The following is a 57,671-nucleotide window of genomic DNA, read 5'->3' as shown; positions in this document are numbered from 1 at the left end:
TTCATGCTAGACCAATATGGTGCAACTGTGACTGCTGTAGCCTCAGCCATTGAAGCTTTAACTGCACTGAGTCAATCCCAGCCAATATTTGCTCATTAGCGATATCGGGATGCCAGAAATAGATGATTACATGGTGATGCGACAGGTGAGGAGTTTGCAACCAGAGCAAGGCGGGACAATTACAGCGATCGCTTTAACTGCTTATGCTGGTGAGCGTTAGTCGCTATTAGACGGGGGAATTCATTCTGAGGCGGACTAGAAGAGAATGAAATAGCCCTGCTTGATTCTGACTTCTTCAATACAAAATTGACGATCCCCAGAAGACTTTGTAAACAGTAGCAAGGGTTCTGAGTATTACTGCATCTGTACTGTAGTCATAAGTAATTGACTTCCACCTTGCTTCTCAGGATGACGCTAGCCAAACAAGCGATTAAACTATGGATAACATTAAGCAATTGTTGCTTTTAGCACCACTTACATAAATTTAATTGCATTGTTACATCTAAAATCTCATCCTGTTATATAAAAAACCTATTATGTCAGTGTATCAAAATTGTGGGGAGACCACCGATTTGATTATTGGTGTTCATAACCAAGAAAACCTCGAATTACAAGCAAATTCTGCTCCTGTGGGTGCTCTTGCCACAAGACAAGGAAATTTTTCTACGTTTCTTGCTCCCCTAACTCAGGATACTTTTAAGCAAGTCGTTCAGGATGTCGAGCAAAAATTACAGATTGTTCATCAAACCCTGTCAATGCTGGATTCTCAGGGATTTGAAACTCTTCTGCAAGAAATGTTGCATTCGATTACCTTGAAAACCGGGGAATTACTGGGGGCAGACCGGACGACAATATTTTTATTGGATGAAGAAAAACAAGAACTCTGGTCAATTCTAGCTGAGGGGGAGGGCGATCGCTCTTTAGAAATTCGCATCCCCGCCGATAAAGGCATTGCTGGGGAAGTCGCCACTTTCAAGCGAGTTGTCAATATTCCCTTTGATTTTTATAACGATCCGCGATCGCATTTTGCCCAAGAACAAGAAAAAAGAACTGGCTACCGCACCTACACCATGCTGGCTTTGCCATTATTGAATGAACGTGGACATTTAGTTGCAGTAGCGCAATTATTAAATAAATTAAAATCTGGGAATAATCCCGATGCTCCACTAGCAGAGCGCATTGATACCAAAGGTTTTATCCGGGCTGACGAACAATTATTTCAAGAATTTGCCCCTTCGATTAGCCTGATTTTAGAATCTTCGCGCTCTTTTTATGTAGCCACTCAAAAACAAAGAGCATTGGCGGCGCTGATGAAGGCGATCAAGTCTCTATCTCAAAGCAGTCTCGACTTAGAAGATACCCTAAAGCGGGTAATGGATGAAGCCAAGGAACTGATGAATGCCGATCGCAGTACACTATGGTTAATAGACCGCGATCGCCATGAATTGTGGACGAAAATCACCCAGGATGATGGTTCAACTAAGGAGTTACGAGTCCCCGTAGGTAAAGGCTTCGCTGGTATAGTAGCAGTTTCTGGCAAGAAATTGAATATTGCCTTTGATTTGTATTACCATCCTGACTCTGATACTGCCAAAAAACTCGATCAGCAAAATGGCTATCGCACCTGTAGCTTGCTTTGTATGCCAGTATTTAACGCCGATCAACAACTGATTGGCGTTACCCAACTCGTAAATAAAAAGAAAAATGGTGATTTTCCACCTTATAATCCAGCTGATTGGCCCAAAGCTCCCGACTGCTTCCAAGCTAGCTTTGACCGCAACGATGAAGAGTTCATGGAAGCTTTTAATATTCAAGCGGGAGTAGCGCTGCAAAATGCTCAGTTGTTTGCCACAGTTAAACAACAAGAACAAATGCAACGCGATATTTTGCGTAGTCTTTCTAATGGAGTAGTTTCTACTGATAAAACTGGGTTAATTATCGCTGCCAATGAAAGTGCCAAACGTTTGCTAGGACTGGAGCCAGAAGACCGTTTAGAAGGTAAATTAGTGACTGATGCGATCGCCATCAAAGAAGGTGACTTTAGCAAGTGGTATCAGGATGCTTTACATGCAAAGGACTTAAAAGACCGCCAGCAATATTACCCCGATCGCACACTTGTAACTACTGGTATAGAAAAGCATAGTATCAATTTATCGATTAACACAATTGCTGATGCTAGCGACCAAGAGCTAGTCCGGGGGGCGCTGGTAGTCATGGAAGATATCAGTGATGAAAAGCGGCTCAAGAGTACGATGTACCGCTACATGACCCAGGAATTAGCCGAAGAATTGCTGAAATTAGATGATGCTAAACTAGGAGGCGATCGTAAAGAAGTTTCGATTTTATTTTCCGATATTCGCGGCTACACCACTTTAACAGAAAACTTACAAGCAGAAGAAGTGGTAAGTATGCTCAATGAATATTTTGAATCAATGGTGGAGGCAGTCTTCAAACATAAAGGCACTCTTGATAAATACATCGGCGATGCCATCATGGCTGTGTTTGGTTCTCCCCTACCATTGGAAGAACACGCTTGGATGGCAGTGCAAACATCCTTAGAAATGCGCCAACGTCTGCACGAATTTAATCAACGTCGTTATGCAGATGATAAGCCTAGAATCAAGATCGGTATTGGTATCAATTCTGATACCGTAATTAGTGGGAATATCGGCTCTAGTAAGCGGATGGAATTTACCGCCATTGGCGATGGCGTTAATCTTGGCTCTCGATTAGAAAGTGTCAGTAAGCAATATGGTTGCGACATTATTATTAGCCATAACACTTTTAAGCCATGCCAAGATCAGATTTGGGCTAGGGAACTAGATTACATTCGTGTCAAGGGCAGAAACGAACCAGTAGCCATATACGAATTGCTGGGTTTGCGTTCCAATCCCATTGAAAGCCAAAAATTGCAAGTGATTGAGCATTATCATAAAGGGCGCGAGTATTACCTCAAGCGCCAGTTTTCCCTTGCTAGAGCCGAGTTTGCCAAAGTTTTGGCAGCAGATAGCCATGATAAAGCTGCTATGTTGCATCTGTTGCGTTGTCAGCATTGGTTACAGTCACCCCCAACAGAATCAGATTGGGATGAAGGAGTCTGGACGTTTCAGGAAAAATAAGTGCGATTTCTGACGCTCCATTCTTGTGAAAGAATCGCACTCAACAACAGTGAGTGCTATTGCCAAAAATAACTTAAATGTAGCGGATGCACCAGAGGGCTTCAGCCCTCACCACAAACCTTTAATTATTATTTTTGAATTGAAGTATCTGTTTTAACATCCGATATTACTTGAGTAGCTACTTTCTATCTAAAAAAATTGAGTATTTCTAACAAACAAAATCTATGTAAATTAATTTTTAAATAATCTTAATATTTCTCAATTAAGTTTAAAAAATCTTGGGATTGGATTAAGAATGAATTAAGAGAAATGGCTTTGTAAAGCTTAGTTGATATCTCTTGTCAAACTGCCCGTAAAGTTACAAACTAAGAAATGCAACCCACGCAATTATTTTATGACTGCTATTTCTAACTTTGAATACAAGCGACCAATTTGGCAAACCGGCATCATCTTGACTTTGGGCTTTTGGCTCAGTGCTAGTCTAGTTTTAGACTGGGTAATTATGCCTAGCCTTTATCTTTCTGGCATGATGAGTCAAGCTGGTTTTACGACAGCAGGCTATACGATTTTTTGGAACTTCAATCGGATGGAATTATTATCTGCTGCTATAGTTCTGACTGGAGCGCTAGCTTTGAGCAAAACCCGATATCACTGGAGTATTGGCAGTATTGTTTTATCTGTGCTGCTGCTAACTATAGCCATGCTTGACACCTATTTCTTAACTCCGCAAATGTGCGCCATCGGAGTTCAACTCAACCTATTTGAAGCTGCGGCTGCTATTCCATCGACAATGAATATACTGCACGGCAGTTATTGGATATTAGAAATAGTTAAGCTGGTGGCTGGTGGCACACTTTTAAGCTGGTGCTGGCAGGAGCAATTTTAAGTAGATGGAGAACTATAACGGTGAGAATTTCCACTTCTAAATCTCACACCAAAGACGCAAAAAATATCTTTGCGTCTTTTTGCTAAATATACCTTATGCATGAATTGGTAAATTAACTGTAGACAGCGTTAGCGATCCTTTTAACTGGGTCAGAACCGGAAATAGGCGGCAGGAGACTAACAAGTTGTGTATAGTCTGATCGGTCAATCACATCCCACTCTTGCAGGCTTAATAAATAAGCGTCCCAAGTTATTAAGTAGTCCTCTGGCAAATCACCTTGAAAAGCATTAAGCTGTTGTTGAATGCGTGAGTGCAATTCGGCACTCACTTGGGTACTAGCCCCAAATCCCCCCGGACCTTTAGGTGTCTGTCCACGTTCGGAGAAAATATTTAATTTCTCTAAATCTATAGTTGTTGGCAGCAGTTCCAGAAGCTGCTGATAACCTTTGGTTGAAATGGCTCCATATTCCCAAAATCCCCTTAAATAAGCTTTCCAAGCAATTGCATTGCGTTCAGGTAAGTTTCCTTTGAAAGCCTCTATATCATCTTTTATATATTCTTGAAAACTATAAGTATCTTTTCGTCCGATGAAGATTAGCAGAACTGGATCGGGATTTGATAATTCTGGCAGAAGTGAAAGAAGCTGTCTGTACAAGCTAGATTTAATCACCCCCCACTCAAATAAACCCCCTAAATAACTATTCCATGCGATCGCGTAAGATTCAGGCATATTTCCACTAAAGGCATCTATATACTTCTCAAGACGAGCCTGTAGTTCCGCCTCCGGGGTGTCGAGGTGATCGGAACCAGCATTTAGACTTTCTTTTGACAACAAAATATCTGGAACTGGGTCGTTGGCAATCACAGGCAGTAAGGAAAGAAGCTTTTTGTAGTTTGTCAGATCAATCACTTGCCACTCCATCAGCCCAGTCACATATCCTTTCCACGCTAGACTAAAGCGCTCTGGCAAATGCCCCTCATAAACTTCAAGATCATCTTGAATGCGGCAGTCAAGATTTTCGGAAATGGAATAATCAAATTCAGCCTCATTTATAAACATATAAAATTATCTTTAACTGTACATTCTCAGCCTTCCCGGACATCCGCTCAAATAAATACTGAAAAATAATATTAATTAGTTTTCATGTTTCCTTTATAGCGGTTCCCATTCAGATGCGGTACAACATTATATCGCCAGGTGTAGGGGCATGACAGTGCCATGCCCCTACCGATCTACCTCACTGATTTATCATAAAGTTTATATATTTCTGATAACTTTTTTTGAAAATTATAGTAATCTGAATTTTAGTGGTTACTTACTTGTTATCTACCATGTAGCTAAAAAGAGCTATTTTACAGGTATGTACTACCAATCAAGAATTTCGCTGCACGATTTGAATTTGTCACTTCAAATCGTGCAGGGTGACTATTTAGCCCCACACAACATTAGAAACCGCTTCCAGTAATTATGAAGAAATTCCCTTCTGCTGATTTGGTTGCCTGTTGCATCTCACCACACACCATCATGGCGGCAATTACCAGCTAACTCATCCTTGGTCGGAGGTTTACCATTCTTGTTGTGCAAGTGATAATTTTGCCCAATCCCAACTTTAAGGGTTGCTCTACAATCACAAACCTAAGTAAGGCATCTAACTTTTTTAATGCTTAGTTTCTAATAATACGTTTTCTCTTGAATAAGTTATCCTCAAGAATAAACTTCTAGCAAAAGTATCCGACGACTTTCGTCACGACTACAAAAACATAGTTCATCAGCGCGGATTTAATGCTCAAAAGCCTTGACGGAGAGCTATTTTCATCTACATTACAGTAAGTTTTGGTCGCTTTCGACTTTAGCATCCGGGGCAAAAAAACTTTGGCACAAGAACTAAAGGATCGACAATTTTAGGCTGCTAAATACGGATAACAATGATGCTTTTGTGACTGATGGGCGAGAGCCAATGGTCTATGCGTTGAACTTGAGTTACTGTTAGATTGGCTAGATTAGCAAAAGATACAGAAAACCAATCTAATTTTTGAAATACTATATTCTGGCAACCAGTCAGGCCTTTTTGCTATTGGGCGATAACATAGATTGGTTTATTTGTAACTCGTGGTTTATAGCTTAACAGAGATTGGTGAATTAAGAGTTGGGGGGTGTGGAATCTCTGTACTAACTCAAATGTTACCGCTATATTTATCTCAACAGTGCTTCCAACAAAGTCGCGGTGAATTCTGAAAAGGTAATTCACTAATTTTACCTGCAAACAAATGTTAATTTTATTCCAGAGCCATCCCAATGAAGACACTTCCGATTAGTAGATACAGATTTTTCCAAAAGCTCCAGCCTTTATCTTTGTTGAAAAAAATCACTGGTAAGTCGGTTACTGGTTGTTTGCAGGTATTTAGCACATCAGGCTCTTGGTCAATATATGTAGACGAAGGTAAACTAATTTATGCCTGCTACTCAGAGAAAATGTTTGAGCCGCTTTACAGAAATTTGCAACGCTTGAGTCAGCAAATTTCTACTCTACCTCGTGAAATTCACGAACAGTTGCGGGCGATATTTGAAACTGGAATTGAAAATCAGGCAATACCAAACCCAGATTATTTGGCTATTTGCTGGTTAGTAAATCAGAAATATATCACTCCCTCTCAAGCGGCGATACTGATAGAGCAATTGGCGCTAGAAGTTCTGGAGTCATTTTTAAACTTAGACGAGGGGAGTTATGAATTTATTCCTGAAAGCTTTCTAGATGACATGCCAAAGTTTTGTCATCTGAATCTCCGCTTACTAGTTGAACGATGTCAAACACCGCGAAGGGAAGGGGCTTATCATCAGACATCGCCAACTTCTCAATCAAACCCTTCAGAATTGTTCAAAATAAATGAGCTAAAACCTAAAACCAAAAGTACACCAAACTCGTCTAGAACAAACAGCTATAAACCACCGACCTACTCTATTAATACTAATGAACATAGGAGTCACCGAATTACCCAACCGCCTGCTGAAAAAAAAATCTACACAATCCTGTGTATTGATGACAGTCCTACGGTATTGAATACTATTAAAAGTTATTTAGATGAGCAAATATTTTCTTTTGTGGGAGTCACTGATTCTTTAAAGGCTTTAATGGAGATTGTTCACACTAAACCTGATATCATTTTGTTGGATATTTCAATGCCTAATTTAGATGGATATGAACTCTGCTCTTTGCTGCGTAAACACTCAAATTTTAAAAACACACCTGTGATTATGGTGTCAGAAAAATTAGGCTTTCTAGATAGAGCTAAAGCTAAGATATTAAGAGCATCAGGTTATTTAACTAAGCCTTTTACACAAGGTGATTTATTAAAATTAATTTTTCAACATATTGTTTAATTTATTAAGCTAAAAATTAACTTTACAAAAACTAACATATTTTTGGCAAATTTAAGGTTGAGTATTACCTGAATTGCTACTATTTTAGTTATAGAAGATTGTCTGAGTCAATTTAAATTAGTTGGGAGCATCCCAATTTTGGCTTAAATCTTTTCCCTCACCCCCAGCCCCTCTCCCATTTTTGGGAGAGGGGAGACATAATTCTAGTTCCCCGAATCGCAAATGATGGGATTCGGGGTTAGGGGATGAGGGCTATCAAGGTTTTTGCACCTGACGGGATGCTCCCAATTAGTTGGTCGTTTTTTTACAGATAGGGGTTACAATCTGATGAAGACGACCAGTGCGAAAGAAGCTCTAGAAATAATCTTTGAAGAAAAGCTCAATGCGCTTACCCTGATGTAGTAATGCCGGGGATAAGTGGATTTGAATTGTGTCGCTTCATCAAAACAAATCCGCTTAACCGATTATGAGTAAAAAAGCAAGGTGCTGATGCCTATGGCTCTGTCCTTGAAATTGAGCGAGAAATGGCTCAGTACGAACCTTTTTTTGGATAGAATTGACGACTTTAGTAGCTTTGAGGAAGTGGTATCTCCCTTAGAATTTCTAAAAGCGATCGCAGGGTAATTTCACTGACAAATTTATTACCTTGTAAGTTAAGGTGAATGTGGTCGTGATACAAAGCTTGCGGGTTGGTAATTGAATTGAATATTGGTAAAAAGTCTATATAGTTAATTTGTTGGACTTTAGTATAATCGTTCAAGCGCTGGCGTGCAATAATTTCGTAATCGCGGGGCCCTGCACCAATTTCTCGTAGTAAGGGAGTCATGACTAGGAGAAATTGGCTGTTGGTTGGGCGAGTCAGGGCTTGAATTTTGCCGATCGCCTCCAAATTAATCCCCACGCGATCGCCTGGTTCATTTTGCACTGCTTCAATTTCGGGAATTGGCTGTTGCTTGACGATATAACGTTGCCACACTTCCACCAATGCTAAGGGAGGTTTACTATTAGGATAGTTGCGATCGCGTCCTACCGGTAAAGAAGTGGGAGCAGTAGCAAACAAATCATCGGTATTAATTAATAACACTACTGCTTGCGCGTTGAAAGTGCTAAACTTCTCTAAATAAGCTAACTCGTTCCTTGGCCCCCAAGAGTTAGCTGAAGCATTCAGCACTTCTACTTCCTGATAATTACTATTAGTGCATGATGCCAAAGAACGCATCATCATTGTGGATATTGTATTAGTTTGATCTGTCCACCAGCCACCATTAGCAATAGAATCCCCTAACAGTAAAATTCGCAGCCCAAAAGGTGCAGGTGTCTTCTTGAGTGGACTACCTCGCATAGAATACTCATTAATTTCAATGCGATTACCAAAACGACGGGTACGCTGGTTAGGAGCCAATAAATAACCAATCTGCTCATCGCTAATGTAAATCAGGGGATTACCAAAGCCAAAGAGCGATCGCAGTCCGATCTCGATTATCACAAACAATCCCACAACCACCACCAAAAGTACGATCAACGCCACTTTCACCTACCTACACCCTCTTATACTGAGTTGCTTTTCAACGATAGTAACCGACGCATTGGGCATTGGATAGAGGCTCTTGAGGAAAGAGGGTTATGAGCAATTGTTTTCTCAAGAACAGCTTCTATTCTCACCCTACCCCCTGCCTCATCCAAGAAATTGCTGAACCAAACGGTATTGGAATATACAAGATAAAACTTTTCTTCCCAGCTAAGATATCCCCTCTTCTTTAGGCATCTGAATAAGCGCATTAATATGTATTGGAACGGTTTAATAAGTTTTAAAACAGCTATTGTATAGCTGTTAACTGTCTATCTAATGCTTTACCAAAAGTTTGATATATTTAGGGTATTTTTATGTAAGAGTATAGCAGTGTTTTATGGTGATATAATTTTTGGTTATGGTATTACAATAATTACAATTGTCATCATTTTATCAATTTGGCAAAAACTTTTTCCGGGGTAGGGTAGGATGATTAAAATAGTCACACGCAAATATTTAGGCACACAAAATGTCTATGATATTGGGGTTGAGCATGACCATAATTTTGCGATAAAAAATGGGTTAGTAGCTTCGAATTGTTTCAATAAATCCCATTCGACTGCCTATGGTTACGTAACTTATCAAACAGCATATTTAAAAGCTAATTACCCATTAGAATATATGGCGGCGCTGTTAACGGCTAACAGTGGCGATACCGATAAGGTACAGAGATATATTACTAACTGTACAAATATGGGTATTTCCATAGATCCACCAGATATTAATCGTTCTGGTGTTGATTTTACGCCAACGGCAGGAAAGATTCTGTTTGGATTTTCGGCTGTGCGGAACGTGGGGCAGAGTGCGATCGCTTGTATTTTGGAGGCGAGAAATGAAACAGGATTTAAATCGCTCGCTGATTTTTGCGATCGCGTGGATTTACGTGCTGTTAACCGCCGGACTATGGAACCGCTGATTTACTGTGGAGCCTTTGACAAAATTGAACCCAACCGTCAACAGTTAATTAACGACCTAGAATTAGTGTATGATTGGGCGCAATCTCGCGCTAAAGATAGAGCTAGTGGTCAAGGAAATCTCTTAGATTTATTAGGCGACGGATTTTCTTCTACTCCGAATAAAAGAGCAAATAATGCCTTTGAAACTGCTCCTAAATCTAAACCTGTGATCGATTTACCCCCGCAGAAAAAATTACAGATGGAGAAAGAATTATTAGGATTTTATGTATCAGATCATCCACTTAAATCCTTACGGCAAATAGCACCACTTTTGACTCCGATTAACCTTTCGCAACTGGGAGAGCAAAGGGAAGAAACAAGAATTTGTGCAGTTGTCATGTTGAATAACGTCAAAAAAGTCGTTACTAAAAAAGGCGAACAAATGGCAATTTTGCAAATAGAAGACCTCACTACACAATCAGAAGCTGTAGTCTTTCCCAAAACCTATGAACGCATTAGTACCCTACTCCAAGTTGACACTAGATTGATTATTTGGGGAAAAGTAGATCGGCGCGACGAGCAAACTCAATTTATTCTTGAAGATGTAGAACCAGTGGAGACAGTACAAATGGTAATGGTGGAGTTAAATCCCCAGCAAGCAGGTAATATGGATTACCTACATCGCTTGAAAACAATTTTGCAAGACCACTCAGTAGACAAAGAAAAAGCAAAAATGCCAGTGATCGGAATTATACAAACTGAAAATTCTCGGAAACTTGTTCGCTTGGGTTGGCAATATTGCGTACAAGATTCTAGAATAACCGTTCAAGCTTTGCAAAATGCCAGTTTTCCTGCTCATATCAAATCGCTAACTGGTATCTGAAGCCAGAAGTGAAAAGTCCACCAATACTGAAAAGCAGCTTAATAATGATTTTTGCTGAACTGTCAACAGTAAATTGCCTTAAGTATTGAGTGTTTCAATCGTTTTTTTAGTTACTTATGCGGATGATGATTTCCTAAGAGCGATGGTATATTTTTATGCTAAGACCTTAAGGCTGCGACCGGGGGAAGGAGTTAGAACTTGATGATCGTAAACGAGCTACATAAATTTGTTTCATACTGTAAAATCATTCAACCGCAAACTCAGGAGGACATTAAAAAGTTTTTTGAAGGAGTTATCTTGTTTCCTTATGATAAGGAACTTTTATTGCAAGCTTATTTATTTCTGAATATTAAAGACTTGTTTCCCTCGTGCGCTGAATTACTGTTATTTGAAAAATCTCCAATTTCAGATTATACAGATTTAGGAAAGTGTGATTTTGTCTACCAGACTTTTAAAGGGAGCCTGTTTTTAATAGAAACTAAGTTTATTGATACAGAAGCAACAGGAGCTACTGAAAGAAAAAGAAGAAATAAACACAGAAACAAGGTATTTGAGCAAGTTATCACTTTGAAAGGCCGATTTAGTGAATATTGGAATATAAGGCTAGATCAATTAGAATGCGGGGTTTTCACAACAGATGCAGAAGTTGCTTGGCGAGGAAATGGCGTGAACGTCATATCTAAATCAATATCTATAGAGCATCTGGAAAAATGGCGAAGAAGCTATCACACTAGTGAAAAATTTTTATCTCGTCAAGATGGGTCAAAGCTTGAGGGGAAGGTTAATTTGAAAGGTTGAGCCAAAACCCAAGTATACTTTTTACGGTGATTTGCCCCCCGTAACCTTGTACAATTTGGGGAGCGATACCCGCGGTTTTTGCTAAACTGTTGCAAGTCAGAGTCTAAAGCCGCCCCTTCAGGCGAGATCGAATAGTATCTACACGCCCATCCCCGATGGAGGAACGGTTAAATAAGGTGGGCTATGGATTAAATCCGCTAGTATTTTCGTCGGGTGCTTCAAACTTATAGCCATAGCCCCGCACAGTTTTAATAAACTCCGGTATGCTAGCATCGACTTCCATCTTCTTGCGAAGCTGACCAATATGCACATCAACCACTCGGCCATCTCCCACGTAGTCGCAACCCCAGATTTTTTGGATTAGCTGTGGGCGACTCCAAGCCTGATTAGGATGACTTGCCAAAAAATGTAAGATATTAAATTCCAGCGCTGTTAAAGCAAGAGGTCTATCGTTGAGTGTTACCTCCCGACCCTCTGGGTTAATTGCTAACTGCTTAAAAATGACCCGTTGTGTTGGGGAGGGGTTGATGTAGCGTATCCGTCTCAAAAGAGCTTCTACTCTAACTTCAACTTCTGCAAGACTAAACGGTTTAGTCATGAAATCATCAGCACCTGCGCTTAAAATTTTAATTTTATCAGCCTCGTCAGTCCTACTAGTCAGTATCAGCACTAAAACATTAGTACGGCCCTGCATTTCTTGGCAGAGGCTATAACCATTAAGATCCGGCAGATTCCAATCCAGAATCACTAAAGCTGGGTTGAATTGCTCAAACAACGATAAGGCAGTCTTACCATCTGCTGCGGATTCTATTTGATATTTCCGGCTTAAAAAACGATAGATGAGATTTCTAACACCGAAGTCGTCATCGACGATCAGAATTTTGGGAGTAGTAGCGGGAACCATAACCATAATGCTGCCTATTGTAGATTGGGCGATTAGCTCTTGCGCCAGTTTTGCAATACGTGTTTCTGTTGATAGTGTATTTACGTGCGTCTCTACTGAGTACGATCGCTACTGTAGTACTTGTTTACAATTAATCTTCAATGAATATCAAAACTTTAGCCATTGTAATGCTAATAAATTGTATAAATATTGTATAAAGTTTCTATAATTTTGGATTTTTATTGTATAATCATATAAATCTATACTTAGAATCAGTATAATTTAAGACCATTTCTATAACCACAAATATTTTAGAGAGACATAAGAGGCCACGGCAGTAGTTTATTTAACCGCAGAGGCACAGAGAAAAGAGAAAGAAGAGGTTACTGTCTGAGCCTCTTATAGCGGTTCCCATTCAGATGCGGTACAACATTATATCGCCAGGTGTAGGGGCAAGTCTAAGACTTGCCCCTACCGATGTACCTCACATAAACGAGAACCGCTATATTCTTAGCGATCGCAGATATTGAAAATGTACGTAATTCCTGTACTAATAGCTAAATATTTGAAATTATTCCCAATCTGTTTTAATAATTAAATTTAACAAAGATAAACTTAAAATATATTTAATAAAATTAATAAAACATCTTTTTTAATAGTCTAATCTGGCTATATTTGCAATGGATTAAATGGTAGAAAATATTTCAATTAGGTACTCTATCTCAGGAGAGATTTTAAGTAAATTCAGCCCATAGAAAGAGTAATTCAATATATTTAGTCCGTTAAATTGCTATTACTATCGTCAACTCAAGGATATTTATGGTTAACAATTTAGTCGGCGGCATCATTCCCCCACAACCACCAATAGAAGCACAATCTGATGTTCATACATTGAAGTCTCGTCTAGAATGGGGCGAACCAGCTTTTACAATACTGGATGTGCGCGATCGCAACACCTACAACGAAGGTCACATTATGGGAGCTATGCCAATGCCAATAGATGAATTGGTACAGCGTGCAGTAGCTTCTTTAGATAAAAGCCGTGATATTTACATTTACGGTGCTAACGAAGAAGAAGCTGCCCAAGCCTCACAACAGCTACGTTCTAATGGATTTGAGCATGTCTCGCAACTCAAAGGTGGTCTTGGTGCATGGAAGGCTATCGGTGGACCAACAGAAGGCATTATTGAATCAACAACTCCCCCAGGTGCAGATGAGTACAATGTTGTAGATCGGCTAAAAACTCACCAAGAAAATCTGCCAAAGGGAGGCCCTAGCGCGACGGAAGCCATTAAACAAGGAGCTAGTAACCTCAAGGAAAATATTCAAGAGGGAGCCAGTAATCTCAAACAAGGCATTCAAGAGGGAGCCAGCAATCTCAAAGAAGGTATTCAAGAGGGAGCCAGCAATGTCAAAGAAGGTATTCAAGAGGGAGCCAGCAATGTCAAGGAAGGCATTAGTGAATCTAATACTCCTAAAGGGGAATGATGATTCCAATGTTGGCTCTTAGGTGAAAAATAACTTAGAAAATTAGCAATAGACCTCTTGGATAAATTAATCATAAGACCCACACTCTAACTTTGGCTTAGATTAAAGTCTGTTCTCTTTGCTTGCGAGGATAGGTTAGGGATGTTAGGGAATTTTTCAAGAGGTCTAATTTTAATTTATCATGCCAGAGAAGTCAGCCACAACTCTTGGAGACTGGAGACGCACTCGCGTTCGGCGAAGTCACGCATTCAAAAATTTATTAAGCTCATACTTCGACTACGCTCAGTAAGCATAAGTAGTCGGCGACAAAAAACCAAACTATGTAACGAAAAGTAAAATCTCTGTATTTGGATCGTAGTTGCGCTTTAGCGCTAAAGCGTAACTACAAACCAGTGATGATTATTTGCGCCGATTTAGTTAAATAAATTTAGTTGCTGTGTACCTTTTTAATTCTGGTGACAATTGAGAAATCAAAAGATAGAATATTTCCTCTTGTAATGCTTGTACTCCAGAGCAAAAACTTTTGCAAGAGGTTTATTCTTGGATCAATGTTCAAACAAATCTTTAAACTGCAATAAATCCAAGGAAACTATTGTTGGCAGAAATTCAAAACATTCTTGAGCAATTTCCCAACGTTCTTCTCGTTTGAGCATTTCTGTTAGCTTGTGCTGCACACTAAGTAAGTAGCGCACATCATTGGCAGCATAACTCAGTTGAGCTTCAGATAAACTAGCGGCGTTACCCCAATCAGAACTTTGAGAGCTTTTATCAAGTTCTACTTTTTCTAACTCTTGCACCACATCTTTAAGTCCGTGGCGATTTGTGTAAGTACGGGCTAATTTACTAGCAATTTTGGTGCAAAATACTGGTCTAACCTGAATCCCTAGATTAGCCCGCAAAGTGGCAAGGTCAAAGCGAGCAAAGTGAAACACTTTTACGACATTCGCCGCTTCCAAGAGTTTTTTTAAGTTTGGCGCATCAGCTTGTCCTTTGGCTATGCGGATTGCAGTCACTTTACCGAGTTGGTTGCACAATTGGACAAGACACAACCTATCGCGCTGTGGCAATAATCCCATCGTTTCTGTATCAACTGCGATCGCTGTAGATTCTAAATACTGTACTAGGGCTGCGTCGCCCAGATCGCGATCGCTCACCTGAAAATCTTCTAATATCATGAATTGTTCAAAAATAATATGAGTGTCCAGCAGATAAAAGTCTTGTCAGACACTACATTATTATTGTGCAAAACAATCAAAAATCATATCTACCTAGTGCGAACTAGTGCGAAAGAAAAGCTGTGTCAGGTAGACTTCGCCTTGATTATTAGTAGCAACGCCAATTCCAGTCAGGTTATAATTTCCTTTAAGGTTCTTTAGATGTCCGGGACTGTTGAGCCAACCAGTAACAGCTTCATCCACAGGGTTACTATATCCCCGATTGAAAGCAACATTTTCCGCCGCACTGCTGTAGCGAATAGGGATAGCATTGACTCGCCGTTCAAATCCCTGATGGCTAAATGGTATTTTACCTTTAGCCATATTCTGACTATGAATTCTAGCCTGTCGAGTGATACTTGCATTTAGGGTCAACTTTGGCAGTCCTTTAGAAGCCCTATATCGATTAATTTTGTCAAAAACGGATTTTTCTAGCTCCGTAGTCTTAAAAGTAGGAGTCGATATTGCAACCTGACTGGAAAAAAGCGACAACAGCTTATTACGGGTGGATGTATTCGTAGAAGGATTATTTGGTATCGGAACAGTCGTTAACCCACTAGCAAGGACAAGCGCACTTAAAGCGATGCCAAAAGCAGTTTGTCGGAACATGGAGAATTACGTAATTATGTAGAGATATAAGACTTATACTCTACCCTATTGTTCCAACGATATATACCACGATACTATTAAGGATTGATGAATTTTGGCAATCTGGCTACATCCTTGTATAGGAAGTACAAAAAATCATTTCTAATTGTCAATACTTCAATGGGTCAGCATCATAAAATCAGGGTTATTTTTGCTGAAAATTTAGGATTTTGATGAATTAAACCTTATCTAAGTTGAGAACCGTAGTTTTCGCCCTCTCCCTAAATCCCTCTCCCAAATGCTTGAGAGGGAGTTTGAAATTCTGGCTCTCCGAATCCCAGATTTGTAATTCGGGGTTGGGGGATGAGGGCAAATCCTTTTCATCATGGGTAATAACTATAGGTTTCAAGATAGACGTGGTTTAGTAAAAAATAATGTAGTATTCAGCAGATAAATGTCATTGAAACTACATTATTTAGCTTGGTAGCAGGCTCAACTCTGGGGAATTTGAGAAAAAACCTAAATTTCACCACATCTATCAGCGAAGGAAAATTTGTGTGAAGTAGATTTCGCCTTTACTGTTGCTAACGACACCAATCCCCGTTTTATTAAAATTACCTTTGATATTGGCTAGATGCCCTGGACTTTTGAGCCAGCCTTGAACAGCTATCGTCGCAGGATCGCTATATCCCTGGTTGTAAGCGACATTTTCACCAGCTGATCTGTAAGGAATACCGATTGCTTTAACACGTTCTGGAAATCCTGTATGTCCAAAGGGAACTTTACCATTAGCCATATCCTGACTGTGAATCCTGGCTTGATTATCCATCGCAGAATTACTAGTCAGCTTTGGTAGCCCTTGGGAAGCTCTGTAATCATTAATTTTGTTAAAAATCGACTGTTCTAGAGCAGCAGTATTGATGCTAGCTGCAATATAGCCAGTATTACTTAATACATGTAAAGAATCTGGCATAGAAGTTGGATTTGTTACAGGAGTAGCGATCGCTCCACTACTGATAACTAGAGTGCCTAAAGCAACGCTGTAAAATATTGATTTAATCATTTGCCTAAAGTAAACTTTTAGACAATCTAACTAACTAATATCAATGTGACAAATTGCTTATAGGTCTATATAGCTCTATTTATACGCTTATATGTTCAAAAACTACCAGTAAACGTTTAAATTCACAATCTTACAAAGAAATAGTCCTGTTTAATGACTAATTGTCTTCTACCATTAGCATGATTATTTTTAGATAACTACGTACCACACTTACACCTTTTTTCAGTGTAATTACTACTATAATTAGTTTTTTTAGTTCTAAATTATGCTTATTTGTCTTCAAAGTACAGCTATTGTACTGTTTTTAGGTATATTCAATAGCTTTTTTTCTGTTTAAAAAGCAGTAAAAACCGCTTATGACAGTTGAGGGTGTAGAATGTCAGATAAAAATTGCACGGATTTATTCAGTAAAATCTCTGCGTGATTTCAACTAGCCTTGGTTAAGGGTTTCTAACTTTTGCTGCACCAGGCGCAACACCCGTGCATATCAATTCTCCCAAAATAAGACTACACACAAAAAAAAGGAAACCCAGATATAGCGGTTATCAGTTGAGTAGGTACTGAACCCCATCCCCAACTCCCTCCTCGCTTGCGAAGAGGGAGATATGATCTACTCATTTGATTAGGAAAAGCTATAAAGTCTGACTTTCTCAATTACAAATTATGAATTACGTTAGCGAATATGTTTACGCATCATTTAATAACTTGGCTACTGTTTGTACATCCTTATCGCCACGTCCAGAGCAGTTAATTACAATCCGGGGACTGTCGGTTAGTTGGGGACATAGGGTTTCGAGGTAGGCGATCGCATGGGCTGTTTCTAATGCTGGGATAATCCCTTCCAATTTTGACAATCGCTGAAATGCCGCTAAAGCTTCTGCATCCGTCACACTATAGTATTCAGCGCGACCAATATCTTTCAAATAACTGTGTTCTGGCCCCACACCGGGATAATCTAAACCTGCACTAATTGAGTGTGCCTCAATGATTTGCCCATCCTCATCTTGCAGAAGATAGCTCATTGCTCCGTGGAGTACACCAACTCGTCCTTTTGTCAAGGTTGCCGCGTGTTTTTCGGTATTGACACCTTCTCCTGCTGCCTCAATCCCAATGAACCGTATAGAAGGCTCATTCATAAACTCATAGAATAGTCCCATAGCATTGGAACCACCACCTACGCAAGCCAAGAGAATATCAGGTAATACACCCCACTTTTCGATTGCTTGGGCGCGAGTTTCTTGACCAATTACTGCATGAAAATCACGTACCATCATCGGGTAAGGATGGGGACCTGCTACCGAACCGAGAATGTAGTGAGTTGTTTCTACATTTGTCACCCAATCGCGGATTGCTTCAGAAGTGGCATCCTTGAGGGTTCCAGTTCCCGCTTCCACCGGACGCACTTCTGCCCCCATCAACCGCATTCTGAACACATTTAAAGATTGGCGTTCCATGTCATGAACGCCCATGTAAATTATGCATTCCAGCCCAAAACGAGCGCAAACTGTAGCTGTAGCAACTCCGTGTTGTCCAGCGCCCGTTTCGGCAATAATCCGTTGTTTACCCATGCGTTTTGCCAATAATACCTGACCAAGGGCATTATTAATTTTATGAGCGCCAGTATGATTTAAATCCTCGCGTTTTAAGTAAATTTGCGGCCCGGTGCGATCGGGTCGGGCATAATGAGCAGTCAGGCGTTCAGCGAAATATAATGGTGTGGCACGTCCTACATAGTCCCGTAACAATTGCTGTAGTTCTGCTTGAAAACCAGGGTCATTGCGGTATTGCTGATAAGCTGTTTCTAATTCAGTAAGAGCAGGCATCAGCGTTTCAGGTACATACTTACCGCCGAAGCGTCCAAAGCGACCTAGCGTATCGGGAACCTGAGCAGTTAAATTTGGAGATAGGGGAGTGATAGTCACGGGTTATTTTCAATGAAGGGAATGACTTAATTATTATAGAAAGTCTGAGGCATATCTAGCTTATACCTGGGGACTAGAAACTAAATTTTTCATTCATACTCAATGCCCCATGCCCAATTAGTTTGAATCCGTCGCAATGGATTTGTGATGTTAGCCTAGAAATTGATATCCCAGCAGAATGGTTGCGTAGAGGTTTCCACTGCCTTTGAAATTTTCTTAAATATTGATTTTATGTCTTCTTCAAATCCCAAATCTTCCGATAAAGGCTTTGTCTACCGCGAATTTGGCAACGACAACTCCGCCGCCATAGAAAGACCAATTCCAGAACTCCCTGCACAACAACAAAATCTCAAAGTACAAGCTTCCCGCAAAGGACGCAAAGGCAAAACTGTTACAGTGATTAGCGGTTTTCAAGCCAAACCAGAAACTTTGGCTGATTTAGTGAAGCAGTTGAAAACCCAGTGCGGCACAGGTGGGACACTTAAAGATAACGAAATTGAAATTCAAGGCGAACACAAGCAGAAAATTGTCGAGATTTTGACCAAACTAGGTTACAAAGCTAAAGTTAGCGGTGGCTAATCTTGAGTGCGGTTTACCGCATCTTAACCGTGACCTAGATTGAGACAGGGAATGTTATCTTTGAAAGGTACAAATATGCTTGAACAGTGGTAAATTAGTTTGCCAACAAGCTGTTTTTTGTGAGATGAATAGGAGGTTTAAATGGATTTAGTTCGGATTTTGTGTGCCATTTTCGTGCCGCCTTTGGGAGTTTTTTTGCAAGTAGGTTTTGGTATAGATTTTTGGATTAATATAGTTTTGACACTTTTTGGTTACATTCCTGGGATTATTCACGCAGTATGGATAATTGCTAAGAAATAATTCTTTGTAGGGGTAGGTTTGAGGCTCTGCATAAGTAAAACGGCGTAAATAATTAAAGGTTTGTAGTAAGTTAGTCGCTCAGGGGGTTTATCCCATGAGCGACTAACAAACCCGTTGGGTAAGAACTTTAGTCCGAAAAGAAGGACTGAAGTCCTGACTACGAACTCAATTACAATAATTTTACATTACAAAACACATAGTTCGATTTATTCGCACCGACTTACTTATAGTGATAAATTGAGTCAGAGCCTCAATGAATACATTTCTATGCAGAGGGTGAAAACAAGGAAAATAAATTACCTGCAAGGTGACTACCTGGGGTAAAAGTTTGGAATCTAAAGATGTTGGCTTTTGTCTGTCGATAATACCAAATTAAGTCTCATTTTTTAACATAGCATAGAGTCTAAACTCTAGAAGCAAGGGGCAAATGTGCAATTGCCATTGCACAGTTGAGACGTTCAAATCTTTGATTAACCCAGTGCTGATATCTAATACCCAGCCATGAACCATAGGCGCTTTTCGCTCATAGAGTACCTGACGCATGATGGAAGTTTGGTAAAGATTTTTTACTTGCGCTACAACGTTCATTTCTGCCAAACGATTCAAACGTTCTTCTCTTGTTGGCAAGGCATCAATTTCTTCTTGTTTCTGTAAATACAGTTCCCGAATCGGATTTACCCAGTTATCAAGAATTCCGATGGTTCTCCCCTCTAAAGCCGCTTTAATTCCTCCGCAATCGTAGTGACCACAAATGATAATGTGTTCCACTTGAAGATGTAAAATTGCGTATTCTAAAACCGCTAAAAAGTTGATATCTGTTAGAGAAATCTGATTGGCAATATTACGGTGTACAAATAACTCTCCGGGTTCTGTACGAGTAAAGCTTGTTAATGCCAGACGACTATCAGAACACCCAATGTATAGAAAAGGTGGTGTTTGTCCGCCTGATAAGTCTTGAAAGTAAGTTGGGTCTATAGCTAGTTTTTCGGCAACCCAAGCCTGATTATTTCTGAATAGTTCATCAATGCTGTTATATTTCATCTTTCGTCAAATTCGAGAGAGAATCTCATAAATATTTTAGCTTATCTACAGTTTTCTATAAATCAATATGAACTTTTTCCGATCTAAAATTTTTATAAAGCTGACATTTTTTATCCGGTATTAATAAAATTATTGTATAAATTATAAGCAATTGAGTGAAATGTTATACCAATTCTGTATGAAGATGCGCTAAACCATATTTAAGTACAAGAAAGAAAAACGAACCGCAAAGTCCGCAAAGAACACAAAGAAAGAAAGAAAGAAAGAAAGAAAGAAAGAAAGAAAGAAAGAAAGAAAGAAAGAAAGAAAGAAAGAAAAAGTTAAGAGGGTTTGGCGCAGCCTCACAAAGAAATGGTATTAGAGGCAAAATAACTATAGCAGTTCTTATTTACATGAAGTACATTTTTAAAGCTCACCCCCAACCCCTCTCCGATGCTTTGGAGAGGAGAGTATTTGCGTAAGCGGATATCGGTTGAGGTTCAGACTGTATTACACCTAAGTTAAAACTGCTATAGCAATCCTGAATGATTCGTGAGAAAATACTTAAGAAGAATATAAGTAATATTTGCGACTATAAAGGGATTGTGGCAATGTGGATGCGTTAGCGAAGCTCACCGAAGGTATCGCTAACAGAGTTTATCGAAAATAGCCTAAAATGAAGATTTACCCTGAAAATCTTGCCTCTCGTCTCGAAGACTTGTTTCGTCATGAAGCCCCTGTAGCTGTCAATGAACTTGAAGCATTGGTTCGAGAAACCGTAGAGCTTGTGGAGGTTAATATGCAAAGAGTGGATACTGAAGAAGCAAGACGGAGATTAGGGTGGAGACAGCAGCCGTGGAAACTGCGCGAATCAGATCGGTGAAAATTTCAGCTAACAACCGTGTTGCAGCCCTTTCTCGTTGCGTAAGCGTAGCCCGTTTTAAACATTGCTTTCATTGCATTAAATCATCTGTTGCAGGCTCACCCGGATAAAAGCGATCGCTCAGAATTTTCTCAAAAGTATACAAACGTTGATGGGGAAAAGTTGAGAGTGGCAGATTTGTTTCTCCTGATGCTAAATCCCTACCGTTGTCATAACATTCCTGAAGTGCTTCTTCAAGGTAAGGTTTCAGGCTAGGATTTTCACTTAACAACTTCAGAATTTCCCGTCGTTGTACTCTAATTGTCGCTAACCAACTACGACTTCGTTGCTTAGGTTGATATTCCCATTTGAGCAAATGTTCAATTAATATATTAAGGCGATTTCTCAATTCTTGGCGTTCCTTTCTTCCCAAAGATTCAATTTCCTCAATTAAATTTGGCAAGTCAAGCTGGTTCCATTGGTGATGACGCAGAAAGTTAGCTTGTTCTTGAGTCCAAATGTAGAAGTCTGTTTCATAGAAGTTTAGCATCAGGTTTCCATCAGTTTGTCTGGTTTGTGGTGTTTGTATAGTGGGTTCAAAACCTGGTGAACCTTCCTTAATTCTAGGGCGCTTTAGCCTAGACCAAAGTCTTTTAACAAGTTCCGAGCTATTACGCCGTAAGCCTCTAGACTGGGAACGAAACGACACAAAACTTTAGGCTTTTATTAGTGGCATTCCATCAGCTAAGTAGGTCGGCGAGAAAAAACCAAACTATGTAACGAAAAGTAAAATCTCTGTATTTGGCTCGTAGTTGCGCTTTAGCGCTAAAGCGCAACTACAAACCAGTAGATAATTATTTGCGCCGACTTACTTCCAAAGACTTTTTAATTACGAATTACGAATTACGAATTACGAATTAAAAAGTCATCACACTCCGAATTGATTCACCTTTGTGCATCAATTCAAAAGCATGATTAATTTGTTCAATAGGCATTACATGGGTAATTAAATCATCAATATTTATCTTACCTTCCATATACCAATCAACAATTTTTGGCACATCTGTACGTCCTCTAGCACCACCGAATGCTGAACCTTTCCAAACACGCCCAGTTACTAATTGAAAAGGACGAGTACTGATTTCTTGTCCAGCCCCAGCAACCCCAATAATCACGCTGACACCCCAACCTTTATGGCAGCATTCTAATGCTTGACGCATAATTTTGACATTACCGATACATTCAAAACTGTAATCAGCACCGCCTTTTGTTAAATCAACCAGATAGGGAACTAAATCACCCTCTACTTCCTGGGGATTGACAAAGTGCGTCATGCCAAACTTTTCGGCTATTGCGCGTTTGTTGGGATTAATATCCACCCCGACAATCATATTTGCCCCTACCATTCGCGCCGCTTGGATGACATTTAAACCAATACCACCCAAGCCGAAAACCACGACATTTGCTCCCGGTTCCACCTTGGCAGTATTGATGACTGCACCAATACCAGTAGTTGCACCACAGCCAATGTAACAAACCTTATCAAATGGCGCGTCTTCCCGAATTTTTGCTAAGGCGATTTCTGGTAGCACCGTATAATTGGCAAAAGTGGATGTACCCATATAATGATGAATCATTTGCCCATCAATGCTAAAGCGACTAGTGCCATCGGGCATGACACCGCGTCCTTGAGTTAAGCGAATCGCTTGACAAAGATTAGTTTTTAAGCTTAAACAATATTCGCACTGGCGGCATTCGGGAGTGTATAGGGGAATTACATGATCCCCTGGTTTGAGACTGGTGACACCAGCGCCTACTTCCACTACCACACCAGCACCTTCATGTCCCAAAATTGCCGGAAACAAACCTTCGGGATCGTCACCAGATAGGGTAAATGCGTCGGTATGACAAACTCCGGTGGCTTTCACCTCAACTAAGACTTCCCCAGCTTGTGGGCCTGATAGTTGAACGGTTTCAATTGTCAACGGCTTACCTGCGCTGTAAGCTACTGCTGCTTTAACTTCCAACGTCAGCACTCCTAATATAGTTATTTAAAGTTATCCCCACTGCTGAAGCATGGGGATTCTTTCACTTAAACATATTGAAGGCATGATACACTTTTGTATCACTTAATTGTATTTACTAAGCGCGATCGCCCCTATAAAGAGAAATATTACTTTGTTAAGATATCATTCTCTAGCTAGATTGGTTAAAGGCGGCAACAGCTGTTTTGACAACGATGTAAACTGGATGTCAGCAGCAATCCCCAAATAATTTGTCCACCCCTTGATTAATACATTTTGTCACAGCTTATGAACCCTGCCCTAACTCAAATTGGCGCTCAAATGTCCAACCTGACTGGCGTCAGAGCAATCATGAAGGATATTATCGAAACATTACGAGCGGGTGCAGGGCAGCAGTTTATTAATTTGAGTGCTGGTAATCCGTTGATTTTGCCAGAAGTAGAGCAATTATGGCGGGATTGTACTGCACAGCTTCTTGCAAGTCCAGAATATGGTGAGGTAGTTTGTCGCTACGGCTCAAGTCAGGGCTATGCACCGTTAGTTGAAGCGATCGCTAATGATTTTAACAAACGCTACGGGTTAAACTTAAGCGATCGCAATATCCTCATCACCCCCGGTAGTCAAAGCCTTTACTTCTACGCTGTCAATAGCTTCGGTGGCTACACCCCTAGTGGCGAGTTAAAACAAATCGTTTTGCCCCTCAGCCCTGACTACACAGGTTATGGCGGTATTTGCTTAGTTCCAAAAGCCTTAATCGCCTACAAACCGACTCTCGATATTGATGAAGCCGCCCACCGATTTAAATATCGCCCCGACTTCAGCCAACTCTCGATTACAGAAAATACGGGTTGTGTCCTGTTCTCTCGCCCTTGTAATCCCACTGGTAACGTCCTGACTGAGGATGAGGTAAAAAAAATTACTGCCCTAGCTGCGCCTTACAATCTGCCAGTGTTAATTGACTCAGCTTATGCGCCTCCCTTCCCAGCATTGAACTTTACCGAAATGACACCAGTGTTTGGTGATAATATTCTCCACTGCATGAGTTTATCGAAAGCGGGATTACCAGGAGAAAGAGTTGGTATTGCGATTGGGGATGAAAAGTGGATTGAAGTGCTGGAGTGTTTTCAGGCAAATATGAGTCTCCATTCTTCACGTTACGGCCAAGCGATCGCAGCTTATGCAATCAATTCTGGTGCTTTAGTGGAAATTTCTCACACTGTCATCCGTCCCTTTTACCAAAATAAGTTTACCGTTTTAGAAGCCAGCTTAGAACAAGCGATGCCCAAGGATTTACCTTGGTTCCTCCATCGCGGTGAAGGAGCAATTTTTGCTTGGTTGTGGTTACAAGATTTACCCATCAGTGATTGGGAATTTTATCAGCTAGTTAAGCAAGTAGGTGTGATTATTGTCCCAGGAAGTAGCTTCTTCCCCGGTTTAGAGGAAGAATGGGCGCACAAACACCAATGTTTCCGCATCAGCCTCACCGGTAGCGATGAAGAGATAACTACTGCTATGCAACGTTTAGCAAAAGTGGCTGAAGAAGCTTATAAAGGTGCGGCGGTGAGTGCTTAGTAGGGGGAGTTAGGAGTTAGGAGTTAGGAGTTTGGAGTTAGGAGTTTGGAGTTAGGAGTTTGGAGTTAGGAGTTTGGAGTTAGGAGTTTGGAGTTAGGAGTTAGGAGTTAGGAGTTAGGAGTTTGGAGTTAGGAGTTTGGAGTTAGGAGTTTGGAGTTAGGAGTTTGGAGTTAGGAGTTTGGAGTTTGGAGTTAGGAGTTAGGAGTTTGGAGTTAGGAGTTTGGAGTTAGGAGTTTGGAGTTAGGAGTTTGGAGTTATAAGAATTTTTTCCCCAATGACAAATGACAAATGAAAAATGACAAATGACAAATCAGATAATTGGCTAGAAATTGGTAAGATTGTTTCCCCTCAAGGATTGTCTGGAGAATTACGGGTTTATCCTGTATCTGATTTTCCCGAAAGATTTGAGGTGGCGGGAAAACGTTGGTTGTTGCGTTCAGGTGATACAGAACCGCAACCAATCGAATTATTGACGGGACGTTATATCAGTAACAAAAACTTGTATGTAATCAAATTAGCTGGTGTGGAAAATTGCGATCAGGCGGAGGCGTTGCGCGGTTGTAAGTTAATGGTGCCAGCAAGCGATCGCCCCCAATTAGGCGAAGATGAATATCATGTCCTCGATTTGATTGGCTTGGAAGTCTTCATGCAAGCATCTGGCGAACTCGTTGGTACGGTGGTAGACATCATCCCGGCTGGCAATGATTTATTAGAAGTCAAGTTGCACCCATCTTTTGCTAGTGACAAACAACAAATGACAAATGACAAAAAACAAAAGACTGTTTTGATTCCATTTGTAGAAGCGATCGCACCAGTAGTCGACTTGAAATCTAATCGCATTGAAATTACCCCACCACCTGGATTATTGGAAATTAATAACTAGGTCATTCTTTGATCTACCTCTAGCTAGTTTCGCTCCACTTCATACTCCAAGGGTAAATTATTATGTCTCCCCTCTCCCATATTTGGGAGAGGGGCTGGGGGTGAGGGAAAAGATTTAAGCACTCATTGAAAGTCCCTAAAAGTAGCATTAAAGTACACTTTAGAACTAGATAATTATAATGAATAAAATGCCGATTGATAGTATCAATTAGTAACGTAAGCGTAGCCAGTTGTAAAGATTGCTCTCCATCCTGTGCCTAAAAGCAAGGAATTTAATCACAAAGGCTAGAAAAATTCATCATGAGTTAGATGGCCAAAATCTTGAAAATAAGTAAAATTAAATACTGGTGAATCCGTCAAAATCTTTTTGTAATGGAGTGTCGAAATGACATTAGCCAGTCCTCCCCAAACAAAGCCTTTAACAGATGAAGAATTACGTAAGATAAACGCCTACTGGCGTGCAGCTAACTATCTTTCGGTTGGGCAGATATATCTACTCGACAATCCGCTACTGAGAGAACCGCTAAAGCTAGAACACGTCAAACCCAGGCTTTTGGGTCACTGGGGAACAACACCAGGGCTGAACTTGATTTATGCTCACCTAAATCGGGTCATCAAAAAATATGATCTAAACACGATCTATATTGCTGGCCCTGGTCATGGAGGCCCTGGACTGGTAGCCAACACCTACCTAGAAGGCACTTACACCGAGTATTATCACAACATCTCCCAGGATGCTGAAGGAATCCAGAAACTCTTCAAACAATTTTCTTTCCCTGGTGGGATTCCCAGCCACGTTGCACCAGAAACCCCCGGTTCCATCCACGAAGGCGGGGAATTAGGTTATGCCCTCGTCCATGCTTACGGTGCTGCCTTTGATAACCCTGACTTGATCGTTGCTGCTGTTGTGGGAGACGGCGAAGCTGAAACAGGTGCTTTAGCAACTAGCTGGCATTCCAATAAGTTTCTTAACCCCGTGCATGATGGGGCTGTACTTCCGATCCTCCACTTGAATGGGTATAAAATTGCTAACCCAACAGTACTCGCACGCATCAGCCATGAGGAATTAGAAAGCTTATTTGTAGGCTACGGCTACAAGCCCTACTTTGTCGAAGGTGACGATCCCGCAGATGTCCATCAGCAGATGGCGGCGACTCTAGATATAGCGATCGCTGAAATTCAAAGTATCCAAAGAGAAGCCCGCGTACACGGTTTCACTAAACGTCCCCAGTGGCCGATGATTGTCTTGAGAACGCCCAAAGGTTGGACAGGGCCAAAAGAAGTCGATGGCAAAAAAACCGAAGGTTCTTGGCGATCGCATCAAGTTCCTTTTGGCAATATAGCCAAACAGCCAGAACATCTAAAACTCCTAGAAGATTGGATGAAGAGTTACAACCCAGAAGAACTCTTCGACGCTAACGGTAAGTTGATTCCCGAACTAGCAGAACTGGCTCCCAAAGGTCATCGACGCATGGGTGACAATCCCCACGCTAACGGCGGTATTTTGCTTTGCGACCTGAAGATGCCGGACTTTCAAGACTATGCTGTAGATGTTCTCAAACCAGGGCAAGCGATCGCAGAAGCTACTCAAGTTACCGGAAGATTCCTGCGGGATATCATGCAACTTAACCAAGAAAGCCGCAATTTCCGCATCCTCGGCCCCGATGAAACGGTATCAAATCGCTTAGGCGCTGTGCTAGAAGTTACAGACCGAGATTGGGCAGCCGAGATCCTCCCAGAAGATGACCACCTTTCCCCCGACGGTCGGGTGATGGAAGTTCTCAGCGAAACTAATTGTCAAGGATGGTTAGAAGGCTACCTTCTCACCGGCCGCCACGGGTTTTTCTCTTGCTATGAGGCATTTATCCACATCATTGATTCGATGTTCAATCAGCACGCCAAATGGCTGAAAACGACCAGACATATTCCCTGGCGTAAACCAATTGCTTCCCTCAATTATCTCCTCACCTCCCACGTTTGGCGGCAAGACCACAACGGTTTCTCGCACCAAGACCCCGGTTTTATTGACCATGTAATCAACAAAAAAGCCGAAATCGTTCGCGTGTATTTGCCCCCCGATGCCAACACTCTGCTATCGGTAACTGACCATTGTTTAAGAAGCCGCAACTATGTTAACGTCATCGTTGCCGGAAAGCAACCAGCATTGCAATACCTAAATATGGATGCTGCTATCAAGCACTGCACCAAAGGCATCGGTATTTGGGAATGGGCAAGCAACGACCAAGACGGCGAACCAGATGTAGTCATGGCTTGCGCTGGGGATATTCCCACCTTAGAAACTTTAGCGGCTGTGGACATTCTGCGTCAGCACTTCCCTGAGTTAAAGGTGCGGGTAGTAAACGTAGTCGATTTGATGACATTACAGCCAAAAAGCGAACATCCGCATGGTTTGAGCGAAAAAGACTTTGAAACGATTTTTACCACAAACAAACCAATTATCTTTGCATTTCATGGCTATCCTTGGCTGATTCATCGCCTAACCTATCGCCAAGCCAACCATGATAACTTGCATGTGCGTGGCTATAAAGAAGAAGGAACTACCACCACTCCCTTTGATATGGTTGTGCTTAACGATCTAGATCGCTTTCATCTCGTGATGGACGTAATCGATCGCGTACCAAAACTAGGATATAGGGCAGCTTATGTCAAACAGGAGTTGGAAGATAAGCTAATCGAACACAAACATTACATTGAGAGGTACGGCGACGATATGCCAGAAATTCGTGATTGGAAGTGGCCCTATTAACTAATTACTAATTCGTAATTCGTAATTCGTAATTGAATTCTTTACTACGAATTACGAATTATTTTAACCTCTTATCTCTGTGTTCTCTGTGCCTCTGCGGTTAAGAGTAATTATTTTAACCGCACAGGCACAGAGAACGCTGAGAAAAACAATCTTATTTTACGAGTCACCCTCAAAGGGCTAATTCTGATTACGCTTCTGTCGCAGTGAGGAGTACTTTAAGTTACTTAATGCATCAAACGCTACCCACTTTGATGGTTAGCGCTAGGATAGCTATGTATTTTATTAAAGTATAAATATGGCTCAAACTTTTTATGTAAATTCCGTATCAGGCAAAGATACCAACCCAGGTAGCCAACAAGCCCCCTTCAAAACTATTACGCAAGCCCTTAAGGTATCTACAGATAACACCAAGATTCAACTAGCAGAAGGTAATTACAATGCAGCTAGCGGTGAAGTCTTTCCGCTAACGGTTCCATCTGGGGTGAGTGTGGTGGGTAATGAAACCAATAAAGGCAATGGTATTTTGATTGAAGGGAGTGGTAGCTATTTGAGCCGTACTTTTGCTGCTCAGAATGTCACATTTGTACTGCTGGATAAAGCCGAAGTGCGGGGAGTGACTGTAACAAATTTAGCTAGCCGTGGTAGTGGTATCTGGATTGAATCAACTGCCCCTACTGTTGCTAATAGCACCTTCAGCAACTGTAAGCGGGAGGGAATATTTACTACAGGCGAGGCTAATCCAGTTATTCTAGGTAATGTGTTCAGTCAGAATGCAGCCAATGGAATTGCGATCGCTAAAAATTCTAAAGGTCAAATTATAGATAATACCTGCTTAAAAACAGGTTTTGGCATTGCCATTAGTGATACTGCATCACCCACCCTTCGAGATAACAGAATTTCCGAAAACCGTTCTGGAATTGTCATCTCTGGCAGCGCTCATCCTGTATTGCGTAACAATGTCTGCGAAAATAACACTGACGATGGGATCACAGTAATCGGAACTGCCCTACCGGATATCGGCAGTACCAATAACTTAGGAGGCAATACTCTACGCAATAACGGTAAATTTAATTTGCAAAATGCCAGTTCTAACAAGCTGGTTTCTGTGGGAAATAAAATAGATACGTCTAAAGTCACAGGAAATGTAGAGTTTGCAGATAGTTCGGTTCCAACACCTACACCCACACCCACGCCAACACCTACACCCACACCCACGCCAACACCTACTCCAACACCTACACCCACTCCCATCCCAATACCTACTCCCATCCCAACACCTACTCCCACTCCCACTCCCACTCCCACTATAGAATTAACCGATATTACGAATCATTGGGCAGGTGGCTTTATTCGGGAATTAGTCAAATTGGGGATAGTTAATGGTTTTCCCGATCGCACATTTAAACCGGATGCTACGATGACACGGGCGCAATACGCTGCATTACTGGTAAAAGCTTTCAACCCATCGTCAAACCGCCCCGCGATCAAATTTAAAGATGTATCAGCAGACTTCTGGGCATCTAAGGTAATTCAGCAGGCATATCAAGGTTCATTTCTCTCTGGTTTTCCTGACAATACCTTTGTCCCTAACAAAAATATCCAGCGCGTGCAAGTGATTGTCTCCCTAGTGAATGGGTTAGGGTTATCTGCTGATGGTACAGCATCTACCAAAACTTTTGATGACCAAGCAAAGATTCCTGAATATGCTAAGGATGAGGTAGTAAAAGCTATAGATAAGGGGATTATCGTCAATCACCCGAACCTCAAACAACTTAATCCTACCCGCGATGCTACACGCGCTGAGGTAGCGGTAATGGTCTATCAAGCCTTGGTAGACGCTGGTCGTGTAGCGGCGATTGACTCGCCTTATATTGTTGCTTAATTGGAAAAATAATTTGTTTTGCAAAATTGCATAATTTTTGTAAGGGCAATTCATGAATTGCCCTTACAAAAAGGGTTCTAAATTAGGGAGCATCCCGTCAGGTGCAAAAACCTTGATAGCCCTCATCCCCTAACCCCAAATCCCATATTTGGGATTCGGGGAACTAGAATTATGTCTCCCCTCTCCCATATTACGGGATTCGGGGAACTAGAATTATGTCTCCCCTCTCCCATATTTGGGAGAGGGGCTGGGGGTGAGGGAAAAGATTTAGCCAAAATTGGGATGCTCCCCTAAATTAAGCAAAGTAAATTCATACTTAATTTGAAAAACGCAGTTTTTAATTACTACTCGAACGGAGGCAAATTATTTGGGTCAATACCCTGAGATTGCAAATAAGCAATCAGTCGTTCTTTTTGCTGGCGTTCTTGTTCAGCGCGTTGGCGTTCCTGTTCAGTACGTTCGCGTTCTTGCTCAATCTGTTCGACAGCCCACGGTAACAAATTACCAGCTTGATCCCACCAGCGTAACCAATAGCCAGTGCGAGCTTCTTTTGTTCCTTGCCAAGTTCCCAAAAATAAGCCCATTACATCAATCCAATGACGACCATTTTCGTTAGGTTGCTTTAACTCATAACGTTTATTTTCCAGTTGATAATATTCTAATAAACCGCCATCGGGTTCAAAAATTATGTAGATGGGAATCTGCAAAATATGCTCGTAGAAATACCATTTTCCTGGTGGATAAGCTCGCTTTACCGAATATTCTCCACCCTCAGTATCAGATAGAAATTCGATAGCGATCGCTGGAATATCCCCTTCTAAATTGGGTGTATAACTTTTACGATTACCCACAACTTGATTCACTGATGGCACATAAACCCAGTCTGGTGCTTTGGCAATAAATTGGCCGTTCACTGTCGCACAAAGACCAAAGTTGGAAGCTATCAACATTTGGGGTTGGATGAATCCACTGATTTCTAAGCTTTCCCGCAAAGCACCAGCCAAAAGTGGCTGAACTGTATTCTCTACTGGTTCATCCTCTAGTTTAAAATCCTTGGGTAAGGCTTCCCAAGATATTACCACTTCAGTTTGGGATTTGGCTTCACTGAGTTGGGTTGCCATAAACACAGTATTAATTTATTTTTTATCTTATCGCTTCTAGGACGGCTATAGAGGCGATGACAAGATCAAAAAAAAGGGACTGGGCGCGATCGCAATTCCTCGGAGGTTGGCTTGATATAAAAAAACCCAACATCCATTGGTTTCTACTCAATGATTGCGCCCTAACTCAAGTCGCCTGTGATTTGATTGTCGATCCCCTCAAGCAGCAACTCCCCATTCCTACTCCTTGGTAGCAAACCATTGTAGTAACAAAATTTTCATAATATTTGTTACAGTTTTTAAAGTTTTTAATTCGGGTATATCTGGTTTTAATTGTTCTGCGATCGCTAATTTTTGTTCAGCTTGTGCAGGTTGAAAATTATATAAATAAACAAAAGCTAAATAAACCCATGTGTAAGCATTTTGAGCATCATATTTAGTTAATTCTTTTAAATTTTGGATTAATTCTGGGACTTGGCGCTGTAAAAGTTGTGATAAGACTAAAGTGTAACGCCAATTTAAGTTATTTGGCTCTGTTTGCAGATAATAATTAGCCGCAAAATCAATTTGTTTTAAATAATCTTGAGTAGGATCGTATTGATTGAAATGAGCTATCTGCACAAATATATTATTTATTTTACCCTGTTGTAACTCTTCGGCTAACTGTGAAGTGCGGGTAACTAAATCTAAAGCTGGCGATTTTTCTACTGTTCCTACATCTGTCACATTTACAGTAATATCTGGAATATTTAAAGATGTGATTTGCTTGTTTCTTCTATCTAAATATAGTGCTGATAGATGATATTTTCCTAGTGGTAGTGTTTTAGGAATAAATGTAGCTAAGGCTTCTTTCACCCGGAAAGTTCCTTCAGGATGACATTTGATGCCACAGTATAAATTACCCAAGCCAATGCCATGATCGTGATACCAAGATGATTGGCTATTTTGCCATCTTAACAGTAATATACCATTTTGCAAATCATCCCATGAGCCTGTTATTTCATAATTTACAGGGTTATTTTTACCTAAAATTAATTGCTGAGAAATCGCCACTTTTTCTAGCCTAATTGCAGAATCACTATTACTTATTTTTTCAACAGCTACAGGAGGATTTTTACAGTTATATAATCGCATTTTATCTCCATGAGGTAATATCCAATCGCCCTGTAATTTCAAATCAGTAGAAGATTCGACTAAAGATTTTAATTTCCGTTTAGTCTCTCCACTTTCTCCAGGTTTATATGGTTCATTATCTCTAGTAATATACCAACAAAAATATTGTAAATCTTGCTCTATCTGAGATAATTTTGTTGTTAATTTTCTGCCGGATACGCGAAAATCTGCTAATGCGCCAAAATAATTTAAAGTAAACTCATTTATCTGAGGTGTAGAAACAGGAATTCCCCCTAAATTCGACCTTAAATATAAATTTGTTTCGTTGATTCTCTCTATTAGTTTCTCCAGAGGATATTTTTTAGCATCATTATTAGGTAAATGTCTACCACCCCATGCTTGAATTAGGGGTAATGGAAACAAATTATTGAGTAAAACTATGAAACTTAATACCAGAGTGGCTAATCTCAGTCTCTCAAAATATATATTTTCAATTAAGTTGAATAAATCCGCCAATATTAAACTAATTACAGGGAAACATGGCAGAATAAATCTAATGTCTTTATTTGTAGCCAAAGAACAAATTATATAGCTACTTACTAACGTAACTAATAACCAAATTCGAGCCGATTTATAAAGATTTACTGAAATTAAATTAGTAGTAAATTTATATTTAATCAGATAAACCAATAAAATGCCAATACTCACGCATAATATTGGCAACCCAACGGTTTCTGGGATTAGTTGTGGATAGTATAACCATCCAGCAATAGTTGCAGCAGAAGGATCGCCCTCGCTTTTTCCGACTTGATTAGCGTTTAATGCCGATGTAATAATTGTTAACCAATTTAAGCCATACCAAAAACTACAAATTAACCAAGCTATTATCAAAGATAAGCAAGCTTGAATTAACTTGATAAATTTGCGTTTTCTAATAAAACTAATTAATGCCCAAATGCTAGGAACTAAAATAAAAATAAAACCTGTAGGTTTAGCCAACAATATTAAACCTATTCCAATGCCCAATAAAATAGTTAACCCCCATGACAAAAACCCAATATAACTATCTTTCCAAATAGTCAAAACTGTAAAAGTTACTGTAACAATTGCTGTCAAACCATAATCTAATAAATAATCTGTCCGAATAACTCCCAAAATAGGAAATAACAGACAAAATATGCTGGCAGTTATGCTAGTTTTTCGGTTTTTAAATAAAAAATTACCTAAATGATATACTGAAACTAGAATCATTGCAGTATACAATAAATTGACTAAACTTGCTTGGTCATATCCCCGTCCAAACAGCATCAAAAATGGAACAGTGCAAATATATACAAAAGGAGCGCGATAACTTGGAGTTAATTCCCACAGAGATAACCACCAATTTGCTGAGAAAATATTGAAGTTTTGAAAAACTATATAATGATGTAATGCTGTCGTTAAATGTGCGCTTTGATCGTAGGCTGGAATCGATTCATCTAATAAAAACCAAACTCTATCTATAGCTAATGCTATCAGCCAAATTACGAAGAGAATCATGTAATCTTTTCGATGCTGAGAATGGTCAAAATCACTCATATTTATTTGCTCAAAAACAAAGTTTAACCAATTATATATCTGTCATGTATCGCCGTTTCATTAACTATCGCCCAATACACTTGGCTTTCTAAAACAATTGTAGGTTGGGTTAAGCAAAGCACAACCCAACAAAGCCCCGTAAATATTGAGTTTTACTGCCGTACCCTTACGGGAATCTTGCTAAAACCAAGCTACATTGATAGATTTTATTAAAAGCGATCGCTCGAATTTGATATTACATTATTTGTGTTAGACTTTTACACCAGCGTATTTCTCGTAGTCTTGTTCAAAAATCAAAATAGAAACGTGGGGTTTAAATAGATGAAAACAGCTGTAATTAATAAAGCGATACCTACGGTAAGCTACGCTAACGCATGATGGCGAATATGATCTTCAATAAAACTAGAGATAAAATAATAACTGTGATCGTAGCCTTCTTGGTAACGCAAGTTTAGCGGCTGGTTAACATCTGCACAAGCTTGCTCAAACACCTCTGGTAGTAATTGTTCAGCTAAAAATTTATCAGCAGTCCCTTGATCAATCAGAATCGAACTGTGATATCCTACTTTTTTAACTAGTTCACTAGCATCATAATCACGCCAACTTTCTTGATTATTGCCGAGATAACCACTAAAAGCCTTTTGACCCCAAGGAGAACGCATAGATGCAGTAATAGGTGCAAAAGCCGATACTGATTTGTAAAGTTCTGGGTTTCTCATTGCACAGACAAGCGCCCCATGTCCCCCCATCGAATGACCGAAAATACCTTGTTTATCTGGTTGCGTGGGGAAGTTTGCAGTAATTAAAGCAGGTAATTCCTGGACGACATAACTATACATTTGGTAGTTTTTACGCCACGGTTCCTCTGTAGCATCAACATAAAAGCCCGCACCTGTGCCAAAATCCCAGTTATCATCCTCACCTGCAATGCCAGTATTACGCGGACTCGTATCTGGTGCAACCAATATCAAACCGTACTCAGATGCAAAGCGCTGCACTCCCGCCTTTACCATAAAATTCTCTTCTGTGCAACTTAACCCAGAGAGGAAATAGAGAATCGGTACAGGTTTTTGAGTTGCTTGTGGTGGTTGATAGACAGCAAAGCGCATTTCACCGTTACAGGTTGAGGAGGGATGACTGTAAAAGCCGAGTTTGCCACCAAAGCTTTTATATTCGGAAATGAGGTTGAGGTTAGACATTGGTTGTATTTTCAATCCTGAGCGATCGCCAGAGAAAGATTATTTTACCGTGAACTACCTGGTAATTAACACGCTATGCGCTTTGTGCTGACTACAAACTTTTCATTACTAGCTTGACAGAGTACTACGACTAGGTAACTTAGTCCCACACCTTTTACAAAACCCAGCATCTACATCATGAAAAGCCAAACCACAACCTGAACAAACTGTTTCTACCTGATTAGCAGTTTTCACAACTCGCTTAATTAAATCTCCCACTTGCCAAGGAATCAGCGCAATTCCTGTAAAAATCATCAGTACTGTTAGCAAGCGCCCTAATTCCGAAATTGGAATAACATCGCCAAATCCTACAGTTGTCATTGTGACAACAGAGAAATAAAAGGCATCTAAAAACGTACCATAATTTTGAGGATTAACCGGATGCTCGACTTGATAAATTAAGCCAGAATAAATAAAAACAATTGCAAATAATGTAAATAATATTCGCGTAAAAATCATTCCATCTTCCGTACTGATAGTGGCGAATAGAAATTTCTTATCGATAAATCTGATTAATCGTAAAATCCGAAACCATCGCAGTAGGCGGATAAAGCTAATATCCACCATTCCGAGAAAGAATGGTAAAATCGCCATTAAGTCAATAATCGAATAAAAGCTAAAAATATACTTAATTTTGTTTTCCGCACTCCACAGACGGAGTGAATATTCCACCGCGAAGATGATAACGATCGCACTATCAACTAAATGCAATTGAAACCGCACAGAATCAGGAATATTATAAGTTTCTGCCACAAAAATTCCTGATGATACTAGCACCATAGCGGCAAGTGTTAAATTAATCGCTTTACCTAATGGTGTTTCTAAGTCTTTTAAGTAGAATTCTGTTTCTTGTCTGCTCAGTAACATATTCGACCATTAACTCATCTTAATTCCCACTTATAGCATTATAAATAGGGCTATTTCATTCTAAAATGTGACGTTTTCAAAGTCCCTCTCCCAGACTTGGGAGAGGGATTTAGGGTGAGGGCAAAAACTACGGTTCTCAACTTAAATCGCGTTTAAATTCTTATTTTTCTGAAAAAGATTTCTAAAAACTGCCGTAAAAATAGAATGAAATAGCCCTGGCATTAGAAATAGGATATTATTAATCATTATCCTTATGTTAACCTCAGCTTATATGAACCCAGAATATTTTATGCGTTTAGCTTTGGCAGAAGCAAAAGAAGGAGATGCGCCTTATGGTGCTGTGATTGTTAAAGATAACGAAGTCGTTGCCGTAGCTCATAATACTGTTAACAGAGACAAAGATCCATCAGCCCATGCGGAAATCAACGTTATTCGTAGTTTAACAGCTAAACTTAAAAATCCTTCTTTAGAAGGTTATAGCATATATACGACTGGCGAACCTTGTCCGATGTGTGCAACTGCTTGTGTTTGGAGTGGTGTAGCAGAAATTGTATATGGTGCTTCAATTCAAGATTTAATTTCGATCAATCAATCACAAATTAATATATCTTGCGAAGAAGTCATTGCTAAATCATTTAGAAATATCAAAGTAACAAAGGATGTTTTAAAAGATGAATGTTTGGAGTTATTTAAATTATCTTAAATATATTAATTTACCAGACATCTACCGAAATGAAATATGGGTTATTAGAACCATTGTATAAACGTATAGACGTAGTACTGCTACGTCTATACATTCTTTTTCAGTTTTATGCCTGAATGCGTGAATGCGTGACTTCTGCCTTGCGGTACTAGCTTTTACCTCGCAGAAAACCTACTAAATTTTTGAGAAAAGATTGACTAACAATTGGCTTTTGGGGAAGCTCCTGTACTGTTTCTACTGAAGCAATTGGGTGAGTGTACTCTTCCAAGGTACACGCCGGGGGAGCAGCAACCATAAAATGTTCTTCTGCCAAACCGACCACTATTAATCGGAAGGCAATTTGCTGCACAGTTTCTGTGGATATTCTCAGCTGATTGGCAATGTTCTCTAGAGAAACCTGACCGTTAACAAATTCCCACACTTGCCATTCCTGAGCATTAAGCGGTATCTGCGGCTGTTTCTTCGCCAAACTTGATAAACCTGAAGTGGAGTCTGGTAGCTTATCTGCTAAAGCTGTCCAGTCTCGTAAGGCTCGCAATCCCAGGAGTATAACCTCAGTCGCTGACATACTTAAACCTGTCATTTCTGCTAAGGGCAAACTTGTTGTCGAATCAAATGTAAACAGAGCATCCTTGAGTTGAAATAAAGCACATACTTGGCGTAATACCTGGGTGTTAAATAGTATTTTCAGTTGTTCCGGTTCTAGCAGTCCTTGGGACTTTAAACATAGCCCCATCGGTGTGTTAACAGAGCAGGCATCAACTTTAATTACTCTAGAGACAACGCGCTCGCTTATCCACCCACGTTGAGCAATCATTGACATCAAACCTTTTTGGTCTAAGCGTTCAGCTGCGGCAATGACGCGACCTTGTTGCAGCCAAATGTAGTAGGCTTTCGTTGTAATATTCTTAGTGTCTCCAATTACAAACCCAATATAAAGTAGTCCTGTCTTTTGTCCTTGCTCTAAAAATTGAAGTAATTCTGGCAAAGAAAAATCGGCAAAATTACCAGTAATAGCCATAATATTCCTTCTTTAATTCGTTGAGTTACGAAAATATACACTAAATTGTTAGCTAACTCTATTTAAATATTTTTGCCAGTATATTTAAATCCGTGTCATTACTATTTGTTTTTATTCTATTTTTGAAAAATTGGTAAATTACTGAATTAAACAAGTTCACAATTGATTTTCAAGATTATTAATTCAAAATATAACTTGATTTATAGCAGTTAAAAACTGAGTAAAAAAATTTTTATGAAATACATAATTTTAAAAACATATTAGGCTGCATAACTTTGCATTAAGTGCTGTACTAGAACAATTACTGCTTCAGCTACAGAGTCTCTTTGGGTTGCGTTTACCTTGACAATGGGGGGTCGGTTACCCTCAGGCGTGAAACCAAGGGCGAGTAATACATCTTCCTCAGACCAAGCTCCAGCGCAATCGGTATGGGTTACACCAATAATCATCGGAATCTGTACCCGTTGGTTCATAAAGGCGAGAATTTGACGTGCTTGGCGGAATTCTCCAGGGCGATGTGCCGCTACTAGCAAGATATAAGCGTGAGCCTTGCGAATCAAAATATCCCACATAAAATCGAAGCGAGATTGGCCAGGTGTTCCATATAGCTGCACCGCCATGCCGGCGCTAAATTGCAGCCGACCAAAGTCAAGGGCGACAGTAGTTCTTGCTTTAAGCAATGCTGTTTCGTCTGTTGCACGGGTATCTGTGTCTACGACATCAATTTCACTTACAGAACGAATAAAGGTGGACTTGCCAGCGCCTACAGTTCCTGTGACAATCAAGCACATATTTTCCATGTTTTATTTAGCCCGTAAATAATTATTAATGACTAGCAAGCTCAAAATTCCAAATTACTTTGATGGCTTTTAAGGGTTAATTTAAAAGCTCCCTGGAAGACTAAGTATTTGTCTACAAGGGAACTTTTGATGTTGAATTTAACCCAACCATTAATTACATCACAATCAGCTTTAGTTCTGCAAGAAGACGCTTGATTTCTAGCATCAGTAATCCTTGTTTAGCAGTCTCACTAGCTAACACGAGTAACACTGCATCTTGGCCGCAGCTAGTCAAAATACCAAAGCCTTTGTTACCTTCAACATAAATCCGGTCAACACTACCTCTAGATAGCTCAATCCCAATACGTTCGCCTAAAGAAAGCATGGAAGCCGACATTGCTGATACCCGTTCGTCGTCCATTCCACCAGGTAAGCTAGCCGCTAAAGGTAGACCGTCGGGAGTAACAAGTGCTGCTCCCTGAACACCAAGCGTACCAGTAACAAAGTTTTGTAAGATATTGCCAAGTTTATCTGTATTAATTGCCATTGAAGTATTTTGTGTTGTTTTAATTTAGCTAAATTTGAGTTTGGGATTGTCTCAAACCCAAATCAAAAATTCATGTTTGATTGACTTATATATCTGTTATTACAAAGGAGTAAACTCAAATACGTCGTGAGTGCCACCCCGAAGCACTGATTCGGTATGTACCCCTCTCAAGCGCTTGTGGGTTACTTGCTCCAAAGCTCCCCAAACCGCACCCATTGTAAATGTACACTTACGCTCTGAATTTGGCGCTTCACCCGCAGAACATACGGTTTCAGTTGTGTAAACTTTAATTACATCGTCTTGAGCAACAATTTTGTCAATTATGCACAACCGCGTGCCTTCTTTACCCAAAGCTTGCCCCAATTTCTGTGCTGCATCCTCTAAAGGAATTGACGCTCCTGACAAACCCAATTCTTCGGCTAGTTTTTTACCCCGTGCGCGACCCGCAGAGGTTAGGGCAATGGCTGTAGCTTTTTCTCCTAATGCTTCTTCCAGCCCTACAATCGCTGCTTTAAAACACTTAACACTATTAAAATCACCTAGTTCTTTTCGGAATTCTGGCATATCTTTTTGTTAGGTAGAGTATCGTAAACAAGCCTTAAATCTTAGTAGCATATCCAACTAACGAAAACCTGTTGCCTAGTCAGCACAAAGAGTCATTAACACAAGGACTAAAGTCCTTACTACAAACTTATTTAGTTTGCATAGTTAACTTAACAGACTACTAGTGCAACTGGTTAGATAGGTTGTTCATCAATCAGTTTCTTTATTACTTTGATTATGCTTAGAGAAATATTGATCCTAAACCGCATGATTACGGATATTTTTACTTTTTACAAATATTGACTCAGTATATTTCGGGAGTTATATTATTGCAATCTCAATATTTGGGAGGAAAATAGTAAAGTTATGATTTAGGGCAAACAAAATAGCTGACTTCATGATAATTACTTCTAGCGGTTCTCGCTTGAGTAGGTACTGAACCACTCCCCCAACACCCTGCAAGCGAGAAGGGAGCTATGATTTACCTCACTCCGATAAAGATTATTTAATTAGGCTCATTTAAATAGGATAAATAGGTATTTGCCCAAATCGCAGCTTGAGTGCGATCGCGCAAGTCTAATCTGTTTAAAATATTTGTAACATGATTTTTTACAGTCCCCTCAGAAATGTAGAGTTGTTGAGCAATTTCTCGGTTACTAGCGCCTGTAGCTATTAACCGCAAAACCTCTTTTTCTCTAGGAGTGAGTTCAGCTAAACTAGACGGTACAGGCGGTGGCTGGGTTGGTGTACCATTAGAAAACTGAGTTAATAGCTTTTTAACTATACCTGGGCCTAATTGAGTATATCCTTTATAAACGGCACGAATAGCAACAGCTAATTCTTCTGAGGGTGTATCTTTCAATAAATAACCCATTGCCCCATTTTGCAAGGCTGCTGATACATATTCATCATCATCAAAAGTCGTCAGTACTAAAATTTTAGTTTTGCCAAAACGTTTTTGAATTTCTCGCGTGGCTGCAACTCCATCCATAATGGGCATTCTGATATCTAGCAATACTACGTCTGGCTGAAATTCAGCAACTAAATTAATTGCCTGTTCACCGTTTTCTGCTTCTCCTACTATCTCTAAATCTGGTTCTAATTCTAATAACGCTCTTAATCCTTGACGAATTAAACCTTGGTCATCTACCAGCAGTACTTTAATCATTATCTCAACCTCGTTAAGGGAATATTAACTGTAATTTTGCAACCAGAACCAGGAGCGCTATTAATATTAAACTCACCTCCAAGTGCTAAAGTGCGATCGCGCATACTATGAAGCCCAAAACCAGTGGTATTTTGCCCTAAATCAAAACCTCTACCATTATCTTGAATTATCAATCGCAAATTGCCTCTAGTGGTAGCGAGTTCTAATTTAACCTCTGTGGCAAGCGCATATTTAGATATATTTGTCAATGATTCTTGAGTAATTCGGTAAATAGCAGTGTTTATTTCAGGTGGTAGAGGATATTGCAGGTTGATTTGATAAATTGGTAAAATGCCATTGGAGCGATGAAAGTTTTCTGAAAGACTTGCGATCGCCCGTTCTAAAGATTGTTCTTGTAAGGGATTTAAACGCATAGTAGAAACAGATTGGCGGACATCTTTTAGGGCTTTAGAACCTAATTCTTTTGCTGTTGCTAAAAACGTTTCAGCCTTACCTGGGTTAGATTGCCATAGTTTTAAAGCGGTTTCTAATTGTAGATTTAAAGCAGTTAGAGAATGTCCTAATGAATCATGAATTTCTCGAGCAATGCGGTTGCGTTCTTCTAAGGTAGCTTGATTTTCAATTTGCATGGCATATTGGCGCAATTTTTCATTAGCGATCGCTAGCTTTTCTCGACTTTGCCGTTCAGACAATACTGCATTCATCATCAACAACACAAAAACCAAACTTAAGCCAAATACCAGCGACGAATTCAAAATCAAAAATCGATATCGCTCTTGTGCCTGTGGCGATGCTTGAAAATTGAATAACTGATATTTTAGTTGTGTAGTAACTAAAAATAACGAAAATGACAAACTTGTAACGAACAAACGCCCATTTAAATTAAAAACCAGACAACTACGAGTCACTAAAATTATGTAGAGAAAGGGGAACAGCCGAGAAAATCTCTCTCCAAAAAGCCCAATTATTAAAATCAATAAAATTTCAATGCCTGTATAGATTACCTTAGTTGTCGGATTATTCCTGGGTAATCTTAAGCCCATTACCGCAAAAATAATTAGACTATAAATTGATAGTTCTGGCAATATGCTACAAACTGACAAGTCTGGAAATGCACCACAAATTGATAGTTCTGGAGGTTTAGGGTGAAAATGCCCTAACGGAGGTGGTATAACGGCTGTCAATGCGGTGATCGCCAGTAATGTCCACTCCAGATAAAGTAGAGACGGAAAAGGATGTTTCTTAATTTCAATTGGACGACTCATTAGCAGCTTTGCTCTAGTTTTGAATGAGTAAGGAGTTAGGAGTTTGGAGTTAGGAGTTTGGAGTTATGAGTTTGGAGTTTCGGATATTTTAGCGATAGTTTCCGCAATTTAAAATTTTCGCTAAGTGAAGATTTAAGAGTAAAATTATGGTGCAAAAACGTTATGTAATAAGCTAAACAAACATTTAAAAATTAATCAAAATAAAAAATTTCATTATTCCTAACTCCTAACTCCTAACTCCTAACTCCTAACTTATAACTCCTAACTCCTAACTCCTAACTCCTAACCTCTAACTATTTATTGTCAATCATATTTGTCAAAATTCAATCATGACTAAAGTCATGGGTAAAACCATGACTTTCTCCTCATGTGATTATTAAAGAGAAATTCTTATGATAGTGGCATCCAACCAGGAAAAACCCACCAGATAAGTAATGAAACTCAAAGCATTATCATTAGTCGCTGGAGCGTTCGCTCTAACTTTAAGTGCAACTTCCTTTGCTGTTAATGCCCAAACAGCCTCTCCTTCACCCGTGTTACTTGCACAAACTCCACAGAAAGAAAGAGGCCCTTGGAAAGAATTGGGTCTAACAGATGCCCAACAAACCCAAATTCAGGCAATTCACCGCGATAGCCGCACCAAAATGGAGGCTGTTTTGACCCCAGAACAAAAGACCAAGTTAGAGGCGGCGAAACAAGCACATCGGGCTGAGTGGCAAGCGCGTAAGGCTCAAGGGCAAACAGGTCAAAATCAACGACAACCAGGACAGCATCATGGTCGCCCGAAAGGTGATTTTGCTGACTTAAATCTGAGTGAGATACAGAAAAACGAAATAAAACAAATTCGGGAGTCTGAAAAACAACAGATTCAAGCAGTCTTGACCCCTGAACAGCGCCAAAAATTAGAGCAATTCCGTCAAAATGCTCCTTCGCGGCCTCAATAAGGTAATAATTTTTCAAAAAATAGCTAACTTGACTAATGTCTAAACATTGTTTTCCATAGTCAAAAATTAATAGACTTCTTGCAGAAGATGCGGAAAGGGGATGAAATTTTTCCCCTTTCCCTTTCCCTATTTATCCCCATGCCCCATTTATATCGTGTTCGGTTAAAGACTTATCATTAAAGACTGCAAGGGGGCAGTTCTTGCTGTTCTTGATGGGGGAAAGAGGGTTTTGCAATTTTTGCACAGATGTGGTAACTGTAACTAATTAGCCGGACATGATATTAGTAGACTTTCAAGCTAGTTATGAGTTATGAGTTAATTCAAAACTGTTAGCTTGATTAAGATGTCTAAAGAATTTGCAATTGGTAGTAAAGTCCGGGTTGTGGCACTACCGCCCTACGTCAAAACTGCTGAACCCATGCCCATGCTGCGCCCGCCCGATGTAATTCACATTGGCGAAGAGGGTATAGTCATTGACCGCAGACCTGGTGGATATTGGGGTATTCGCTTTACTAGGGGAGCCTTTCTCTTAGATAGCCAATACATCGAAAGCACAGATACCCCACCCGAATCTCATTTATAGTGAGATTTGCAGCAACCAAGAATTGTAAACTTGTGTAAAGTTGTAATTCTGGTTTTCACCATGATTTCCCGCCGCACTTTTTTAAGCATATTATTTGCCAGCTGTATTTCTCTCATCAGCTGGCTGAATTTTACCCCTGCTGCTGATGCTCTTGGTGGTAAACTTCCTGCAATTAATCAACCCGCACCAGAGTTTAGTTTGCCAACCAATACAGGTAATGGCAAGATTTCCCTCTCTGACTTGCGCGGTAAGTGGCTAGTCCTCTACTTTTATCCCAAAGACTTTACCTCTGGTTGTACTATAGAAGCTCGCCGTTTTCAGCAAGATTTACCCCAATACCTCGAAAAAAATGCCCAGATTATTGGCGTAAGTGCTGATGATATTGATTCTCACGCGGAATTTTGTGATTCAGAGGGACTAAAATTTCCTCTGTTGGCGGATACTGATGGTTCAGTGAGTAAAGCTTACGGTTCGTGGCTTGGCTTCTTATCGATGCGTCACAGTTTTATCATCGATCCTCAGGGCGTTTTGCGCGAGACTTTTGTTAAAGTCAATCCAAACATTCATAGTTCAGAAGTGCTGGCACAATTAAAAAGGTTACAGTCTACAGCTTCTTAAACCTCAGTCAAGAGGCAGGGGGCAGGGGGCAGGGGGAAAGACTTGTTGCAAGTTCTCACCTCTTGTTACCTTGTCACCTTGTCTTTGCTGCCCCCTTGCCTACAAGTTGCTCAAGCCCTTGTTATTTGCATTCATCTTTATGGAACAATAAAGCCATATTTTCTGAGTACAGTCTTAGCTTGACTGCCAGATAAAAACTGAACAAATTGTTTGGCAGCAGAAATATTTTTACTGCCTTTAATTACTGCCACTGGATAGACAATTGGTGAGTGAAGCTTTTCGTTAGCAGTGACTACGACTTTTACCTTGTTGGAAGTTTTGGCATCAGTGGCATAAACTATTCCCGCTTGGGCATTACCACTTTCTACTGCTGCCAAAACTTGACGCACATTGTTACCAAAGACAAATTTTGATTTAAGCTGATCGTAAAGTTTCAAATTCTTTAAAACTTCCTCTCCATATTGCCCTGCGGGTACACTCCTGGGTTCACCGATCGCAATTTTCTTAATCTTGCTATCTGTTAAATTGGCGAAACTTGTGATACCTACAACATCCTGGGCTACAATCAAGACTAGACTGTTATTTGCTAGATTAGTACGGCTACCTGATAGCAACAGTCCTTTTTGTTCTAAGGCATCGACTTGCTTTTTGCCAGCAGATATAAAGATATCCGCAGGCGCACCTTGCTCAATTTGTTGCTGCAAGGCACCAGAAGCGCCAAAGTTATAATTAATGTTTATATTTGATTTACTTTGTTGGTACAAAGGTTTAATTTCTTCTAAGGCATCCTTTAAGCTGGAAGCTGCGGACACGGTTATGTTGGTGCTTGATTGTGCTATTACAGGAGAAGGAGTAACCAATGGTAAACCAATTGCCAGGAGCAAGCCTGCAACTGCTATACCCAGAAAGCCAAAAATTTGTCTTCTTTTCATAGAAAGGGTGCAATATAGGTTTTTTGCGAAAATTGATGCTAGGTAAAATCGTACCAGCAATACCAATATTTAACCAACTTTATGGGTAAACCTAAAAAAGAATAAGGGTTATTCCATCAGTTTTTTGGAAGTCCCTTAATTTGGCGATCGCACACTATTCATTCTCGAAAAACAATTAAAAGTGGTCTAATTCTCTCTTTTTTAAGGCTACAGTGTACACACAAGTCGAAACCTCACCCTGATCCTATCGGACATCCCTCTCCTTAGTAAGGAGAGGGACAGGAGGTAAGGAGAGGGACAGGTTTTGAGCTTTCTTGAGGTATCTTAGGGGCTATGAGACTTAACCAGAAATTGCGTTACCAAAGACTTGTGTGTACACCGTAGCCTTTTTAAAGAGGGTTAGGGACAATCAAGACTTAATTTTTGTCGTACTCTATTTGTCCATAGTCAAGTTTGATAATTCGGTTTGCTAAATGAAAATAGCGATCGTCGTGGCTAATTACCAGCACTGTTTTGCCCCGCGATCGCAATTCTGGTAGTAGCTGAGTGTAAAATATTTCTTTGAATACTGGATCTTGATCGGCTGCCCACTCATCAAATAGATAAATTGGTCGATCTTCTAAGTAAGCTGTGAGTAAAGCTAATCGTTTACGTTGTCCTTGAGAAAGTGCTGTGGTGGAAAGTTGCCCATTTTCAACTTTAACTTTATGGTCTAGTTGTAGTTGTTTTAAATATTTTGTAGCTTGACTATCCAAGTCATAATTTTTTAATCCTAAAAGTTCTTCAAATAAATAAAAGTCGGAGAATACCACAGAAAAATGCTGGCGATACCATTCTCGGTTATCTTCGCTAATTAACTCGTCATCAAACCAAATTTTGCCGTTATCAGGAATGTAAAGTCCAGTAATTAGTTTAGCTAATGTAGATTTACCGCTACCATTACCGCCGACAATGAAGACTAATTCTTGAGGATACAATGTTAGGTCGATGGGGCCAAAGATAAAGCTATTGTCTTCTTGTTCTGTGTAGTAAGTATGGGTAATGTTTTCCAATTTTAAGGTGTGCCACTCAGATTTAATAGCAGGTGGAACGGTGGATATTTCAGTTCGACTAGCTAGAGATAAACCCAGTGATTCTATTTTTTGTAGCGCAATAGTGGCTTTACTTAATAAGGGAAGTTTGCTAATGATATTATCCATTGGTAACACCAAGTAAGTGAAGGTCAAAATGTAGCCAGACAGAGTTTCGGGATTGATGGTAAGTATATTAGGTAGGGCGAATAGTACAAAACCAAGGGCAAAAAAGAATACAAGTTGGCCCCAACTTGTAGTTATGGCAAAAAGGATTAAACCATTAACATTGTGATGACGAAACTCGTTAGCAGTGGATTGCAGTTTTTCTTCTAAAAAGTCTTCCCGCCGCCTGTAGTTGAGTTTGAGTTCCTTGACTCCTTCGCTAATGGTGCGAAAATGTTTAAATAGATGATCTTCATCTTCACGAGCTAGGGCTAGCAATTGCCCACCTTTATTTAATAACCATTGGCAACTAGCGATCGCTACTACTGAAATTCCACAAACCATCAGCAGTACTAACCAAGAAAGCCAAGTTATATACGCTATGCAACCCAGGACGATCGCTAAATTAATAAAAATGAAGGGCATCTGATAAACAGCATTAGCAACCGCCTGAATATCTTCTGTTAAAGTTGCCAATAATCGAGGATTCCCTAAGCGTTCCAAATGGCTTAACTCCGAAGCGAGAATCTGGCGACTTAAACGCATCCGTAATTGCAAGACTGCATTCTGAGAAAGATGAATCAGCATCACTTGAGAAATGATGCTGGTAATGAGTGCAACTATAGCCAGCCCCGCAAAACCCCAAATTATCGATGTGAGACGGGAAGCACTACCGCTACTTGCAGCATGGCTAATTAAGGCAATCAAACCAGCACTACTACCGCCACTCAAGAATCCGGTAGCGATCGCCATCGCTACCATCCCCCACGAAGAACGCAAAAGAAAATAAATCAAATTCATGATAAATGCCTATGCCCCATGCCCTATGCCCTATTTTCAAGATAGTTGTTTGCAAACCAATTGATGTGGCGCTTTTAGGGTAAATTTTCTATCTTACAGTTCTTGACAGACCAGTAGCTTATTTGTGAAAATCTCTATTTGCACACTCTCTGTGTCTCTCTTGCCTCTGCGGTTCGATTAAAAATATTTTTCGTTAAAAAAAGAGAAATAAAAAATTTAATCAATGATTTAGAAGTGCGATCGCATCTGTTGCCCTTTAGGTCTTATCCTAAAAAAGTATTAGTTAAAACCTCCAAAAAAAAATCTACCTGTGAAAAAAACTTTGTTTCTCAGCCCTCCTTCCTTCGATGGGTTTGATGGCGGTGCAGGTTCGAGATACCAAGCCAAGCGCGAAATTACTTCCTTCTGGTATCCTACATGGCTAGCGCAACCCGCAGCCCTTGTGCCTGGTAGCAGGCTTGTGGATGCAGCCCCACACGAGCAAACAGTAGAAGATGTAATCGAAATTGCTCAAGATTACGAACTAATTATTATGCACACCAGCACGCCTTCGCTGCCTAATGATGTGAAGTGTGCCGAGACAATCAAAGCTCAAAACCCGAATGTCCAGATTGGTTTAATTGGAGCGCACGTAGCAATCTTACCAGAGCAGACGCTAGCTGAAAATCCAATCATTGACTTTGTGTGTCGTCACGAATTCGACTATACCTGCAAAGAGCTAGCTTTATCTAAATCTTGGGAAGAAATCACAGGTTTAAGCTACCGCGATCGCCAGGGTAATATCCATCATAATCAAGACCGCCCCTTGATTCACGATTGGGATTCTATGCCCAGCGTATTGCCGATTTATCACCGTGATTTGGATATCAGTAAATACTTTATCGGCTACTTGCTGCATCCATACATTTCCTTTTACACTGGGCGAGGCTGTCCAGCAAAATGTACCTTCTGCCTTTGGCCGCAAACAATTGGTGGACACTTATACCGCACAAAAAGCCCAGCAGCAGTTGGGCGCGAGATGGAAGAAGCTAAAGCGATTTTCGGTGACAAGGTGCGAGAATATATGTTTGATGACGACACCTTCACTATTGACAAACATCGAGCGATCGCAATTAGCGAACACATGCAACGACTCAAACTAACTTGGAGTTGCAACGCCCGGGCCAATCTAGACTATGACACGCTCAAACAACTACGCGATAATGGCTTACGCCTATTATTAGTAGGATTTGAATCTGGCAATCAGCAAATTCTAGATGGGATTAAAAAAGGAATCAAGCTGGAAGTAGCGCGGAAGTTTATGGAAAATTGCCATAAACTTGGCATTACCGTACACGGCACATTTATCATTGGTTTACCCGACGAAACCCAAAAAACAATCGAAGAAACAGTCCGCTTTGCTTGCGATATTAGTCCCCATACAATTCAGGTTTCCATCGCAGCCCCCTATCCCGGAACAGAACTTTATCGTCAAGCACAAGAAAATAATTGGTTTAGCAACAATTCTTTAGTTGCTAGTTCAGGAATTCAAATGTCTACACTGCAATATCCAAATCTCTCCAGTGCTGAGATTGAGGATGCAGTTGAGAAAATGTATCGTAAGTTTTATTTCCGTCCGAGAGCGATTATCCCAATTGTTGGTGAAATGCTCACCGATCCCCAAATGTTAGTACGCCGTCTGCGTGAAGGGCGGGAATTTTTCTCTTATTTGAAAGATCGTCGCACCCAAGCAACTGCTAAAGCCCAATCAGTAGTTGTTAATTAGTATTTGGTTGTTCATTTTGGAGCAATTGACATAAACCATATCTATCTTGAAACCTATAGTTCTTCAATGATGAAAAGGATTTGCCCTCATCCCCCAAACCCGAATCCCAAATCTGGAATTCGGGGAGCCAGAATTTCAAACTCCCTCTCCCAAATTTGGGAGAGGGATTTAGGGAGAGGGTGAAAACTACGGTTCTCAATTAGATAAGGTTTAATAAGCAAAAACACATCTAATTTGCATATAAAATTTTTTCAATACCTTGTGGGGTGGGCAACATGAGCGCCCTGATTATGCAATTTGACCGCCAATTAGCTTAGAATTTTAGATTTTGGATCGTGATAAGCTAAACCACATCTAGTTTGCATATTCAAAATTAATATAACTATTGTGGGGTGGGCAACATGAGCGCCCTAATTATGCAAGTTAAGGGACTTCCAAGAAATAAATTATCCCAATTAACGAACCACAGAGACGCAGAGAACGCAGAGAGGAGAAATAGAGAAGATTTTTGCATCAGTTTTGGGATATTTTTTTATTTGGAAGTCCCTAAATGTGGAACAGCTTATCGTCAATCTCACTCAATAGCTCAATTATCGGAACCTTAAAAATACAAAACTTATGCAAGCACAGCGATTCGCCATCATCAATGGTGATGACTTTGGTTTCTCTGAAGCAGTTAATCAAGCAATTATCAAAGCACACAAACAAGGAGTGCTAACTAGTACCAGTCTGATGGTGAGCGCTGATGCTGCAAAAGAGGCTGTCACTTTGGCAAACGCCCACCCAAATTTGGCTGTTGGTCTACATCTTGTGTTGATATGTGGTCGTTCTGTGCTACCGCCAGAGCAAATTCCCCATTTAGTTGACAAACAAGGTAACTTTTCCAACAGTCCATTTTTTGCTGGATTGCGCTACCAATTTGTTAAGGAAACCCATCAAGAACTGCGTCAAGAAATTCGCGCTCAGTTGGAAAAATATCGTTCAACTGGTTTGTCTCTTTCTCACGTTGATGGACATTTGCATTTGCATATACATCCGGTAGTCTTGCGTATTTTAGTTGACTTGGCACCAGAGTTTGATATTAAAGTAATTCGTCTTCCCAGTGAAGAACTAAGGATGACTTTGAGAGTTAATCGCAGTCATCTACTGACAAAGCTAGTTTGGTCAGGAGTATTTGGTAGACTACGCAGCTATGGTGAAAAGTTGCTAGACTCCCAAGGTATTAACTTTACCGAAAGAGTTTACGGGTTATTGCAAACTGGAGGTATGACAGAGGAATATTTACTTGGGTTGATACCCCAAATCCAGGCAAACTTAGTGGAGATTTACTCTCATCCAGCGATGCCGAAGGCGGGCAACTCTTGGAGAGGCTACGCGAACGCCAACGCAATTCATGACGATCCTTTAAAAGGAGAACTAGCGACAGGTGAAGCAGAACTTGCTGCCTTGTTAAGTGGTAAGGTACGCGAAGCGCTCCTTAGTAACGGCTTTGAAATTACCAATCACCATTTTCTATCCCAACGTACCCTGCCCTGACAATTGAAGTGCGATCGCCCTTTGCTCAAATCATTATGTCAATAGGGTTTGAGATGCGCTTACGGGGGTGTATCACACGCCGAAGCCCGAATGCAGGACGAGATAAAAAGCCGCAGAGAAGATCGCAGCACCAAGCAGCGTGCAAGCTGGCAGCGTCAGCACCCACGCGAGTATGATGTTGCGGATCGTATTCGCTTGTAGACCAGAACCATTGACCGCCATTGTGCCTGCCACACCAGACGACAATACGTGTGTGGTACTAACTGGTAGCCCAAACCGATCAAGAGTACCAATTGTTACGGCTGCCACTATCTCAGCAGCAGCGCCCTGACCATAGGAAAGGTGCTGTTTACCAATCTTTTCACCTACTGTTACAACGACACGTTTCCAACCAACCATTGTGCCAATACCTAGTGCGAGGGCGACGGCTGTTTTCACAAAATTGGGAATGAACTTGGTCTGTCCATCTAACAGTTTCTGGTAGTTTACAAGCGCCTGCTTTTCTTGAGGATCAGTCAACTGGTTCTGCTTATTCAGCTTTCCAATTGCTGATGAGATAAAATACATATTGCTGCGTAGTACGCGGCGATCGTTACTAGCAAAAGCTTTGAAACTCGTCTTTCCAGAGAGGCTATTTGCCATCTCCTGACTCTTGTTAGATACTGCTGCAAAGGTTTTGTCGCTAGCTTTGCCTTGCTCCCCAAGGAAGTTTGTCAACTCATTGGTTGCATCTTGATTACTTAGGGAAATTCTGGGCGCGTGGTGTTCGATGACTGGCATCACAGAGCTTGATGCAGCAGCTAACTGAGCGATGTCCGCGGCATTGGTATTCAAGTTTAGGGAAAATATACCTGGTAGGATGCCGACCAAGATCAGCACGAGAAGACCCATTCCTTTTTGCCCGTCATTTGAACCATGAGCAAAGCTGACGCTAGTACAGGTCAGGATTAATAAACCTCTGATCCAAGGTGGCGGTGCTTTCTTTTGATCTGCTGGCTCGTACAACTGTGGCTTTTTGAGTAGCGCCTTGGCTACTAATAGTAGCAATCCTGCGGCGCAGAATCCGATAATTGGCGAAATCAGCAGAGAGATGAAAACTTGCTTGACTTGCTCCCAGTTAATGCCCTGGCTTAAACTATGGCCTGACGAGATTACTGAATGCGCTAAACCAACTCCCATAATCGCACCGACCAAGGCGTGGGTACTCGAATTTGGTAATCCCAAAAACCAGGTTCCGAAGTTCCAAATGATCGCTGAAATCAGAAGAGAAAAGACCATCGCGTAGCTAGGCCCCGAACCAACATTAATTACCAACTCAACTGGCAGCAACGCCACAATGCCAAAAGCGACTGTCCCTGCTGAGAGCATCACCCCAATCAGGTTCCAAACCCCCGACCAGACGACAGCATAGGATGGTTTTAACGAGTGAGTGTAGATGACTGTAGCAACTGCGTTAGCCGTATCGTGAAAACCGTTGATCGCTTCAAAAAAAAGCGCCAGTCCCACCGCCAACACTAGAAAGAAAACAGTACCTACTGTTATGGACTCTCCAAACAACTCCATATAATATTATCCATGTTGGGCAATATGTAACATTCATTAATACTGCTCAACACAGTTTTATAATTTAAGTCAACATTAAGATGAGGTTAAACTTTGTGCAAGCTAGCTACAATCGCTTGCACCAAAGATGCTGCCCGATCCGGCTATAACTGCTACTGAAACATTTCCAACCGGCTATACTTTGCTTTAGAAGATTTGTAAATTTGATCTTATGTATACTTTTGAAAGCCTTGCTTTATGATTGACTGAAAAGTGTCTAGTAAAATTTTTCAACTCTGAAAAGTAGTGTATTATGAGCAAATTTACCAAAGCAACAACTTCTCTAAATCATCATCGTTTCAAGCATTCTTTGGGCGCACCACTAATTCGAGTAGTTGGGAAGATTGAAAAATTGTTTCCGGCTCCAGAAAATCATCATGGTGCGAATCATCAGCATTTAATTTTAAGCAATATTCAGGTAGAGCATACTGAGGGATTTCCAGAAGGACTGGAAGTGAGCAATGAAATTTTTGTGGCTATTCGCTTCGGCGATAATGAAGGGTTAGTAGATCCTGTACCATTTATCGCAGGAGAACTAACGCGGATGCAGGGTGAATATATAGATGCTGCTCAAGCTTATGCCACGGAGGATAATCCCGGTTTATCGGTGCTGCATTTTACTCATCATCCAGTGGGATTCGTAGAATTTCCCATTCGTAGTTCCGATTCACATGGGCCAATTTACACCTAAATATAGTTGCAGTTGCGTCTAGAAAGTAAATTTTCTAGACGCAACTGCAATAGAGGATTAATCTTTTGTAACTAAAGGCTGATAATCTGCATGAAATCATCTCATCTTCTATTATTAATAAGTTTATGCTTGAGCTTATTATTGTTAATCACACCTCTACGAGCAGAGGAGGGACAAGGCAAACCCAAAGGATATGCTCTTATGAGCAATAACACCAACCAACAGGTATTGGGAGCGGGTAATACTGAAGCGATTAGGCTTGCTGAAAAATCGCCATTGGTGCAATCAGCGAAAAATTTTTTGGTAAACCAGACAGAGAAAATAAAAGATGTCAAACTGAGAAAAGCCACACTTGATGCAATTGATAATCCCAAAACCTGTATCATGCATAGATATGGGTTAAGCGATCGCAAAAAGCAAGAGATTGTACAGCAATTGCTGAAAGTCGGCTTGGTAGATGCTGCCGACGATATGACCTTTCCAGGTGGACTAATAGCTGGAATTTTCCCACCAGTTAGCAATGATGGTAGTGTCTGCCCCCAACTTCCCCAGTCTTTTTTCTCTGCACCTGGAAGTGGAAATAACAGTCACCATGCTTATCCCGGAGGACTACCAATACATGAAGCATTTAATAATATTAGTAATTTGAGCTTTGCAAGTAACTATCGGCTAATATATGGCCAAAAAAACAGTAATGGTTTACCAATTGTCAATCCAGATAGTGAAAATAAAGTAGATTCAGATATTTATATCAGTAACGACCTATTAATTGCAGCACCGATTTGGCATGACTGGGCTAAGTCAATCGTCTTTCAGTGGAACGCTTCAGGGACTGAGTTCGAGGAATTAAACTTCGGTGGAAATGGTAAAACAGACAATTATGGTGCGTCGGGCGATTCTAAAACTGGTAGTCATCACATCATCAGTTTGGCAGAAGCGATGAAGCGAAAGTTATCCCCTGAGTTTGTGATTACTCAAGCTTCCGCCCACTCGGCTCCGACTCTCGGTAACGAGTACAAGGTAGTTAACTGGTTACGTACTGCTGCGATTATGGCTGAAATTGACCCCGTAGCCCAAGGATATTTATTTATATCAAAGCAAAACAATCTGCGTCTGCCGAGGGTACGTCAACTTGGCAACTTCTCTCCACAAGCAAATTCATCACAAACTAACTTACTGGCCGAGTATGCCTTCCATAACCTGTCAGATGCAGATTTTGTTTTATCAATTCCGGCTGTTGCTATTGTTCAAGAACAATTGAGAGCGATCGCTCCTCAGTTCGGCTACAATCCTATGGATACAAAATACATATTACAATTTCGCAATCCTGTGCTAAGTTACTTGTCTGCCGAACGGTTGCTAATTATTTATGGCAATCATGGAATTGATGGTGTGATTACAGAAATCAGCAAGCTCAGTCAGAAAAAGATTATCTAGCTCGACTAAAATTTGCGAGTTCTGGCATAAAGTAATCAGGGTAAACTCATCTAATTTAGTAATTCATCGGCCATGCTTGCATCTACTTTTTTAACAAATATTCACATGATTATTATTGATTTTTTTATAATTTTGTGCATAACATCTGTTTTGTTTTATTGCTGTGCTATTTATGCAGCAATCACTTTTTTTGGTGTTCCCCAGCCAATTGATCGAGAATTTCATCCACCTGTTAGTATCCTGAAACCTATTTGTGGGCTTGATAGTGATAGTTATGAAAACCTAGCCTCATTTTGTCAGCAGGATTATCCAAAGTATCAAATCATTTTTGGTGTACGAAATTCTCAAGACCCTTGCATAGAGGTTGTAGAGAAAATCATCCACAATTTTTCAGATTTGGATATTTTGTTGATTGTAAGCGATCGCCTCATCGGTACAAACCTGAAAGTTAGCAACTTGGCAAATGCCGCAGACAAAGCTAAATACGAAATTCTAGTCCTTGCTGATAGTGACATCCGAGTTGGAAGTGACTATTTGCAAAGAGTTATCCAGCCATTGCAAGACAAAAGCGTGGGTGTAGTTACTTGTATGTATCGATCGTTAACTCAAGGATGGATATCAACATTAGAGGCTATTACTACTACTACTGAGTTTCATGCTGGGGTTTTAGTCAGCAACATCCCGGCAAATGGTATAAAATACGCCTTTGGTTCCACCATTGTCATCCCGAAAAAAGTACTAGAAGCTATTGGTGGATTTGAAGCGATCGCTGATTATCTAGCAGATGATTTCCAACTTGGCTATCTACCTGTGCAAGCAGGTTACAAGGTTGTGCTTTCCGACTACATAGTTGAACACGTACAGATAAGCAACAATTTAGCTCAGGTCATCAAACGCCAGATTCGTTGGGCGCGTTGTAAAAGAGTTTCTCGTCCTTGGGGTTATCTAGGACTAATTTTTACCTATGGTGTCGTCACCAGCTTGCTGCTGCTGATTGCCACCGATGGTTCAATACTGGGATGGGTAGCATTATGTATCTGTTGGGTAACAAGATTAGTGATGGCTTGGGTCGTTGGTACTATTAGTTTGAAAGATCCAACAGTCAAAAAATTTCTCTGGCTCGTTCCTGGGTGCGACTTGTTAAGCTTTGCTATTTGGTGTTTTGGCTTTATTGGTAACAATATAGAGTGGCGGGGGCAACAACTGAAGCTAACTAAAGATGGAAAGCTACTAGTACCAGAAGACAGAAGTTATGAATTATCAATTATTAATTAAAATTTTGATTGGTAGAGTAGCACATCTATGATTGGTGTCAACTTAAGGTTAAATCCAGAGTATAACACAATACGCTTGGGTTAAGCATAATTGTAGGTTACGATAAAACCAGCTAAGTCGGAATTGGCAGCCCGATAGAAATTAGCATCAAATACGTCGTTGATATTTAGAGACATATCACTAAGCCCCTTTGATTTAAGTGTTTATACTATTGATGTTGTGATTTTTCCATAAAAGGGAAACATGCTGTCAATGCAGAAAACTGCAACATTATTTTCTTTAATTCCAAAATTTTTGATTGCGATCGCTAATTTTCAATCAAATATTTAAAATTTTACCATCACAGACAACTATCTAAAGAGTGAAACTTCTTCATCGAAATCCAGCCATTAGTTAGTTGTATAATTTTACTTAAAGATTAATAATTTAATACAGTATATCGCCAGGACAAATTTTATTTCTTAAATGTTGCTAAAGATAATGATGCATGTTGCTTGACGGCATTAACCCTCTTCTGCAATTATAAAGAGACGGCTATTAAAAGCTAATTATACTAGTGCTTGGCTGCGATTTTATTATTTATAAAATCGCCTACTTGCATGTAAGCATCTTTATTTTTGCAAGATATCATATAGCACAATATCCTTGCTTATGTTTATTAGTGTTATATGCGGTTCTTCAAGAACCAAATAGGAATTTTGTACTATGTGTGGTGAACATTTAGATAGAGGATATTTCCATGTTTAGTTTTTTTCGTTGGCCATCAGCAAGGGTTTCTTTAGTAGTTTTGGGAATGACAGCTGCAACAATAACTCCTATCGTAATTTCTACCCCAGCTTTATCTCAAAATACTGTTCCATCTACGACACCATCGCCTGCAACACAATCACCTGACACCCAATCACCTACAACACCATCGCCTACTTCAACAGTCAACTTGACTGATGTTTCGTCAGATTATTGGGCGCGTCCCTTCATTCAAGCCCTAGCTGACAATAACGTGATCGCTGGCTTTCCTGATGGCAGCTTTAGGCCAAATCAAGGCGTGACTCGTGCTGAGTTTGCCGCTTTAATTCAAAAAGCTTTCCCTAACCAAAATCGAGTTCGGCAATTAAGCGCAGGTGGATTTAAGGATGTTACTGCTGGCTATTGGGCGGCTTCTGCAATTCAGAACGCCTACGAAACTGGATTTTTAGCAGGTTATCCTGGGAACGTGTTTAGACCAAATGAACAAATACCGAAGGTACAGGCGCTCGTTGCTGTAAGCAATGGTTTGGGTTTAACTGCTAACAGCACTGGAACCAGTAGCGATCTTAGCACTTACTACACCGATGCCTCAGCTATCCCGAACTATGCTGTTGCTAGTGTGACAGCAGCAACACAATCTAATATTGTTGTTAATTATCCAGATTTAAAACAACTCAATCCGCAACAGCCCCTGACTCGTGCTGAAGCTGCGGCACTCTTATATCAAGCTTTGGCTAAAACCGGAAGAGTGCAACCCATTGCAAGCAATCTTCCAGCTAGTCAATATATTGTCGGTGGAACTAAAACCGCTACAGATATTGTTTCTCTTACTGCATCCAGTAGTTCTTTTACCACTCTGACTTCTTTATTAAGGACATCAGGTTTAGCAGATATTCTTCAACAGGCTGGTCCTTATACAGTATTCGCTCCCACCGATCAAGCATTTGCTGCTTTACCTGCTGCAACCTTACAGCAGTTACAGCAACCAGAAAACAGAGATGCA

At 40.3% G+C, this 57,671-nt stretch carries 47 protein-coding genes and 1 pseudogene (1 of these 48 only partly in view); 25 read left to right on the top strand and 23 right to left on the bottom strand.

From position 1 onward, the window contains the following. The first annotated feature begins 88 nt into the window (after nucleotides 1–88). The 3 genes from V7K73_RS06675 (at nucleotide 89) to V7K73_RS06665 (ending at nucleotide 4,005) form a co-directional block, all read left to right on the top strand. Nucleotides 89–220, top strand: coding sequence for a hypothetical protein (locus V7K73_RS06675; RefSeq protein ID WP_334878292.1), 132 nt, complete (start codon nucleotides 89–91; stop codon nucleotides 218–220). A 316-nt stretch (nucleotides 221–536) separates the two neighbouring features. Further along, nucleotides 537–3,119: a GAF domain-containing protein gene (locus tag V7K73_RS06670; RefSeq protein ID WP_334878290.1), complete on the top strand. Its 2,583-nt coding sequence runs from the start codon at nucleotides 537–539 to the stop codon at nucleotides 3,117–3,119. Between the two features lie 394 nt (nucleotides 3,120–3,513). Continuing rightward, on the top strand, nucleotides 3,514–4,005 hold the full coding sequence (locus V7K73_RS06665) for a hypothetical protein (protein ID WP_334878288.1): 492 nt from the start codon (nucleotides 3,514–3,516) through the stop codon (nucleotides 4,003–4,005). A gap of 112 nt (nucleotides 4,006–4,117) precedes the next feature. On the opposite strand, the gene V7K73_RS06660 is transcribed toward V7K73_RS06665, so the two are convergent. After that, nucleotides 4,118–5,065 carry a hypothetical protein gene (locus tag V7K73_RS06660; RefSeq protein WP_334878286.1) on the bottom strand — a complete coding sequence of 316 codons (948 nt, stop codon included), beginning with the start codon at nucleotides 5,063–5,065 and terminating at the stop codon, nucleotides 4,118–4,120. A 1,236-nt stretch (nucleotides 5,066–6,301) separates the two neighbouring features. Here V7K73_RS06660 and V7K73_RS06655 point away from each other — a divergent pair. Beyond that, on the top strand, nucleotides 6,302–7,384 hold the full coding sequence (locus V7K73_RS06655; RefSeq protein ID WP_334878284.1) for a response regulator: 1,083 nt from the start codon (nucleotides 6,302–6,304) through the stop codon (nucleotides 7,382–7,384). Between the two features lie 565 nt (nucleotides 7,385–7,949). Here the strand turns inward: V7K73_RS06655 and V7K73_RS06650 are convergent. Next, the gene (locus tag V7K73_RS06650; protein ID WP_334878283.1) at nucleotides 7,950–8,918 is read right to left on the bottom strand and encodes an SGNH/GDSL hydrolase family protein; all 969 of its coding nucleotides are present in this window, start codon (nucleotides 8,916–8,918) and stop codon (nucleotides 7,950–7,952) included. A gap of 465 nt (nucleotides 8,919–9,383) precedes the next feature. On the opposite strand from V7K73_RS06650, the gene V7K73_RS06645 reads away from it, so the two are divergent. Together V7K73_RS06645 and V7K73_RS06640 are read left to right on the top strand one after the other, a co-directional pair. Then, the gene (locus V7K73_RS06645; protein WP_334878281.1) at nucleotides 9,384–10,733 is read left to right on the top strand and encodes a helix-hairpin-helix domain-containing protein; all 1,350 of its coding nucleotides are present in this window, start codon (nucleotides 9,384–9,386) and stop codon (nucleotides 10,731–10,733) included. A gap of 201 nt (nucleotides 10,734–10,934) precedes the next feature. Beyond that, nucleotides 10,935–11,531, top strand: coding sequence for a hypothetical protein (locus tag V7K73_RS06640; RefSeq protein ID WP_334878327.1), 597 nt, complete (start codon nucleotides 10,935–10,937; stop codon nucleotides 11,529–11,531). 181 nt (nucleotides 11,532–11,712) lie between these two features. Here the strand turns inward: V7K73_RS06640 and V7K73_RS06635 are convergent, their stop codons facing one another. Further along, nucleotides 11,713–12,441 (bottom strand): response regulator transcription factor, encoded by a 729-nt coding sequence (locus V7K73_RS06635; RefSeq protein WP_334878279.1) that lies wholly within the window; start codon nucleotides 12,439–12,441, stop codon nucleotides 11,713–11,715. A gap of 792 nt (nucleotides 12,442–13,233) precedes the next feature. Between V7K73_RS06635 and V7K73_RS06630 the strand changes: the two are divergent. Then, nucleotides 13,234–13,680: pseudogene (locus V7K73_RS06630) on the top strand (rhodanese-like domain-containing protein); the annotation flags it as partial. Between the two features lie 767 nt (nucleotides 13,681–14,447). Here the strand turns inward: V7K73_RS06630 and V7K73_RS06625 are convergent. From V7K73_RS06625 to trpB, 4 genes are all read right to left on the bottom strand, one after another. After that, the gene (locus V7K73_RS06625) at nucleotides 14,448–15,077 is read right to left on the bottom strand and encodes a ribonuclease H-like domain-containing protein (RefSeq protein ID WP_334878277.1); all 630 of its coding nucleotides are present in this window, start codon (nucleotides 15,075–15,077) and stop codon (nucleotides 14,448–14,450) included. Between the two features lie 93 nt (nucleotides 15,078–15,170). Beyond that, complete coding sequence (locus V7K73_RS06620; RefSeq protein WP_334878276.1) at nucleotides 15,171–15,725, bottom strand: CAP domain-containing protein; 555 nt, start codon at nucleotides 15,723–15,725, stop codon at nucleotides 15,171–15,173. Nucleotides 15,726–16,242: 517 nt separating this feature from the next. Further along, nucleotides 16,243–16,767, bottom strand: a complete 525-nt coding sequence (locus tag V7K73_RS06615) for a CAP domain-containing protein (protein WP_334878274.1) — start codon at nucleotides 16,765–16,767, stop codon at nucleotides 16,243–16,245. A 686-nt stretch (nucleotides 16,768–17,453) separates the two neighbouring features. Continuing rightward, nucleotides 17,454–18,689: a tryptophan synthase subunit beta gene (trpB, locus tag V7K73_RS06610; protein ID WP_334878272.1), complete on the bottom strand. Its 1,236-nt coding sequence runs from the start codon at nucleotides 18,687–18,689 to the stop codon at nucleotides 17,454–17,456. A 231-nt stretch (nucleotides 18,690–18,920) separates the two neighbouring features. On the opposite strand from trpB, the gene V7K73_RS06605 reads away from it, so the two are divergent. Both V7K73_RS06605 and V7K73_RS06600 read left to right on the top strand, forming a co-directional pair. Further along, nucleotides 18,921–19,268, top strand: coding sequence for a translation initiation factor (locus V7K73_RS06605; protein WP_334878271.1), 348 nt, complete (start codon nucleotides 18,921–18,923; stop codon nucleotides 19,266–19,268). A 141-nt stretch (nucleotides 19,269–19,409) separates the two neighbouring features. Further along, a complete protein-coding gene (locus tag V7K73_RS06600) occupies nucleotides 19,410–19,568 on the top strand; it encodes a YqaE/Pmp3 family membrane protein (protein WP_012410519.1) in 159 nt (52 codons plus the stop codon). A 372-nt stretch (nucleotides 19,569–19,940) separates the two neighbouring features. Here V7K73_RS06600 and V7K73_RS06595 read toward each other — a convergent pair whose 3' ends face one another. Then, nucleotides 19,941–20,609, bottom strand: coding sequence for a carbonic anhydrase (locus V7K73_RS06595; protein ID WP_334878267.1), 669 nt, complete (start codon nucleotides 20,607–20,609; stop codon nucleotides 19,941–19,943). Nucleotides 20,610–21,264: 655 nt separating this feature from the next. Here V7K73_RS06595 and V7K73_RS06590 point away from each other — a divergent pair. Beyond that, nucleotides 21,265–21,471: a hypothetical protein gene (locus V7K73_RS06590; RefSeq protein ID WP_334878265.1), complete on the top strand. Its 207-nt coding sequence runs from the start codon at nucleotides 21,265–21,267 to the stop codon at nucleotides 21,469–21,471. A gap of 70 nt (nucleotides 21,472–21,541) precedes the next feature. Here the strand turns inward: V7K73_RS06590 and V7K73_RS06585 are convergent, their stop codons facing one another. After that, on the bottom strand, nucleotides 21,542–22,159 hold the full coding sequence (locus tag V7K73_RS06585) for a DUF29 domain-containing protein (protein ID WP_334878263.1): 618 nt from the start codon (nucleotides 22,157–22,159) through the stop codon (nucleotides 21,542–21,544). A gap of 208 nt (nucleotides 22,160–22,367) precedes the next feature. Then, nucleotides 22,368–23,477, bottom strand: coding sequence for an S-(hydroxymethyl)glutathione dehydrogenase/class III alcohol dehydrogenase (locus V7K73_RS06580; protein WP_334878261.1), 1,110 nt, complete (start codon nucleotides 23,475–23,477; stop codon nucleotides 22,368–22,370). Between the two features lie 285 nt (nucleotides 23,478–23,762). Here V7K73_RS06580 and V7K73_RS06575 point away from each other — a divergent pair, with 285 nt between their 5' ends. The 4 genes from V7K73_RS06575 (at nucleotide 23,763) to V7K73_RS06560 (ending at nucleotide 30,580) form a co-directional block, all read left to right on the top strand. Then, nucleotides 23,763–25,046, top strand: coding sequence for a valine--pyruvate transaminase (locus tag V7K73_RS06575; protein WP_334878259.1), 1,284 nt, complete (start codon nucleotides 23,763–23,765; stop codon nucleotides 25,044–25,046). A 295-nt stretch (nucleotides 25,047–25,341) separates the two neighbouring features. Continuing rightward, on the top strand, nucleotides 25,342–25,929 hold the full coding sequence (rimM, locus tag V7K73_RS06570) for a ribosome maturation factor RimM (protein ID WP_334878257.1): 588 nt from the start codon (nucleotides 25,342–25,344) through the stop codon (nucleotides 25,927–25,929). Between the two features lie 384 nt (nucleotides 25,930–26,313). Next, the gene (locus tag V7K73_RS06565; RefSeq protein ID WP_334878255.1) at nucleotides 26,314–28,695 is read left to right on the top strand and encodes a phosphoketolase family protein; all 2,382 of its coding nucleotides are present in this window, start codon (nucleotides 26,314–26,316) and stop codon (nucleotides 28,693–28,695) included. A 298-nt stretch (nucleotides 28,696–28,993) separates the two neighbouring features. Next, entirely contained in the window at nucleotides 28,994–30,580 is a 1,587-nt protein-coding gene (locus tag V7K73_RS06560) for a DUF1565 domain-containing protein (RefSeq protein ID WP_334878253.1), read from the top strand. A gap of 344 nt (nucleotides 30,581–30,924) precedes the next feature. Here the strand turns inward: V7K73_RS06560 and V7K73_RS06555 are convergent, their stop codons facing one another. Beyond that, a complete protein-coding gene (locus V7K73_RS06555; protein ID WP_334878251.1) occupies nucleotides 30,925–31,701 on the bottom strand; it encodes a Uma2 family endonuclease in 777 nt (258 codons plus the stop codon). Between the two features lie 56 nt (nucleotides 31,702–31,757). Between V7K73_RS06555 and V7K73_RS06550 the strand changes: the two genes are divergently transcribed. Beyond that, nucleotides 31,758–31,934 carry a hypothetical protein gene (locus V7K73_RS06550; protein ID WP_334878249.1) on the top strand — a complete coding sequence of 59 codons (177 nt, stop codon included), beginning with the start codon at nucleotides 31,758–31,760 and terminating at the stop codon, nucleotides 31,932–31,934. On the opposite strand, the gene V7K73_RS06545 is transcribed toward V7K73_RS06550, so the two are convergent. The 3 genes from V7K73_RS06545 to V7K73_RS06535 all read right to left on the bottom strand — a co-directional run bounded on the left by V7K73_RS06545 (nucleotide 31,921) and on the right by V7K73_RS06535 (nucleotide 36,476). Next, a complete protein-coding gene (locus V7K73_RS06545) occupies nucleotides 31,921–34,371 on the bottom strand; it encodes a hypothetical protein (RefSeq protein ID WP_334878247.1) in 2,451 nt (816 codons plus the stop codon). The genes V7K73_RS06550 and V7K73_RS06545 overlap by 14 nt on opposite strands. Nucleotides 34,372–34,733: 362 nt before the next feature. Beyond that, nucleotides 34,734–35,570: an S-formylglutathione hydrolase gene (gene fghA / locus V7K73_RS06540; RefSeq protein WP_334878245.1), complete on the bottom strand. Its 837-nt coding sequence runs from the start codon at nucleotides 35,568–35,570 to the stop codon at nucleotides 34,734–34,736. A gap of 108 nt (nucleotides 35,571–35,678) precedes the next feature. Continuing rightward, nucleotides 35,679–36,476, bottom strand: a complete 798-nt coding sequence (locus V7K73_RS06535; protein ID WP_334878243.1) for an ion transporter — start codon at nucleotides 36,474–36,476, stop codon at nucleotides 35,679–35,681. Nucleotides 36,477–36,747: 271 nt separating this feature from the next. Here V7K73_RS06535 and V7K73_RS06530 point away from each other — a divergent pair, with 271 nt between their 5' ends. Continuing rightward, nucleotides 36,748–37,179 (top strand): nucleoside deaminase, encoded by a 432-nt coding sequence (locus tag V7K73_RS06530; RefSeq protein ID WP_334878325.1) that lies wholly within the window; start codon nucleotides 36,748–36,750, stop codon nucleotides 37,177–37,179. A 148-nt stretch (nucleotides 37,180–37,327) separates the two neighbouring features. On the opposite strand, the gene V7K73_RS06525 is transcribed toward V7K73_RS06530, so the two are convergent. The 6 genes from V7K73_RS06525 to V7K73_RS06500 form a co-directional block, all read right to left on the bottom strand. Further along, nucleotides 37,328–38,200 carry a DUF4388 domain-containing protein gene (locus tag V7K73_RS06525; RefSeq protein ID WP_334878241.1) on the bottom strand — a complete coding sequence of 291 codons (873 nt, stop codon included), beginning with the start codon at nucleotides 38,198–38,200 and terminating at the stop codon, nucleotides 37,328–37,330. A 260-nt stretch (nucleotides 38,201–38,460) separates the two neighbouring features. Continuing rightward, a complete protein-coding gene (locus V7K73_RS06520) occupies nucleotides 38,461–39,000 on the bottom strand; it encodes a GTP-binding protein (RefSeq protein ID WP_334878239.1) in 540 nt (179 codons plus the stop codon). A gap of 154 nt (nucleotides 39,001–39,154) precedes the next feature. Beyond that, the gene (locus V7K73_RS06515) at nucleotides 39,155–39,526 is read right to left on the bottom strand and encodes a roadblock/LC7 domain-containing protein (protein WP_334878237.1); all 372 of its coding nucleotides are present in this window, start codon (nucleotides 39,524–39,526) and stop codon (nucleotides 39,155–39,157) included. A gap of 99 nt (nucleotides 39,527–39,625) precedes the next feature. After that, a complete protein-coding gene (locus tag V7K73_RS06510; RefSeq protein ID WP_334878235.1) occupies nucleotides 39,626–40,090 on the bottom strand; it encodes a hydrocarbon-binding protein in 465 nt (154 codons plus the stop codon). A gap of 484 nt (nucleotides 40,091–40,574) precedes the next feature. Continuing rightward, nucleotides 40,575–41,237, bottom strand: coding sequence for a response regulator transcription factor (locus tag V7K73_RS06505; RefSeq protein ID WP_334878233.1), 663 nt, complete (start codon nucleotides 41,235–41,237; stop codon nucleotides 40,575–40,577). Further along, nucleotides 41,237–42,502 carry a sensor histidine kinase gene (locus V7K73_RS06500; RefSeq protein WP_334878231.1) on the bottom strand — a complete coding sequence of 422 codons (1,266 nt, stop codon included), beginning with the start codon at nucleotides 42,500–42,502 and terminating at the stop codon, nucleotides 41,237–41,239. The genes V7K73_RS06505 and V7K73_RS06500 overlap by 1 nt, the downstream gene beginning before the upstream one ends. 434 nt (nucleotides 42,503–42,936) lie before the next feature. Between V7K73_RS06500 and V7K73_RS06495 the strand changes: the two genes are divergently transcribed. From V7K73_RS06495 to V7K73_RS06485, 3 genes are all read left to right on the top strand, one after another. Further along, a complete protein-coding gene (locus V7K73_RS06495) occupies nucleotides 42,937–43,446 on the top strand; it encodes a Spy/CpxP family protein refolding chaperone (RefSeq protein WP_334878229.1) in 510 nt (169 codons plus the stop codon). Between the two features lie 343 nt (nucleotides 43,447–43,789). Continuing rightward, on the top strand, nucleotides 43,790–44,029 hold the full coding sequence (sipA, locus tag V7K73_RS06490) for a regulatory protein SipA (protein ID WP_334878227.1): 240 nt from the start codon (nucleotides 43,790–43,792) through the stop codon (nucleotides 44,027–44,029). Between the two features lie 60 nt (nucleotides 44,030–44,089). Continuing rightward, nucleotides 44,090–44,647, top strand: coding sequence for a peroxiredoxin (locus tag V7K73_RS06485; RefSeq protein WP_334878225.1), 558 nt, complete (start codon nucleotides 44,090–44,092; stop codon nucleotides 44,645–44,647). Between the two features lie 137 nt (nucleotides 44,648–44,784). Here V7K73_RS06485 and modA read toward each other — a convergent pair whose 3' ends face one another. Beyond that, nucleotides 44,785–45,579 (bottom strand): molybdate ABC transporter substrate-binding protein, encoded by a 795-nt coding sequence (modA, locus tag V7K73_RS06480; RefSeq protein WP_334878223.1) that lies wholly within the window; start codon nucleotides 45,577–45,579, stop codon nucleotides 44,785–44,787. Nucleotides 45,580–45,995: 416 nt separating this feature from the next. Continuing rightward, complete coding sequence (locus V7K73_RS06475) at nucleotides 45,996–47,615, bottom strand: cyclic peptide export ABC transporter (protein ID WP_334878221.1); 1,620 nt, start codon at nucleotides 47,613–47,615, stop codon at nucleotides 45,996–45,998. Nucleotides 47,616–47,925: 310 nt separating this feature from the next. Between V7K73_RS06475 and hpnJ the strand changes: the two genes are divergently transcribed. After that, nucleotides 47,926–49,380: a hopanoid biosynthesis associated radical SAM protein HpnJ gene (hpnJ, locus tag V7K73_RS06470; RefSeq protein ID WP_334878219.1), complete on the top strand. Its 1,455-nt coding sequence runs from the start codon at nucleotides 47,926–47,928 to the stop codon at nucleotides 49,378–49,380. A gap of 618 nt (nucleotides 49,381–49,998) precedes the next feature. Further along, nucleotides 49,999–50,916, top strand: a complete 918-nt coding sequence (gene hpnK / locus V7K73_RS06465; RefSeq protein ID WP_334878217.1) for a hopanoid biosynthesis-associated protein HpnK — start codon at nucleotides 49,999–50,001, stop codon at nucleotides 50,914–50,916. Nucleotides 50,917–50,988: 72 nt separating this feature from the next. On the opposite strand, the gene V7K73_RS06460 is transcribed toward hpnK, so the two are convergent. Then, nucleotides 50,989–52,479 (bottom strand): inorganic phosphate transporter, encoded by a 1,491-nt coding sequence (locus V7K73_RS06460; RefSeq protein WP_334878215.1) that lies wholly within the window; start codon nucleotides 52,477–52,479, stop codon nucleotides 50,989–50,991. A gap of 292 nt (nucleotides 52,480–52,771) precedes the next feature. Between V7K73_RS06460 and V7K73_RS06455 the strand changes: the two genes are divergently transcribed. The 4 genes from V7K73_RS06455 to V7K73_RS06440 form a co-directional block, all read left to right on the top strand. Beyond that, nucleotides 52,772–53,209, top strand: coding sequence for a hypothetical protein (locus V7K73_RS06455; RefSeq protein WP_334878213.1), 438 nt, complete (start codon nucleotides 52,772–52,774; stop codon nucleotides 53,207–53,209). A 201-nt stretch (nucleotides 53,210–53,410) separates the two neighbouring features. Further along, nucleotides 53,411–54,646: a hypothetical protein gene (locus V7K73_RS06450; protein ID WP_334878211.1), complete on the top strand. Its 1,236-nt coding sequence runs from the start codon at nucleotides 53,411–53,413 to the stop codon at nucleotides 54,644–54,646. A gap of 72 nt (nucleotides 54,647–54,718) precedes the next feature. Further along, the gene (hpnI, locus tag V7K73_RS06445) at nucleotides 54,719–55,921 is read left to right on the top strand and encodes a bacteriohopanetetrol glucosamine biosynthesis glycosyltransferase HpnI (protein WP_334878209.1); all 1,203 of its coding nucleotides are present in this window, start codon (nucleotides 54,719–54,721) and stop codon (nucleotides 55,919–55,921) included. 739 nt (nucleotides 55,922–56,660) lie between these two features. Next, a protein-coding gene (locus V7K73_RS06440) for a fasciclin domain-containing protein (RefSeq protein ID WP_334878207.1) crosses the window boundary here: on the top strand, nucleotides 56,661–57,671 show its 5' portion. The gene runs 711 nt beyond the window's last position; the window shows 1,011 of its 1,722 coding nt (coding positions 1–1,011); its start codon is at nucleotides 56,661–56,663; its stop codon lies beyond the right edge, outside the window.

Source organism: Nostoc sp. (genome assembly GCF_036916975.1).
GTDB lineage: Bacteria > Cyanobacteriota > Cyanobacteriia > Cyanobacteriales > Nostocaceae > Nostoc.
This window is presented reverse-complemented; position numbering and strand designations above follow the sequence as displayed.

Bases quoted from the DNA above. Each gene is read 5' to 3' on its own strand.
- V7K73_RS06520 (WP_334878239.1), bottom strand. From the start codon at position 39,000: ATGGAAAATATGTGCTTGATTGTCACAGGAACTGTAGGCGCTGGCAAG.
- V7K73_RS06560 (WP_334878253.1), top strand. From the start codon at position 28,994: ATGGCTCAAACTTTTTATGTAAATTCCGTATCAGGCAAAGATACCAAC.
- modA (WP_334878223.1), bottom strand. From the start codon at position 45,579: ATGAAAAGAAGACAAATTTTTGGCTTTCTGGGTATAGCAGTTGCAGGC.
- V7K73_RS06605 (WP_334878271.1), top strand. From the start codon at position 18,921: ATGTCTTCTTCAAATCCCAAATCTTCCGATAAAGGCTTTGTCTACCGC.
- V7K73_RS06555 (WP_334878251.1), bottom strand. From the start codon at position 31,701: ATGGCAACCCAACTCAGTGAAGCCAAATCCCAAACTGAAGTGGTAATA.
- V7K73_RS06590 (WP_334878265.1), top strand. From the start codon at position 21,265: ATGAAGATTTACCCTGAAAATCTTGCCTCTCGTCTCGAAGACTTGTTT.
- V7K73_RS06625 (WP_334878277.1), bottom strand. From the start codon at position 15,077: ATGATATTAGAAGATTTTCAGGTGAGCGATCGCGATCTGGGCGACGCA.
- V7K73_RS06505 (WP_334878233.1), bottom strand. From the start codon at position 41,237: ATGATTAAAGTACTGCTGGTAGATGACCAAGGTTTAATTCGTCAAGGA.
- sipA (WP_334878227.1), top strand. From the start codon at position 43,790: ATGTCTAAAGAATTTGCAATTGGTAGTAAAGTCCGGGTTGTGGCACTA.
- V7K73_RS06620 (WP_334878276.1), bottom strand. From the start codon at position 15,725: ATGTTCCGACAAACTGCTTTTGGCATCGCTTTAAGTGCGCTTGTCCTT.
- V7K73_RS06545 (WP_334878247.1), bottom strand. From the start codon at position 34,371: ATGAGTGATTTTGACCATTCTCAGCATCGAAAAGATTACATGATTCTC.
- V7K73_RS06600 (WP_012410519.1), top strand. From the start codon at position 19,410: ATGGATTTAGTTCGGATTTTGTGTGCCATTTTCGTGCCGCCTTTGGGA.
- V7K73_RS06655 (WP_334878284.1), top strand. From the start codon at position 6,302: ATGAAGACACTTCCGATTAGTAGATACAGATTTTTCCAAAAGCTCCAG.
- V7K73_RS06640 (WP_334878327.1), top strand. From the start codon at position 10,935: ATGATCGTAAACGAGCTACATAAATTTGTTTCATACTGTAAAATCATT.
- V7K73_RS06460 (WP_334878215.1), bottom strand. From the start codon at position 52,479: ATGGAGTTGTTTGGAGAGTCCATAACAGTAGGTACTGTTTTCTTTCTA.
- V7K73_RS06510 (WP_334878235.1), bottom strand. From the start codon at position 40,090: ATGCCAGAATTCCGAAAAGAACTAGGTGATTTTAATAGTGTTAAGTGT.
- V7K73_RS06670 (WP_334878290.1), top strand. From the start codon at position 537: ATGTCAGTGTATCAAAATTGTGGGGAGACCACCGATTTGATTATTGGT.
- V7K73_RS06495 (WP_334878229.1), top strand. From the start codon at position 42,937: ATGAAACTCAAAGCATTATCATTAGTCGCTGGAGCGTTCGCTCTAACT.
- rimM (WP_334878257.1), top strand. From the start codon at position 25,342: ATGACAAATGACAAATCAGATAATTGGCTAGAAATTGGTAAGATTGTT.
- V7K73_RS06535 (WP_334878243.1), bottom strand. From the start codon at position 36,476: ATGTTACTGAGCAGACAAGAAACAGAATTCTACTTAAAAGACTTAGAA.
- V7K73_RS06475 (WP_334878221.1), bottom strand. From the start codon at position 47,615: ATGAATTTGATTTATTTTCTTTTGCGTTCTTCGTGGGGGATGGTAGCG.
- V7K73_RS06660 (WP_334878286.1), bottom strand. From the start codon at position 5,065: ATGTTTATAAATGAGGCTGAATTTGATTATTCCATTTCCGAAAATCTT.
- V7K73_RS06500 (WP_334878231.1), bottom strand. From the start codon at position 42,502: ATGAGTCGTCCAATTGAAATTAAGAAACATCCTTTTCCGTCTCTACTT.
- V7K73_RS06565 (WP_334878255.1), top strand. From the start codon at position 26,314: ATGACATTAGCCAGTCCTCCCCAAACAAAGCCTTTAACAGATGAAGAA.
- V7K73_RS06575 (WP_334878259.1), top strand. From the start codon at position 23,763: ATGAACCCTGCCCTAACTCAAATTGGCGCTCAAATGTCCAACCTGACT.
- V7K73_RS06615 (WP_334878274.1), bottom strand. From the start codon at position 16,767: ATGATTAAATCAATATTTTACAGCGTTGCTTTAGGCACTCTAGTTATC.
- V7K73_RS06525 (WP_334878241.1), bottom strand. From the start codon at position 38,200: ATGGCTATTACTGGTAATTTTGCCGATTTTTCTTTGCCAGAATTACTT.
- V7K73_RS06595 (WP_334878267.1), bottom strand. From the start codon at position 20,609: ATGAAATATAACAGCATTGATGAACTATTCAGAAATAATCAGGCTTGG.
- hpnI (WP_334878209.1), top strand. From the start codon at position 54,719: ATGCTTGCATCTACTTTTTTAACAAATATTCACATGATTATTATTGAT.
- hpnK (WP_334878217.1), top strand. From the start codon at position 49,999: ATGCAAGCACAGCGATTCGCCATCATCAATGGTGATGACTTTGGTTTC.
- V7K73_RS06645 (WP_334878281.1), top strand. From the start codon at position 9,384: ATGATTAAAATAGTCACACGCAAATATTTAGGCACACAAAATGTCTAT.
- V7K73_RS06530 (WP_334878325.1), top strand. From the start codon at position 36,748: ATGAACCCAGAATATTTTATGCGTTTAGCTTTGGCAGAAGCAAAAGAA.
- V7K73_RS06455 (WP_334878213.1), top strand. From the start codon at position 52,772: ATGAGCAAATTTACCAAAGCAACAACTTCTCTAAATCATCATCGTTTC.
- V7K73_RS06515 (WP_334878237.1), bottom strand. From the start codon at position 39,526: ATGGCAATTAATACAGATAAACTTGGCAATATCTTACAAAACTTTGTT.
- V7K73_RS06485 (WP_334878225.1), top strand. From the start codon at position 44,090: ATGATTTCCCGCCGCACTTTTTTAAGCATATTATTTGCCAGCTGTATT.
- V7K73_RS06635 (WP_334878279.1), bottom strand. From the start codon at position 12,441: ATGGTTATGGTTCCCGCTACTACTCCCAAAATTCTGATCGTCGATGAC.
- V7K73_RS06450 (WP_334878211.1), top strand. From the start codon at position 53,411: ATGAGCAATAACACCAACCAACAGGTATTGGGAGCGGGTAATACTGAA.
- V7K73_RS06550 (WP_334878249.1), top strand. From the start codon at position 31,758: ATGACAAGATCAAAAAAAAGGGACTGGGCGCGATCGCAATTCCTCGGA.
- V7K73_RS06665 (WP_334878288.1), top strand. From the start codon at position 3,514: ATGACTGCTATTTCTAACTTTGAATACAAGCGACCAATTTGGCAAACC.
- fghA (WP_334878245.1), bottom strand. From the start codon at position 35,570: ATGTCTAACCTCAACCTCATTTCCGAATATAAAAGCTTTGGTGGCAAA.